A 57,671-nucleotide genomic window follows, 5' to 3' on the forward strand; every position below is an offset into this window, starting at 1 on the left:
AAAAGTGCTACTGCAGGATTTAGTCCTGTCAGTGCCGGCACCAGTACTGTTGATCCAAACATGGCAAACATGTGCTGTAAGGCCAGAATAAATAATCGATGTCTTGTTATACCATCTTCCTTAAGTTGAGCTAAATTTTCTTTACTTTGTGTTAAAATTTTCATTTTATACCTCCTGGGTGTTATAAAATTATTGAAAAACTTCTGTCAAATTCCCTCTTTTTAAACTATAAATTTAAATGGACATTAAAAAACTCCCTACCAGTTTGACTGATAAGGAGTTTAAATTCTTTAAGCATTTTCTATCTACTTTTACAGAGATAGAGTCTGCTGATTTAATTCCTTACCGGCCTCTCTGGACCAATTTAAAGGATATACTATTTAATTATTTTTATCTCAGGTTTTTTCCAGCAGTAAAACTGCATCTTTTTCGTCAATTTCTTTAAAATTAACATCTACAACTTCATCTTTAGAAGTCGGTAGATTTTTACCAACAAAATCTGCTCTAATCGGCAGTTCACGGTGACCGCGATCAATCATTATTGCCAGCTGAATTTGTAAAGGACGCCCCAGATCAATCAGAGCATCAAGTGCTGCTCTCACAGTCCGTCCAGTGTATAAAACATCATCAACTAGTACCACTTTTTTGCCTGTAATATCAAAAGGGATTTCTGTCCGATGCACAATTGGCTGCTGGGCTACAGTCGACAGATCATCCCGGTAAAGAGTTATGTCTAAAATCCCGGTTGGTAATTTGATCCCTTCGATCTCTTCAATCTTAGCTGCCAATCTTTCTGCAAGAGGTACACCTCGAGTTCTGATACCAATCAAAACCAGGTCAGCAGTCCCCTTGTTTTTTTCTAAAATCTCATGGGCAATTCTTGTAATTGCACGGCCCATAGCTGCTGAGTCGATTAGCTCTTTTTTTATCTTCATTTCTGACTTATCCAAAAAAATTACCTCCTCTGAGGGGAGAATATATCTAGCGGCAAAAAAATAACCTTCTCACAGCATAGTAAGAAGGTTGCTAAAATTTATATTTTCCCTTACTAGCCTCTCTGGACTAATTTAAAGAATCATTATCTTATTTGAAATAATTTTATCAGAAGCATCAGATCAAGTCAAGCAAAAATGGAATATTTATTTTATAAATTCTTCAATCTTCTGCCAGGCTTCTTTGCTCTCCGGAATTGAAGGGGTAAAAAGATAAAATGTATGATACATTCCGGGATATTCGATTAACTCTATTTCTACTCCTGCTGCTTTAGCTTTTTTCTCTATAATTCTACTGTCACTTAAGAGTATTTCGTCAGTTCCAGTCTGAATTAAAATTGGCGGTAATCCACTTAAATCAGCATAGGCAGGAGAAAGATATGGATCCTTTAGATTATGATCCCCACCACTTTTTCTATTTTGAGCTTATTATATCATAATTGGTACCAGGTACAAGTAAATTATATGGAAAATAAATCCAAGTACCCGGTACCAACATTATTATTTTTGATAATCCTGAAGTGCTTTATACTCTATTCTTTCTCCATGTTCAATCTCTTTTAAGACTTTGAGCATAGCATGAGTTGTGTCCAGTGAAGTTAAACAGGGAATTCCCATTTCTACTGCTGATCTTCTGATTTTAAAACCATCTCTTTCCGGAATCTTACCTTTAGTCAGGGTGTTGATTACTAAATCAACCTGATCATCAGCAATCATTTCCAGTGAGTCAGGTGAACCTTCACCTATCTTTTTAACGATATCAACTTCCAGACCCTCTGCTTTTAAAGCCGCTGCTGTTCCCTCGGTGGCAGCAATCTTAAAACCGAGACCTGCAAAGTCTTTAATATAATTGACTGCTTCTGCTTTATCTTTATCGGCAATTGTTGCCAGAATTGTTCCTGCCCGGGGAATTTCAAGTCCAGCTCCAATTAACCCTTTATAGAGGGCCTTTTCATAACTCTCAGCAAGTCCTAAAACCTCTCCAGTTGATTTCATCTCTGGTCCCAGATTGGTATCTACCTGAGTTAATTTAGAAAAGGAAAAAACTGGCACTTTAACTGCTACATGCTCTTTTTCAGGAACCATTCCACTTTCCCAACCTAAATCTTTTAGTTTTCTGCCCAGCAGAGCCTTTGTTGCCAGATCAACCATCGGCACACCTGTTACCTTACTGAGATAGGGAATTGTCCGACTGGAGCGGGGATTAACTTCAATGACAAAGATTTCACCTTCGCTTACCACATACTGAATGTTAACAACCCCTTTGACATTTAGGGCCCGCGAAATTCTTTCAGTATATTCTACTGCTTTTTCTTTCAACTCTTCCGAAAGGCGATGGGGTGGGTAAACAGCTATACTGTCACCGGAGTGAACTCCTGCTCTTTCTACATGTTCCATAATTCCTGGAACAATCACTGTTTCTCCATCAGAAATTGCATCAATTTCAATCTCCGTTCCAGTTAAATATTTATCTACCAGAACTGGTCTATCTGGAGACACCTTAACTGCATTCCGCATATATTCTTCTAGTTCTTCTTTATTATAAACAACTTCCATTGCCCGTCCTCCGAGTACATAAGAAGGTCTAACAAGCACCGGATATTCAATCTCTGCTGCAATTTTTTCTGCTTCCGCAAGTGAAGCAGCGACTTCTCCAGCAGGAACAGGGATCTCAAGCTCATTTAAAAGCCCTATAAATCTATCCCTGTCTTCTGCCAGATCAATTGAATCAACTGAAGTTCCTAAAATTTCTACTCCTGCTTCTGCCAGCGGCTCTGCTAAATTAACGGCTGTCTGACCACCAAACTGACAGATTACACCTTCGGGCTTCTCGTTCTCAATAATATGCATAATATCCTCTTTTGTCAGAGGTTCAAAATATAATCTGTCTGAGGTATCAAAATCTGTACTCACAGTTTCTGGATTATTATTAACTATAATCGACTCATAACCTTCTTCATTTAAAGTCCAGGCAGAATGAACACTACAGTAGTCAAATTCTATACCCTGACCAATTCTGATAGGCCCTGACCCAATAACCATAACTTTTTTCTTATCAGTTGGCTCAGCCTCATTAATCTTCTCATAGGAAGAATAATAGTATGGAGTTTCTGCTTCAAATTCTGCAGCACAGGTATCCACCATTTTAAATACTGGTTTAAGCTGCAGTTGGTCTCTAATAGATTTAATTTCTGCTTCAGTTCTTTCAGTTAAAAGGGCAATCTCCGAATCCGAAAATCCTTTTTCTTTAGACTCCAGCAGAAGTTCTCGATTTTCATTTATCTTATCTTTATTTGCTGCCAGAGAGTTTTCTAACTCAATGATATTTTTAATTTTGTGTAAAAAGAAAGTGCTGATCTCAGTAATTTGATGGACTTTCTCCACTGTCCAGCCCCGGCGAAGTGCTTCAGCAATCACAAATAGTCTATTATCATCTGCTGCAAATAAGTCCTCTTCAATCTCCTGATCATTCATTTTTCGAAACTCTTCTAAATAAAATCCATAACGACCGATTTCCAGTGAACGCACTGCTTTAAGCATTGAAGCTTCCAGGTTTCTCTCGATAGCCATTACTTCTCCAGTGGCCTTCATCTGAGTTCCAAGACCCCGATCGGCATAATGAAACTTATCAAAAGGCCAGCGAGGAATTTTAAAGACTACATAATCCAGAGCCGGCTCAAAACAGGCAGTAGTTTTACCTGTAATCGCATTCTCTATTTCATCTAAAGTATAACCAAGAGCAATTCTGGCTGAAACCTTAGCAATTGGGTAGCCGGTTGCTTTTGACGCCAGAGCACTGGAACGACTGACTCGTGGATTCACTTCAATTATATAATACTGAAAGCTCTCCGGATCCAGGGCATACTGAACATTACAGCCTCCTTCGATTCCCAGGGCTCTAATTATCTTTAAAGCCGAGCTTCTAAACATCTGGTATTCTTTATCTGTCAGGGTCTGACTGGGAGCGACTACAATACTATCTCCAGTATGAACACCCACCGGATCAAAGTTTTCCATATTGCAGACAACTATACAATTATCATTCGCATCCCGCATTACTTCATATTCTATTTCCTTCCAGCCTTTAATACTTTTTTCTATTAAAACCTGTCCAATCAGACTGTGTTTAAAACCACGGGCGGTAATTTCTTTTAATTCTTCTAAATTATCAGCAACTCCACCACCAGTGCCTCCCATTGTATAGGCCGGACGAACAATCACTGGATAACCAATTCCTGCTGCAATCTCTGCTGCCTGATCAATATTTTCGGCAATTTTACTGTCTAAAATTGGTTCTCCAATCTCATTCATTAATTCTTTAAAGGTATTTCTATCTTCTGCCTTCTCAATTGTATCAATTGGTGTTCCTAAAAGCTCTACATTCAAATCTTTTAAAATATTTGTTTCTTCTAAGTCAATTGCCAGATTTAGAGCAATCTGGCCTCCTAAAGTAGGAATTAATCCATCCGGATTTTCCTTTTTCAAAATTTCTATAATACTTTCAACAGTTAAAGGTTCAATATAAACTCGATCAGCCATATTCTCATCTGTCATAATGGTGGCTGGATTACTGTTAACAAGTACAACTTCCAGACCTTCTTCTTTAAGTGCACGACAGGCCTGACTGCCAGAATAATCAAATTCTGCTGCCTGTCCAATAATAATCGGGCCGGAACCAATAACCATAACTTTTTTAATATCTTCTCGTTTAGGCATCTTTTCCTCCTTTAAACATTTCTATAAATTGATCAAATAAATAGTGTGAGTCTTCCGGACCCGGAGATGCTTCTGGATGATACTGGACAGAAAAAGCCTGATATTTTTGATGTTTAAAACCTTCTACTGTTTTATCATTTACATTAATGTGAGTTAACTCCAGTTCCAGATCAAGCAAAGATTCTTCCCTGATTGCAAAACCATGATTTTGAGAAGTAATATAGACTCTATTTGTACTTAAGTCTTTAACCGGATGATTTGCTCCCCGATGACCGAATTTAAGTTTATATGTGTCAGCACCACAGGCTCGACCTAAAAGCTGATGGCCAAGACAGATTCCAAAAATCACAACTTCACCCAAAAGATTAGCAATTGTATCTGCCACATAGTCTGCAGCTTCCGGATCTCCTGGTCCATTCGAAAACATTACTCCATCAGGTTCAAAATCTAAAATTTTCCTGGCTGAAGTACTGGCCGGAACCATTATTACTTCACAATTTCGCTTTAGAAGTGAATTCTTAATATTTGCTTTAGCCCCACAGTCAACTAAAACTACCTTATATTTATTTCCTGCTCCATATTTTTTTATTTTTTTCCTGCTGACGAGTGAAACTAAATCTCGACCAGACAGGCCTGGAGCTTCTTTTGCTTTCTCTATTAATTTTTCTTCACCTAAATTTTCAGTAGTTATGATTCCACGCATTGTTCCCTGTCGCCGAAGTATTTTAGTAAGAGCTCTGGTGTCTATTCCGCTGATTGCTGTAATCCCATTTTCATTTAAGTATTTCTCAAGTTTTCTTTTCAGGCGCCAATTTTCTGGTTCCTCAGCAAATTCTTTGACAATAAAACCATTAACATGTGATTTAGAAGACTCAAAATCATCAGTATTAATTCCATAATTACCTATCAAAGGATAAGTCATGCATACTATTTCTCCTTTATAGGAAGGATCAGTTAAAATTTCCTGATATCCAGTCATGCTGGTGTTAAAAACAATTTCGCCAGCACTTTCTTTTTCAGCCCCAAAAATTTCTCCTTCGAAAATACTCCCTTCTTCTAGAACAAGTTTTGCTTTTTTCATTGAACTACCTCCACTTTTTTTCTTTTACTAGAATCACTCCAGTGATTTTAGAAATTCTACTTTATTACTTTACTTCTTTATTCCCTTAATCTGCTTTTAAATCAAAGCACTAAAGTTTATTGATAAAAATAAAACCCTCGCACCAGAAAGAATGGTTTGAAGGTTAAAATTGATATAGTTAGACTATAAAATGCTAAATATAGCTATACCTGTATACCTTTACCAGCCTCTCTGGACTGATTTAAAAGGAAATTATATTCTTTTATTATTGTTGTATAGTTTACCATTTAAAAATTAAACTGTCAATAGAGAAGCTAAGATTAAGAAAATTAATTATTTTAGCTTAATTGGTACTTAATTTAATAGCAATTTATTAATTTTTATTAAATTTTTCTGGCCTTATACTTAGTATGCAGTAACTTATGTGCAATTTCACTACCTGGTTTTTCAAGATAGTTATCATATAATTTTTTTATATAAGGATTTTCGTGAGATTTTCTCATTTTTTTACTTTTATCAATTTTATAAATAGCCTGCTGCCTTTTTTCTAAAACATTTTTATCAGAGGAAATAGGCTGGCCACCTCCGCCCATACACCCACCCGGGCAGGCCATAAACTCTATAAAATCAAATTCTTCTCCATCTTTGATCATTTCCATTACTTTACGTGCATTACCAAGTCCATTAGCAACTGCAGCTCTTAGTTTTAAACCACCAATCTCTACTTCAGCCTTCTTTATTCCTTCCAGCCCTCTTACAGCTTCAAATTCAATTTTCCCAAGTTCTTCTCCAGTGATTAATTCAGTGGCTGTTCTCAGAGCTGCTTCCATTACTCCACCTGTAGTTCCAAAAATATCTGCTGCCCCAGATGAAACTCCTAATAATTCGTCATATTCACTCTCTTCTAAATTAAGAAAATCAATGCCTGCTGATTTAATAATAGAAGCAAGTTCTCTGGTGGTTAAAACATAATCTACATCCCCGGCCATTTCTTCTCTTTTAGCTTCGAATTTTTTAGCTGTACAGGGCATTATTGAGACTACAACAATCTTATCAGAATCAATACCTGCTTCCTTAGCATAATAGCTTTTAGCAACTGCTCCAAACATCTGCTGTGGTGATTTAGCAGATGAAAGATTATCCAGATATTCGGGATAAAAGTGCTCAATAAATTTAATCCAGCCCGGACTGCAGGAAGTAAATAGAGGCAATTTACCATCATTATTTATTCTATCAATTAGTTCTGTTCCTTCCTCCATAATTGTTAAATCAGCTGCAAAATTAGTATCAAAAACTGCATCAAAGCCCAGTCTTTTTAAGGCTGTAACCAGCTGACCCGTAGATATATCTCCAGCCTGATTTGAAAACGGCTCGGAAATTGCAACTCTAACCGCAGGTGCAGTCTGAACAACTACATGTTTAGTTTCATCATTTAAAATATCTAAAACTGATTCTTTTTGGTAAAGTTCGTGTAAGGCCCCTGTTGGACAGGAAAGAATACACTGGCCACAGTTAGTACATTCTACATTCCCCATGCCTCTATCTTTAAAAGTTGTAACTACAGTCTCCGGGCCTCTATTTGCTGTTGTAAAAATTCCTATTCCCTGTACTTCTTCACATTTTCTGATACAGCGATTACAGCTGATGCATTTTTCTGGTTCCCTGATAACTGCATAACTTGAGTTATCAACACTATCACCGCGTTTTATGGGATCTAATCTCATCTTAGATAGCCCAATATCTTCAGCGATATCCTTTAATTCACAATTACTGGCCCGACTGCAGGTTAAACAGTTTAGCTGACAGTCAATATTATGAGTTGCAATAATTAATTCAAATAAGTTTTTCCTCAGATCTCTTACCTTTTTAGAATGAGTTTTTATTTTCATTCCTTCTTCAATCTCAGTTGCACAGGCAGGTTTAAGCAGATCTTCTCCTTCAACCTCTACTACACATAACCTACAGCCACCGTAAATTGACAATCCATCTTCATAACAGAGAGTGGGAATATTTATATTTGCTTTTTTAGCTGCATCTAAAATACTAATTTTTTCTTCCAGTTCAATATTGAGTCCATCAATTTCTGCTCTAAGCATAAATTTTACCTCCAAACTTTAATTCTTTGCCATAGTTTTCAATAACCGATGTAATAAAATTAAGAGAAGACTGTCCCAGTCCACAGCGAGCTGCTAATCTGATAGTGTTGCCAATATCTGAAATTAACTCAGTCTCTATTTTCCTATCTTCTTCTTTAAATGCATTTAATATTTTGTTAATCTGCCTATTTCCTTCTCGACAGGGAAAACAGGTGCCACAGGTTTCATCCATATAAAATCTGGAAACATTTAACATCAAATCTATAAGATCATGTTTTTTACTTACTGCAATAACCGCTCCTGAGCCCAGACTACTGCCTCTCTTTTCAAATGCCTGATAACTGTAGGGGAAATCTAAATCTTCTGCTTTAATTACTGCAGTTGAAATCCCTCCAGGTATCACAAATCTTAAATCCTCATTTCCTTTAATTCCTCCACCTAAATCATAAATTATTTCTGCAAGAGTGATTTGGGCAAACTCAACTTCATAAAGTCCTGGTTTATTTAAATCACCACTTAAGCACAGCAGTTTTGTTCCCTTACTGCCTTTAATTCCAAGTTCTGAAAATTCTTCTGAATCCGGATTTAAAACTTCTGCGGCACAGCATAAACTCTCCACATTATTTACCACTGTCGGTTGCTTAAACAATCCTTTCTCAATCGGATAAGGAGGTTTAATCCGGGAACGTCCCCTTTTTCCTTCAATGGAATTAATTAATGATGTTTCATCACCACAAACATAAGCCCCTGCTCCTCTAATCAGTTTTAATTCTAATTTAAAATCACTGTCAAATAAATTAGCATCTAGAATTTTTTTCTCTCTCGCAGTTTCAATTATTTCAGAAAATATCTCAATTGATTTTGAATATTCCCCTCTAATATAAATATAAGCCTTATCTGCCCCAACAGCATAAGCGGCAAGCATAATACCTTCCAGAACTTTAAGCGGTCTTTCTTCCAGTAAATATCTATCTTTAAAAGTTCCGGGTTCTCCCTCATCAGCATTACAGACCACATATTTTTCTTTTCCCTCAACCTCTGCGGCCATTTCCCATTTAATTCCTGTGGGAAATCCCGCTCCTCCACGTCCTTTTAAACCTGAATCTTTTACTTTTTTAATTGTTTTTTCTCTACCAATTCGAAGTGCATTTTTTATTGATTTGAATTCATAATTGGAGATATCCAGCAGTTTATCTCCTTTAAGATATAATTTTTCTTGAGCCATAAGCTCACTCCTTTCAAAACGCTCCTATAAAATTGAAGTTAAAGCTACATACAGTCATTTAAAATTTCCAGTGCCTTATTTTTATTTATTTTTGTGAATATCTTATTATTAACCATCATTACTGGTCCCTCTCCACAGTGGCCCAGACATTCTACCACCTCTAATGTAAATTTTTTATCCTCTGTAGTCTGATGACTTTTTAAACCCAAATATGACTTTACAGCCCTTAAAACAGAATCGGATTCGTTGAGATGACAGGAAATACTGTCACAAATCCTTATTATATATTTCCCGGTCGGTTCAGTATAAAACATTGAATAAAATGAAATTACTCCATAAACATTTGCCCGTGCTAGTTGATATTTCTCAGACAAATTTTCAATTTCAGCTTCCGGAATATAACCATAAGTGATCTGAATTTGATGCAGTTTTTCTAAAAGACTGTCCTGATAAAATAAAGATTTAAGCTTATCCATTAATAACCAACCCCTTTGTGATATTTTTAACTAAATTTATCAAATACTTGTGAATTTTCAGTCTTTTTAACCAACAAGTAGATGCCTCTTTTTTTTTTGTTAAGTTAATAATATCACATCTCAACCATTATAATCAAATGTTAATAACTTTTTTTATAAATTATAGAATTAGCTTGGGATAGTTCCAAAAAACCGGCCAACTCTGGCTAATCTAATAGAGTTGATCCGGTTTAAATTTATAACAATATTATCTTTTTATCTCAGCCAGTTTTGCAAATCACTATCTTCTTTAAGATAAAACTTTTTGCATTTTTTTCTTAGTTTTATATCTATTTACCCAGCTCTCTATTGGTGTTCCGAGTCCCGGAAACTCAGACTCTGAGGTCCAGACAGGACCAAAAATCAAATCTAAAATATGAACTGCCTTTTTACCACCCTTTGTCATAGATTCTCTACAGGCAGCACAGTAAGTTACTAAATGTTCGGTTTCAAACTCACCTGTTCTTCTATCCATTACTTTTTGAGCTAAGTCCGGATTAGCAGGTACCACCATCCCACCAAAACCACAGCATCTTGTATTTTCCTTGGTGTGTGGTGGTTCTTCGGTATTATAACCAAGCTGATCTAAAATCCATCTTATTCCATTATGAATATCCTCTCTATCTCTGGTAGAACAGGAATCATGAACTCCGATAGTTAAATCACTTTTTTCAGCTTTAGCAGCGGTACCTTCAGGCATACCAATTTCAGGCATTAATTCCCAGAGAGAAGTGACCTTTTGTTCTGGACTATTAGCTGACATTGTTAAATAACATGACTGACAGGCCACAATTATCTCATCTGCCCCCAGTTTATCTATTTCTGACTGCAGACCAGCATAGCGCTCCTTAAACTTATCATACTGTCCTAAAGCCTTTGTCGGCTTACCACAGCATTTTAGAATTGCACCAGTACCTGGTAATTTATTTTTTAAATACTTAATTACTTCTTCCACTAACTCAGGTCTATATGAAGATAAACTACAACCTGGAATAAATACTCTTTTTGTTTTTGCCATTATTTAGTATCCTCCTCATCAACCGCAGCCCTGGTTGTTGTAAATAATTTTGAAAAACCTAATCTCTGATGCCATTTAATTGCATTGTGACCTTTAATAGGTGATTCTCCATTATTTTCTTTAACAAGTATCTTTCTCAACTGCATAAATTTATCTTTTATTTCAAAATCATTGGGGCAGGCAATTGTACATTGACTGCACATATTACAGGAAAAATAGACTAGAGGATCTACTTCATCTTTTTTAACTCTTTCAAATAATTCTTTCGGGGAATCACTATATTCATCTAACATAATACATTCTTTAATACATTCCTTACATTCACATTCCAGACAGCGCAGTGCTTCTCCCATAGCTTCTGCAGTATTGAATCCTAATTCTACTTCTTTAAAATTATTTTTTCTTTCTTCAAGATTAAGCATCCGCATATCTATTCGTCTGCGAACCGGCTCTTCTCTAGTTAATTCTTTTTGAAGTTTACTTTCATAAGCTCCTTCTTCTTCACGATTTTCTGTAAGTTCTTTACTATTTAAGTAGCGATCAATAGATTCTGCAGCTTTTTTACCGTGTGACATTGCTTCTACTGCAAGCAGTGGTTTTCCTATACAGTCTCCACCACCAAACACATTCTCGACTTCTGACTGCAGAGTAAGCTGATCTACTTCTTTAATATTTAGTTGTTCATTCATAAAAGATGTGTCAGCTCTCTGACCAATTGCAAAAATAACATTATCCGCTTCTATAGTTTTAAGATTATCTTCACAATAATCAGGATTAAAATTACCAGCTTCATCAAATACCTGAGTACATTCTTTAAAAGTCATCGATTCAACTTTCTTATTTCCTCCAATTTTTTGAGGACCCCAGCCGGGATGCATTATTATTCCTTCTTCTTCGGCATCTTCAACTTCCCAGGAATGGGCTGGCATTTCATTTCTACATTCAAGGCAGGCAACATGTATCTCTTCTGCGCCAACTCTCCAGGCAGTTCTGGCAACATCCATTGCCACATTTCCACCACCAATAACTACCACTTTTTTACCAATTTTAACTTCTTGGTTCAAACCAGCTTTTCTTAGAAAATCTGCTCCTTCTAATACTCCCTCAAGATCTGAACCTTCAACTGGTATCATAACTGCATCATGGGCTCCTACTGCTACAAATACTGCATCATAATCATTTTTTAAAGCCTCAAAATCAATATCTTTGCCTACTTCTTTATTTAGATGAATATTGACTCCTAACTTTTCTAAAATACTGTATTCCCGATCGATTACAGTTTCCGGTAATCTATAAGCTGGAATACCTACTCTCAACATTCCGCCAACTACTGGTAGAGATTCAAATATTTCCACCTGATGACCCTTTTTCTGCAAATCATAGGCTGCTGTTGCTCCTGCCGGACCAGCTCCAATAATTGCAATTTTTTTACCGGTTTCTGGTGCTCTAGAAAGATCCCACTTTTCAGGATCATCTGCCATATCTGCAGCAAAACGTTTTAGATTTTTAATTGAAAGTGCTGCTTCAATTTCTCCCCGTTTGCATTCTTCTTCACAAGGATGAGCGCAGACTCTTCCTAAAATACCAGGAAAAGGAATAGTTTTCCTGATTAACTCCAGAGCTTGCCGATATTTACCCTCTCCTATTAAGGTAACATAACCCTGGACATCTATATTCAGGGGACATCTGGACTGACAGTAAGGTGATTCATCTGCTAAACAGTCGTTAATAATCTCATTAATTTCTCTGACCAAATTTTCACTTAGTTGCACTTAATATCCTCCTTATTAATGAATGCTATTTCTTTCACAATTGAATCTAAAAAAATATCTTACTCTTATTATAACTTGATATGATTTTTTTGTCTTTGTTCACCATCTATAAATTATATCTGCTTTTTTGTTCAATATCCCAAAAATCAGAATTTTTTATAGTCCTAACAATACTATCATTTAAATCTTTGTTGTTTTAAGCCATATTTTTTCAGTAAATTCTTAGTTCATTAGAATATAATTGGTAATAATTCTATCAAATTAGAATATTATCCTGAGCTGGCTGAATCATCACTTAACCAGTGCTCACCGGCCGTCTTTATAGCTATAGCTCCCAGAGGAGCTGTGACCACAATAGATAAAACTGCCAGGGCCAGAATCAGTTCTCCTGAAGCAACACCTGCAGCGAGAGGAATTGCACCAATTGCTGCCTGTACAGTAGCTTTAGGTGTATATGCCAGGACACAAAAGCATTTTTCTTTTAAATTAAGGTGAGTTCCAGCCAGAGAAATTATAACTCCTATTGATCTGGCAGACAAACCAATTGCAATAATTATTAATCCAATTAAACCTGATTCAAAAGCAAGCTGAATATTCACTTCAGCTCCGATTAATACAAATAACATTAATTCTGCAAAAACCCAAATTTTATTAAATTTAGAAGATAATCGTTTACCTAAAGCTGAATAACGATCCTGAATTACAAAACCAATCACCATTATTCCCAATAGAGTAGCAACAGGAACAATTCCTTCTAAAAAATGCTCTAAAGAATTCATTATAATTCCAAAACTTAACAGCAGCAGTGCTTTTTTGGTATCGCGAATATGATATTTTTTGAAAATATAGATTGAAAATAAAGCAACCCCTGTTCCAAAAATAATACCCAGTAAAATAGCAATTGGTACATTTAAAATTTGTCTCAAAACATTAATCTGCTGACCTCCATAAATGCTTAAAAAAGCAGAAAAAATTGTAATCGCCACCACATCATCAACTGAGGCACCAGTTAAAATTAGAGTTGGAACTCCTTTTTTGGCTCCTTTCTGCTGGTCAATTAACGCCAGCATTTGTGGTACTACTACCGCCGGAGAAACCGCAGCAATAATAAAGGCTAAAATCCCAGCCTCTACAAATCCAAAATTAAGTAAGTAAATAGCAGCCAAAATCACAGCCGAGCCTTCCATTAAACCGGGAATAAAACTTAATTTAACTGCCGGAATTCCCACTTTTTTTAAAGTCTCTTTTTCAATCCCCAGACCGGCCCTAATTAAAATCACAATCAAAGCAATCATTCTCAAGTCTGATGAAATATTTAAGATATCCTGACTGATTAAATCAAAACCATATGGACCTAATAAAATTCCAATTAAAAGCATTCCCAGTAAAGCAGGCAGCTTTAATTGATCAAAAAACCTCCCAAATAATAATGCAAATAAAATAATTAAAGCTAAACTTAAAGCCATACAATCATCTCTCCTTTGATTGTGAATTTATTCTTCTGTACCAGGTACAAAACGGTCGTTTTGTACCTGGTACCAACAATATGGTACCAACAATATATTGATAATAAAAAAAGCTCCCATCTAGATAGGGTAATCCCTAAATAGATAGGAGCCATCAACTGACATTCCCGCCAGTGGTTATATGGGGAGCTCCATCCCCTTAATTCATTTCATTTACAAATATCTTATGTAATTCTACATTTGGATCAAAACCAAGTTCTCTCAGGCTGTGATCAAATGCTTTTAAAGTTCGATATAACTTTTCTTCATAACAATTTTCTCCCATATGCCCAATTCTGATTAATTTATCTTCAAACTCTCCCAGGGAAGCCGCAATCATTACATTATGGCTTTCTGTCATCAGTTGATTTAGTTCCTGATAGCTAATACCCTCCGGTATTACAATTGCAGTAACTGTATCAGAATGTCCATTTTCGGAATATAAATTAAGATTGGATTGTTTAATTGCTTCTCTGACAGCCGCAGCAATTTTGCTGTGGCGCTCAAAAACTTCCTTATCCGCCAGCCACTTATCTAAAGCTGCATCCAAAGCATAAATATCACTTACTGCCTGAGTATAGGGAAAATACTTTTCTTCATACCAGTTCTGCCAGAGCTGCAAATTGGTATAATAGCCCCTGACAGCAGTCTCTCTATTATTAACTGTCTCCCAGGCTGCATTACTAACACTCATAAAAGTTAATCCCGGAGGAACTGATAGACATTTTTGAGAACCGCCAAGAATTATGTCAATTCCCCATTTATCTACCTCTATTGGGACACCTCCAATTGCAGAAACAGAGTCTACAACTGATAAAATATTATATTTATTTAATAAATTAGTAATCTCTTCAGCATTATTTATTACTCCAGTTGGAGTTTCACAGTGAACAAAGGTAGCAAATTTAAAATCATTTTCTGCTGCCAGCTTCGATTTTAATTTATCTATATCAATCTCTTTATCATATGGGAATTCCCATCTTACAACATCTGCTCCATAAAGATCAGCAAAATCTGCGAATCCTCTCCCGAAGATTCCATTATCTAAAACTAAAACCCTATCTCCTGGTTCGATTAATGAAGCACAGGCAGATTCCAGTCCTAAAATACCCTCCCCACTCATAATAATCACATCATTTTTTGTTCTCATTACCTGCTGCAATTTTGAACTAACATCCAGATAAAAATCAAAAAATTCAGGATCAAGATCAGGGTTGGTAATTTTGCGACTCATTGCCCGTCTAACTTCTTCGCTAACCTCAGTTGGACCGGGTGTCATTATTAACAAATCACTCACAAAAATCACTCCCATATTTTTACGGTCTAATATAGATTTTATAACTTTTTATAGGAGATTGTCAAGCTATTTTGTCTAAGAAACTGGACTGTCATTTTTGATTTGAAGTGATTATCGTTGAATAAACAGTACAGCCTCTTTTTTTGAACAATTATTTATTTTTTTAGGTTTTTATAAAAAAACACTCAGTTCTATTTCTAACTGGCAAAATTTATATCCGACATTAAATTAATTATTTTTTCTATCTGCAGTTAAATAATTTATAGTCTCTTTATTATAATTTTATAACTCTGAAACAAACCTAAACTTTGACCTTAAACTCGACCAGAAACAGAGGAAGCAAAAATGCACTAATCATAATTACAGCCAGGGCAACAGCCTGTGATAAATTTGTCTGAGTCAAACTATAAATTGCTGTAGTTAATGTTTGAGTTTTGCCGCTCATATTGCCTGCAAAAATTATAGTAGCTCCAAATTCCCCGGCTGCTCTTAAAACTGAAATTATCAAAGCTGTAGTAAAGCCTCTTAGACTTAATGGTAGATAAACCTTAAATAAAAGATCGTTTTCAGCTGCACCTTCAACCACTGCTGCTTCTATTATATTTTCATCAATTGAAGAAAATGAATTTTTTAAAGTTAGAGTAAATAGAGGCAGCAAAAGCGGCAGACTGATTAATATATTCAATATTTTATTAATATATTGATTTCTGCGGCTGATTAGATAACTAAAGGGAGTGCCCAGCAAAACTGTTAATGAAGCTGAGATACTTAATGATAAAAATGTGATTTTAAATGCGGATAAGATATTGACACTACTGAAAACATTAATGATATCTGTAACTGAACTTTCAATAAACAGTGATGATATTACAAAGCCAATAAAAATTATATTCATAGCTGCTGTCAGAATAATTAATATTTGAGCTGAAAAAGAAAAGCTCTGAAAATTATTAAAATATGCTGGCGAAAATAAGGCTGCTTTTTGATAACTTTTGTTTTTCTTTTCTGTTTCTAAGAAAACATTTTCACTCATTTCTTTTCACCTGCTTGAAATTATACTCACCAAATATTTTCTGGGCTTCCGGGCTTAAAATATAATTATAAAATTTTACTGCTTCTGATTCGGCCTCCGATTGCTGACTCAGCCCCAGATAATAACTGGCCTCTATATTATATTCTGCGGGGATTTCAACTTTATGTATATTTTTATCCTGATTGTAATCACTTAAATACACAATTCCTGCCTCAGCAGCACCTAATTCAACTTTATTTAACACACTTTTTACATCAAACTCCCGGGAAACAACTGCAGAATCAAATTGATTTTTTAATTTTTGTCTCTTTTCTTTATTTGAAACCGATTTTAAATATTGATCTAACATTTTTACAGTATAATCTCCAACTGGAACTGATTCTGCTCCAATAAGCAAAGAATAATCGCTATTAAGTAATTGTTCCAGATTAGCAACCTTTTTATTCCTGGAATTTATGATTATAATTAATTCGTTTTTAGCAAATATTTCATCTTTAGCAACCAGATTTTCCTTTTTTAATTGATCTAAATAATAAAGATTGGCCGATAGAAACAAATCAAATTCAATCCCCAGTTTAATCTGGCTAAAAAGTGCCTGACTGCCTGCATAATTGATTTCAAGTTTTGAGTTGATATTTTCCGCTTCAAATCTTTCTTTTATTTCATTTAAAGGTTCCTGTAAACTGGCTGCCGCCATTACCCTAACGGCAGCAGCTGCAGATGTCTGGACTGTAAAAACAATTAAGATCAAAATAATACAACTTAAAATCTGCTTTCTCTTTGCGTTTCTCATCTTTTTTATCAACCTCTTTAAAATCAATTTCGTTATATGCAAGCTCAGATAACGGCCTTATAACAATTTAGCTATAGACACAATTAAATATATCTAAACAACTTCTCTCCTCACTATTTTACTAAAAACCTCTACTAGCCTGGGTGAAAATTGAAGACCGCTGTAATCAGCTAATTCTATCAGAGCTGATTCAATTGATTTAATAGAAGAATAAATATTAGAAGAGGTCATTACATCAAAAGCAGAGATAATAGAAATAATCTGAGCCATCTGGGGAATCTGATCTCCTTTTAACCCCTCAGGATAACCACTCCCATCCCACCACTCATGATGATATTTTGCAATTTCAATAATTCTCTGATCATAACCAGCTTCTTCTAAAAGATTAGCTCCAATTTCGGGATGCTCACTAACTACTTCTTTCTCAACTTTATCTAATTTTCCTGGTTTATTTAAAATATCATGAGGCAGTAAAAATTTGCCCACATCATGTAATAAAGCTCCCTTTTTTAGAAGCTCAATTTCAGCTTCTGACATCTTTAATTCTTCGCCAATCATTTCTGCAAAAATAGCAGTTTTTTGGGCATGTTTTTGATTATGTAGATCATGGCCCTCAAACAAAAGCAAGATTAAATTCATTTCATTATCCATAACTAATCCTCCTTAAGATTTTACAATTGGAATTTGTTGATAAGTAGAAATTTCTTTTAATTTTTTAAAATCAGGAGAACCCACCTTTTGTTTGAGCTGGCCCTGTTGATCTACCTCTAAATAAATATTTGATCTTGGCTTATCTATAAAAAGAAAATCTCCAGCAGAACTGATTTTGATATTTCCTGCTGTATTTTTGATATAAATCCCCTTGCCAACTTGAAATTCAGTAACACTTAAGGAGCTTCCCACCTCTTTTAAGTAAATATAGTCCCGGGCAAAATATTTCCCACCTTTGATAAAACCTTTACCAGAGATATTAATAATACTCTGACCCGAATGAATCGTAGAATTATAGCAGCCCTTTTTCATTATAATTACATTTCCAGAAGCAGTAATTTCCGAATTCTGAATATATTTTGCATAAACATGTGATTCTTTTAAATTTTCCTGTGCGTCAATAACATCCCCTAGTTCTTCTTTCAATTTTTCAAAAAGATCAGTATTCTTAAGTCTAAGTATTTTATTATAGCCTTTAAATTCTGAATGTAATTCTTTTAAAGTAGCTGCAGCTTTCCATTCAAAATTAAATTCTTCCATCTGATCAGCCAATCTTGCAACCAGAGGCGGTAATTCTTTAAACTTATCAGTTAAAAGTAACCTCAAAATTCTTCCAAGCTGCAAATTTTTGACTAAAAAACCCATTCTCTCTTTTGCAGCACCCATAATTTGATCAACAGCATGCAAAAGACTATTCAGCGCCTTATACAATTTTTCAATCTGCTCTATTAGCTCTGGTGGCAAAAATAGACCAGCTGTGATTTCACTGTGCACAATATTTTCTTTAACCAGTACATCACCATCGACTGATGCCTTACAGCCAGCAATACTCTTTTTTATCTGCAGATTATTTCCAATCTTGACATCAAAATAATCATAAATTCCACCCTGAACAATTAAATCTCCTTCATATTTGATATTCCCTGTTGTTTTATCAACATCTCCATTAATTACATATTGAGGAACAATTGAAACAACAAATTCATCCTTTTTCTTTTCAATTTTAGGTCTGCCGGCTTTCATAGCAACTGCCTTCATATTATTTTTAATCAATTTAATTCCATAACCTGCTGTCAAACGATAATCTTTAACAGGGGGAGCTTTAACTTTTTCTTTTTGTACATTTATTCCATATTCTCCCGGAACTGCTGGAATTTTTTCGACAACCACCTCGCCTACAGAAAACGAAGTAATACAGTTAAAATCATGGGTCAAAGATCTTTCTTCTTTTTCCACTGACTTGATTCTTGCATCCTCACCTTTAATTACTTCTTTTCCTTCAGCAATTAAAAAATTCCCACTCGTATTATTTTTTGCTATTTTTTCTACAAGTTCGTCTTTAACTCCATACCTGACCCTATTCTGCAGCAGCAGAATAGATATCTCTGACTTTTCTATTACGGGATATTCTTCATTTACTTTTTCGGCTTCAACTTCTAATAAATTAGAAGCAGGGTGATCTTTAATTTTGAGCTGGTAGGAGGGCTGAAGCTCAATATTTAAATAAGCTTCCATAGCATTATTTTTTAATTCTAAACCAAGCTCTTTTTTAGCCTCTTGATTTTCTTTTTTTATTTCAATTTTGCTATCAGCAAAAACTACGCTTTCTTTTTTTAATTTTTCACCATTTAGATAAATTTCAATTCCTTCTCCAGCTTTCAGTCTGGCATACCTACCATTCCCTTCTGGATCAGAAACTAAAATTTTTCCCTGTTTAATTTCTACTTTACCATCACTATTAGTCATATCTACACCTTCTTTCCCTGTTTTTACAAAGAACCATCCCTACGGTTAAAGGTGGCAGTCGGGCTATCATAGCTCTCAAGCCTTAGACCCCTTACTTTGCGTCACTGTTTTTCAACAATTTTGCTTTTCTTTTATACTCTACTATTAATATTCTTGATTATCAATCATTATCCTTTATTTTAAAAGAAGATCTAAGTTATTTTTATGGTAATTACTCAGTCAAAATAAATTAGTATTCATTTAATAATTTCACAAAAAAATCATATTATTTATTAGCTAGAATCTTGCAATAATATAAAGACTTTACTATACTTAAATCAAATAAAATTGTTGGAGGTGATGTTAATCACTGTTCAAAAGGACAATAAGAAAAAAAATAATGAAAAAGATGGATCTATACCTTTTATTATCAGCAGCTCTTACCTATTAACTTTTTTATTTATTAGGTTGGCTGTAATGATTGCTGGTTCCGCAGGTAGTGCAGCTTCAACTGCTGCCAAGACTGGCAATTTGCAATTTTATATCGGTTCAAATATAATTCTTTTTGGATATCATATTCATCATTTATATATTGGAATATTGCTAATTGCTCTGGCAGGTTGGTTTTCCATTACTAAAACAGAATTTGTAGACCACAGAGACAATGCTTTGATTTATGGAATCGGACTTGGATTGTTTATGGATGAGATTGGTTTATTGTTAAGCTGGGGGGATTACTGGCACAGTACAACTTATCTCTTAAGTTTACTGCTCGGAGGAATATTTTTGAATATAATATTTTTTCCGGATTTTTGGAAAGATTTGAGATCACATCTGGGAGAATTTAATCCCAAAAATAAAATCTTAAAACATTATAACTCAAGTGCTTTAATTTCGGGGGTGGATAAATTGGCAGAGGAAGCCGATAAAACAGGTAAAATAACTTTAGTATTTTCAGGTTTAATTTATGTAATTGTTGGAATTTTAATTATTTCTAACCCAGAATTAGTTTATTATTGGGTTGCAGGAGGATTTTTTCTGCAGGGGCTAACAAAGTTTGTAGAAGCATGGAAAGCTTAGATAATATATCAGATCATTGGAGCCGGTGACAGGAGTTGAACCTGCAGCCTGTGGTTTACGATACCACTGCTCTACCAATTGAGCTACACCGGCTTTCTTAGTCCTAAAAAGCCAGTACTATCCCACCTTCATTGGCATAGACTGTACTAATTCCCGCAGTTTCTACAATAATTATTTCTCTAAAATTATATTTTTCTGAAGCCTGTTTTTTAATAAATTCTGCTTTGTCTAGAGCATTACAGTGAGCAATACCAAGTACTTTCTCTTCTAGATTTTCTCCTTTTTCTCCAATTTTATCTATCAATTTTCTAACTGCTCTTTTACTTCCTCTTGCTTTATCAACAAGAGTTATAGTTCCTTCATCAGTAGCACCTAAAACGGGCTTTATATTAAAAAAAGAAGCAATTTTACCTTTTAATCTTCCCATTCTTCCTGCTTTAATTAGATTATCTAGAGAGTCGAGCACAAATAAAGTCTGCATTTCTTCAACATATTTTTCAGTTTTTTCTATAATTTCTTCTCTCTTAAAACCAGCTTCGATTAGTTCACCCAACTTATAAGCAATCATTGTCTCACCGGCAGAGGCACTGAAAGAATTAAAAACTTTAACCAATTTGTCTTCAGCCTCTTCCATCAGCATATCCTTTGCCAGGATAGCATTCTGATAAGTTGCACTCAATTCTTTAGAAAGGGTTACCACAAAAATATCTTCAGATTTACGATATAAATCTAAAAAAGGTCCTGGACCTGGACTTGCAGTTTTTGGTGCATCACTGCTATTACGCATTGCGTTTAACAATCCTTCCCGGTCAAGATCTTCATCATCTATAAAATGCACATCTCCAACATCTATAGACAGTGGTGCTGTGGAAATATTAAATCTTTTTCTTAATTCTTCTGTTAAATCACAGCAGCTGTCAACTATTATTTTGAAGTCCATAGTATTGTAATTACCTCCGCTATATAATATTTTAAGAATCTAAACTTTATTCTATTATATAATTTTATCTTTATTGTAAGCAAAAATCAACAGGTTAATTCAATTTTATTTTTTAATTTAAATATAGAAAAGCCCCGGCTAAATTAACAGCCGGGGCAAGTTTACATAATTATGTTTTAATTATATAAGGTCAACATTCTCTGCCTGAGGTCCGCGGTCGCCTTCAACAATTTCGAATTCAACTTCCTGACCTTCTTCTAAAGTTTTGAAACCTTCTTGCTGAAGAGCAGAGAAATGTACAAATACGTCGTCGCCGTCTTCTCTTTCAATAAAGCCATAACCTTTTTTCTCATCAAACCATTTAACTTTTCCTGTGTAAACCATATTAATATCTTCCTCCTAAAATTTAAGCTGAGTATGTGTAGCTAGTTTAGAATACTCAGTGATTTAAATATATCATTTGATTTCTTATTTGTCAAATTTTTCTGATATAAAAATTAGATGGGATAATTTTTCTTGTTTTTATAAATATGATATACTTACTTTTGATAAGGAGGTAGTTAAATGGAAGAATTTATTTCTACTAATTTTATTTTTACTAACATAAATATCTTATTTTTGAGCACTGGCATCTTAATAACATTTTTCACTTTGCTTTCCAGCTGGAGAAAAATTGTTGAATTTAGATTTTTCTATTTGATCAATTTAATATTTTTTATTACTAGTTTTTTTCTTGTAATCAGTACAAAAAATTGGTTTATTTTTATGATTGGCTGGGAGCTTGCAACATTAACTACCTCATTAATGCTGGCCTGGGATGACAAAAATATTGCCTGGGAATATTTTGTGATTCAATTTATTGGGGGCAGTTTTTTGATACTAACGACTTTAACTGCCTATACAAATGGTTATCAATTTATCGGAGCAGTTGAGGAATTCTGGCTGCAGTTGATGTTTATAATAGCACTCGGAGTTAAAAGTGCAGTTATTGGTCTGCACAGCTGGGTCCCTTATATCTATAGAGAAGCGTCTCCAGGGTTTTGTGCCCTTTCTTCTGGACTGGTGGCAAAATTGGGCTATATTACTCTTTTAAGAGTTATTAGTGATGGAAATAGACTGCTGCTCTATCTTGGATTGATTATGATCTTCTATGGAGGAATCAAAGCTCTGGAAGAAAAAAATTATAAACTAATCCTGGCTTATAGTTCAATCAGTCAATTTGGTTTTATAACTCTGGCAATTGGCAGTGGAAATATTTACGGTTATTATGGTGCAGTACTACATATTATTGCTCACGCTTTTGCAAAATCCACCTTATTTAATGGGGCAGGAAACTGGATTAAAGAATTTAACTCTACCTCTATTTTTGATTTTAAACGCTGTGAAATCCGGCAGAAAGTTAATACGATAAGTACTATTTTTTCTTTTCTCTCACTGATGGCCTTTCCTTTTTTTATAGGTTACAATAGTAAAAACTTAATTAAATATTCTCTGAGTTCAATCCCAATGTTTGAATTTTTATTGCATTTAGGAAGTATTTTAACTGTGGCTTACGCTTTAAAAATATTATGGATAATATTTTTTAAAGATCTTAAAGATTCCAATTTTAATTTTAAAGTTAAGTTAAAAAGCAATTATCAACCCACTTTTCTAGAAAATATTTCAATTTTGCTTCCAGCTCTATCTTTAATTATACTGGCAGTAACTGCAAACATCTATTTAGGACATCAATTTAATTTTAATTATTTATCAGGATTAATAACTACAGCAGTTTATTTAATAGTGGCTTATTTAATTCGTTTTCCAATTATGTCCAGAATCGAACATTAACCAAAAGTTTTGATCAGGCTAATTGTTTGAAATTTAAATTATGTCTAAAAAAAGGAGCCTGCAGCAGGCTCCTTTACTAACTTTAAAAAATATAAATATTTTTTAAAGTTTTGATTAATCATTTACAGTTTAAATTTAGAAATTGAAGCTGATAGTTCTTCTGCCATCTTTGCCAGCTCCTGAGAAGCAGTAATAATCTCATCTGTGGCTGCATTCTGTTCCTGACTGGAAGCTGCTACTTCTTCAGCATTGGCAGCTGCAGTTTCACTTGCAGATGCAATTTCTCTAATTGCTCTCTCTACATCCTCACTATTTGCTGCCATTTCTTCCGCTTTATTATTTATATTGGTAATTATTCGACTTAAAACTCCTGCTGTATGTTCAATTTCTTCAAATGCTGTTCCACTTTCCTCAATCGAACTAACACTGGAATCAACTACTTCTCCTGTTTCTTCCATATTTTCTACAGAAGCCTGTACATCCTGCTGAATATCTGCAATTAATTCTGTAATTTCATCTGTCGCCTGATTTGATTCTTCTGCCAGCTGTCTTATTTCGTCTGCTACAACTGAAAAACCACGTCCGGCCTCTCCTGCTCTTGCAGCTTCAATTGCCGCATTTAAAGCAAGCAAATTTGTCTGCGAAGATATATCTTTAATAAGACTGACAATTTCTCCAATTCTCTGTGAAGAGTCAGCCAGAGAATGAACTGCTTTTTCTACCTGTTTTGAATTAGCTTTAACTTTATTGACTTCAGCTGCAGATTTATCAATCGATTGATTACCTTTTTCTATATTTTCCATCACATTAACTGACTGTCTATCCATCGCATCAGAAGATGTATTGATCATTGTAATCTGCTTGCTTAGTTCTTCCATAGTTGCAGATGTTTCTTCAACCTGAGCCGACTGCTCTTCAGTGTTAGAAGCAACTTCCTGGATAGCTTTACTTACCTCCTCTGCACTTTCTCCAACCTGATTTCCATTTGCAGAAAGCTCCTCACTTGAAGCTGCAACTCGGTCAGAAACAGCTTTGACATCCAGAATCATTGATTTTAGATTATTAATCATCTCTGAAAACGACTTGCTTAATTTCCCGATTTCATCTTTCCGCTTTAAATATTTATCGTCAATATTTATTGTGAAATCTCCTGCTGCCAGTTTTTGGGCAGTTGCGGTAACATAATTAAGGGGTTTTGCTATGTAGGAAGCAATAAGCACAGTAACTATTATTCCAATTATTAAAGCGACTAGAGCAATAATTAAGCTGATATTTCTTAAATTAACAAGTCCACTCATAACTTCTGACCTATCAGCTGTCATAGCAACAGACCAGCCATTAATACCTGCAGGATGATAGGCCATTATTTTTTGTTGATTATTAAATCTATAATGAACCGCTCCGCTTTCTCCTGCAATCATTTTATCCGTAACTGAAATAAGATGCTGATTGCTCTCGGCCAGTTCACTACTGGCTATGTATTCTCTCTCCGGATAAGCAATTGTATTTTTATTTTGATTAATTATCCATCCATAGCCGGCCCCGTTGATGTTCATTTCAGTAATTAACTGCTGTAAATATTCTGTAGAAACCGTACCAATTAAAACTCCAACCTGCTCTCCCAGATCGATAATTGGAACAGCAATCGAAATCACGTTACCCTCAGTTAATTGACTGGGACGGGCATTTGAATATGTAACTTCATTTGTTTCCAGCGCCCGCTGAAAATAATTTCTATCGGAAACATTAATGTTTTCACCACCAACCACATTGGCTCTACCATCCGGTCTGGCAACAATAATATTTTCCAGTTCGGGATGATGTGATTCCCGGAGATATCTTTCCTGACTGCTCCACATCATAGTCTGAACATCATTAGAATCCGCTAAATCTTTTAAAAAGATCTCTATCCCACTTAACCACTCATTAATGGTGTTAGAATTCTGTCTCGCACTCTCTTTAGCACCTGCCATTATTGTTTCTTCTAAAATATTAGTTGATTGATTATATAAAGTAAAAGCTGTACCACCAACAATAACTAAAATTAATATTATAATTGCCAGCAGCATTTTTCCCTTGATTGAATTAAGCATTTCAAATCCCTACCTTTTTTCTATATTATAGTAAAATTATATCATACAGACTGAATATTGCAATCAATAGAAATAATAGATTCTAATTCATTTATTGGCATCGGGCGATAATAATAATAACCCTGCACAAAATCACAGTTTAATTTTTTTAATATTTCTAGTTCCTCTTTTTCTTCTACTCCTTCTGCAATAACCATAAAATTAAGTTCATGTGAAAGTTCAATTATCTTTTCAGTTAAGATTCTGGTTTTTTTCTGATCTAAATTACGAATAAAGGACATATCAATCTTCAGCATATCAATCGGTAGTTTAGCTAAATAGGAAAGAGAGGAATATCCTTTACCAAAATCATCAAGAGAAATATAAAAACCAGCTTTTTTTAATTTATTTAAATTTTCTAAGTCTCGCTCAGCTGCGTCCAGAAAAATTGATTCTGTAATTTCAAAATCAATTTGATCAGGGCACAATTCTCTTTTTTGAATTAAATTTTCTAAAAAAGTAATTAAAGAATCATCTTTTAAATCATAGGCAGACAAATTAATTGAAATAATTTTTTCTGATTCTCTCAATACTTCATTCTCTGAAAATTCTTTAATAACCCTTTTAATAACCCAGCGGGTAATTTGAGTTATTAAGTTGCTTTGTTCAGCAATCGGAATAAAATATCCGGGTGAAATCGGACCGAATTCTGGGTGGTCCCAGCGAAGTAAAGCTTCCAGAGCTACTATCTCTTCATTTTGCAAATTGATTTTAGGCTGATAAACAAGATTTAGTTCTCCATTTTCTACAGCTTTTCTCAAATCATTTTTTAACTGACTATTATTTAGCTTTTCAAAATAAATTGTCTGATCATAGATCTGATAAAGTTTATTGGTATCTTCAATTGTATGCATTGCATGATGAGCCCTAGTAATTAATGTCTTAGCGTCATCACCATCTTTAGGATAAATTGTAATGCCAATTTTAAAATTCAAAAAGTAATCAATCTCATTTTCCTTCCAGAGTCTTTTTATCGAATTTAGAATCTCCACTGCCTTAGCTTTGATTTCTTCTTTTTTAGCTATATTTTTAAACAATAGCAGAAATTTATCTCCGTAATAATGACTTATTAAATCCAGTTCCGAATCATCTTTTAATACATCTGCAATTTTTTGGGCAGTCTGATTTCCGTGCAGTGAGCCAATTACATTAGATATATTGTCCATATCTGTTACTTCAAGGTAAAAAACGGAAAATCCCTGATCTTTCATAGACTCTTGAGAAACTTCAATTTGCTGCTCCAACTTTTCAGAAAAATATTTTTCATTTGGCAAACTGGTAAAATCATCATAATAGGCTAACTGATATAACTTATTTTCCAACTTTTTTTCTCTGGTTATTTCTGTAGTAGTTCCAATTACTTTTACTGCTTTACCTTTATCATTTTTTAAAAACCTGCCGCTATGTTTGATATAGATATACTGATCATTATTTTTTACTCTAAAAACATTTTTATACTTTTTGTTTTCACCTGTAAGAAAAAGCTCCCATTTTTCTTGAGCCTGTTTTCTATCTTCAGGATGAATATATACTTTGATTGATTCAATTGGTCCCTGCCTGGTATATTTTTGATGAATATTTAATTTGCTCTGAGCCCAGTAGGATAAATATAATTCTTCTTGCTGTAGATCATATTCCCAGATGCCAACATCTATCATATCCTCAATCAAATTAAACTTTTTAATTTTATCTTCTTCACTTTTAATCTTTTCGATTTTGTCAATGATACTTTTACTAATTACATAGTGACTTTTTAATCCTCTTTTTACAAAAATATAAATTAAAACCGAAGAAAAAATCACAAATAGAAATTCATTAATAAAGTGAAAGAGAACTAAGAAATTATTCTCAGAAAAAAAATGATTAATTATATATTCAAAGGTTGAAATCCAGATAACTCCCAACACAAAATATTTTAACATAATTTTAAAACTCATCCGTGATGGGTCAGTTTCTTCCAGTTTATTTTTCAGCTTAAATATTACATCCATTTGTGACCCTCCAAAATAAATATTTATCTATCTGACTAAATTAATGTATATCTAAATAAAAAAAACCGACCATAAGCGGTCGGGCGTTAATTTCTGCAGCCTGGCAGTCTCAGTAAGACCCATAGCTTTGCGTCACTGCTTTACAGCAGTTTTGCCCGTAGTTGAAATATATTTTCTTTTAGTAATTATATTGTACTAAAGCTCAGACTATAATTCAAGCTTTTTGATTAACAAAATTTGTTTTTATTTCTTGTTATTTCAAAGCAGCGGCTCTTGCTTTTGATAATTTTATATGTTAAAATAAATGATGTTGATGCCGAAGTGGTGGAATTGGCAGACGCGATGGATTCAAAATCCATTATCCTCACGGATGTGTGGGTTCGAATCCCACCTTCGGCACCATTTTTTACATATCAACATTCATAGTTATTTTAAGATCTCCTTACCGGGAGATTTTTTTAATTTATTAAAGAAAACTAATTAATATAAATGGAGGAACTGATAATGAATGCCGATTTGATCATTGCAGGTGCCGGACCAGCAGGACTTTTTGCTGCAATCCAGGCTGCAGCAAATAATGAAAATAAAAAAATTATAATTATGGAAAAAAACGCAAGCGCCGGCAAAAAACTTTTAATCAGCGGCTCAGGTCAGTGTAATCTAACCCATGCTGGTAATATCGCTGATTTTTTTGACCATTATGGAGAAAATTATAATTTTCTAATGGGGCCTCTTTATACTTTTGATAATCATCAGTTACTGCAATTTTTTAAAGATAGAGGAATTAAATTTAGAAAAGCTAGAGGTGGAAAGATTTTTCCTGAGTCCAATAAAGCCTCAGATATTTTAAATGTATTATTAAAAGAAACAAAAGCTAGAGAAATTAAAATTATATATAATACTCCGATAGAAAATGTTAATTACAAGAACAAATCATTTGAGATTAAAAGCAGCAATAAAATTTATACAAGCAAATATTTTCTGCTTGCAGCCGGTGGAAAATCTTTTCCTAAAACAGGTTCAACAGGTGATGGCTTTCAAATTGCCAGTAGTTTGGGTCATAATATTATTGAACCACAACCAGCTTTAGCTCCGGTAATTATTAAAGATTATCAATTTAAAATGCTGAGCGGAATATCTCTGAGAAATAAAAACATTTCACTCTGGAGAAATGGAAATTTAGTAAAAAGCTGGAATGATGATCTGTTGTTAACCCATCAAGGCTTATCGGGACCGGGAATCATCAATTATTCCCGCTACATGGAAGAAGGAGATATTATAAAAATAAAGCTATTAAAATATTCCAGGGAAGAATTAGAAAATAATCTGCTGAAAAAAATTGAAAGAGAGGGGAAATTGAATTTACTCAATCTTTTAATTAAATATCCGCTGGCCCAGAGACTAATTGAAAAGATACTTGAAATTGCGGATATTGACGGCAGCCAGAATGCGGCTCATCTGACTAAACAAGAAAGAAAAGAAATTATTGAAATTTTTTTAAGCTTGGAGTTTGAAATTAAAAAGCTGGCAGATTTTAATCAGTCAATGGTAACAAAAGGAGGGATTGACCTCAGCGAGATCAATCCCCAGACTATGGAATCAAGAATTATTAGTAACTTTTTTGCGGCCGGCGAAGTTCTAGATATTGATGGTGATACCGGCGGCTATAATCTGCAGGCTGCTTTTTCTACAGCCTTTTTGGCCGGTGCTGAACTCGCCCAGAGATTATAAATTAATATCTATAAATCGCTACTATATCTTCTCCATCTGGCATTTCTTCTTTATCCAGAACATAAACTTTTCCACCATTTTCAACTGTCTGCACGGCAGCAAAATTATAAAGATCATAATCCTCGTTATTACCTATTACTCTAATTTCATTTTCAGCCTCTACAAAAACTCCGCCCTTCTCGGCTTTTTTATTAAGCAGAAGGGTATCAACTTTACTATAATGGGCAGCTTCAACAATACCTTCTAAATCGGCTGAAGTTTTATCACCTGACTTCAGCTCTAAATATTTATCTTTAACATCTTTTAAATAGTCATGAAGGTGTGGTTCTACAATTTTCCATCCTTTTTCCCTTAATTCCTTTTTATTCATCTGTTTTGCATTACCACTTAGATTTTCTTCTACTAATTTATCATAATTATTAATGTTTTTATATAGAGGAAAGACACTATCATCAGCAGCAATAACAAGATAGCTGTCTTCATCTTTGAGTTCTAAATTAATAACCCTGTCAATTTCTTTTAAATAGTGCATTAAATCTTCATTATCATCATCTGAAGCTCCACCCTGGCCGTGAAATACTGCTGATCCTCCAGCCGTATTAACAGATTGATGTTTCTCAGCTGCTTCATCATCCAGATTTAAAAACTCTTTAATATTAAGAGGTAAGTTTTCTACTTCAACCTCTTCAATATCATTTCTGGTAGCCTGATACAGTTGATTATGCTTGGGACTCATAGCCAAAAGGTAATATTTTTGATTATCATGTGACTCTGCAATTAACTGTTTTAGATTAAAATTAGGGCTTACATATGACTTATCATAGGTATCAACTGCAAATTTAAAATATTCGAATCTATCAGGTGCAATAAAGACTGCCAGCCCTTCTTTTTGCTGCTGCCAGAAACTGCTGTCAGCTGCTAGAGAAGCTGCTGCTTCTAAAAATTCATCAACCTCTCGCTGCTTGTAATCCCACTGCTCTTTTAGTTTCTCTTCAACTTCCTGCAGCCGATTTTTAAACTCAATTTCTAACTTTTTAAATTCTCCATTATGCACAGCCTTAGTTGATAAATAAATTGAAACACAGGGACTTTGCTGATATTGAATAAGGTCTTTTAAAGTATCCAGTTTAATTTCAGTCATATCTATAACCTCCCTCTATAAATTAAGTTTATCTCTTTAATACTCGCTTATTCGCAGTTTCTCATTTTTCTTTGAATTAGAAAAGCAGAAACTTAAGGCATAAATATTAATTTCTGGAAATATAGAGACGACCTTATTAAAAAATCTATCTTTTTTCTAAAAAATTACTCTATGGTCGCTTTGGATCTCCACATAACCATGGCGGTCTTACCTCCCATATCTCCCAGGATCTATGTCCCAACATTCCTTCGTTCTACCTTCCCATGGGTGGAGGCCGGCTCTGCTCCTATACCGGGTCTTAAATTCTGTTAAGCCCTTTTGGTTTAAATAATTTCCGGCTAATCCAGTCTTCCTCTTTCAAAGTTCTATTACTCAACTTTAAACAAACTTTCTTAAGTCAACAAACTTAGTAAACATTAACAACAATACACTTAATACTTAAGCTACTTCCTGTAAATCTAAATTTCTATTAATATCGTTCATCAACTTTTGACCATCATACATAACATGTTTTTGACCAAGTGCAAAAAATATTCTAATCAATTTGCAGGCCAGGGCTATCATTGACTGCTTTGGTTTTAAAGGATTATCCCTCCGAGTAGTATAGTATTCATGCAGCTGTTTAAACTCCTGATTTTTAGCCAGTATCGGTAACATTACTCTGTACAGCAATGCTCTTAATTTAGGTCTTCCTCTTTTAGTTATTCTGGTTTGACCTAGATGCTTACCTGAGCTGTGTTCTTTTAAGTTTAAACCTGCAAGTTTCTGTATCTGTTTGGGATGATCATAATTATTTATATCCCCAACTTCTGCAATAAAACCAGCCACTGTAATTATCCCTACACCCTTTACTGACTCCATATATTTAGCTTCTTCCATACTGTTAAATAACTTTTCTACTTTTTCTTCAAGCAGTTCCTTCTGGTTGTTTAAAAGTTCATACTGCTCAAGTAAATTCCTTAATTCATACCGGGTGAATTCTCCACCTTCTTTAATACCAATTGAGTTTAAAGCTGCTTTTTTGAGCTTTCTGGCTCTTTTAATACCTACACCTCTATTAGCACCCTTTTTGAAAATCTCAACTATTTCTTCATCAGTTTTTTCAAGTATCAAATCAGGTAAAAAGAGTTCTTTTAAAACTGCAATAGAAGCTTTTCCACTCCATTTTTTAAAAACAGTTTGATATTCAGGAAAATATTTGTCTATCAGCTGCTGAATTTTATTTGAAAGGTTTATAATATCTTTAACCAGTCTTTCTCTGTGAGTCATTGCTATTCTTAGGTCTGCATATTCTTTTTCCGGCATATGTGGTATTGAATATCTGCCATCTATTACCAGTTTAGCTATGACTTTAGCATCTTTTCTGTCTGTTTTAGTTGGTGAGTTATCATCAAGAGACTTACTCTTTTTAACATGAGCTGGATTTACCACTACCCTCAAAAAATCTGTTTTTCTTCTTAGATATTCTTCTAAAGGTAACCAATAATGTCCTGTAGGCTCCATACCAACTATTACATTAGTTTTATTTTCCTTCTCACTTACTTTTGAAATCCAGTTGAGAAGTTTTTTAAAACCTGCTTCATTATTTTCAAAAAAGATTGCCTTATCATATTCTATACCTCTAAAATCAAAGAATCGAGCAGCATGTTTGTTCTTTGCGATATCCACCCCAACTACCAGTGTTGAAACTTTTACTTGCATAATCTTTTCGTTTTGAGTATAATTCATATTAGATACCTCCTTGGTTTTTTAGAGATCAGAATGACCTCTGATACTCCGTATTATACCAAGGGGGTATCTTTTTGTCGATATTGATTTTTATTCATTACAGGAATGCTCCTATTGGATTTAAATATACTACTCTCTACTTCTGACTTCTTAGTCAAGAAAATAAATGTTCGAAAATATTAATTAATTTTCTATAATTATATTTTATCAAAAATTAAAAAAATATAAAGTAATTTTTTAACTGACAAACTGCCAGTAAATTTTTGCCAGAGCCATAACTCCCTGTTTTATAGAAAACTGACTTAAAGCTGCTGCTGAAATTATAAGTTCATTACTCAATTCAACACTCAAAAAATTCTTATAATCAGGAAGCAGAATAGAGTTTTTTTCGGCAAAAATCTTAAAATCATGCTGACTAATTTCTTGATTTAATTTTAGTTTCAGATAAAAGAGAGAATCAGTTTCTACAGACTCAACGCCTCTAAAATGATCTTTAATCGCCTCTTTTAAAAGTAATTTCCTGTTTTTTAGACGCTGCTTTAAAAATTTAATTCTTTTTTCTAAATAACCATGATCAAGATAATAACTCAATAAATTATTAACTAAATTATCTCCAGCGGAAAATATTTTTTCTTTAATTACCTGTTGGAGAAGATATTTTTTTAAATTTGAATTTAACTCTCTCTTCCTATTTTTAGTCTCGACTTCCAGATAGACAAGCCCTGTTTCTAAACCAGGAAAAACTCTGGAAAAAAGATCCTGAATTAAAATAATCTCATTTTTATATTTTGACTCTAATAATTCCTGAATCTTGTTATTTTTCTGATAGAGTCCAAAATACTCATAAATTATAACTTTAAATTTAAGCATCTGTGCCAGCTCAAGCAGTGATTTAAGTTTTGAAAGACTCCAATCTAACAGACTCTCTCCTACAGATTCATCACTAATAATTAAATAATCAATAGTGTTATTTTCTAAAAATTCCATTAAACTATCATAATCAGCAGAACTCAAATTAATATTATTTTTTCCAACTGAATCCGAATTTTCTTCCTGTTCCCTGCTTGTTTCAAATTTTTCTGCATAAAATGATCTAAAAAAGGAACTATCACTAGTTTTGGTAAATAATAATTCTTTGTTTTGACCAACAACTGTCCTAAAAATATCCTGCAGCTGTTCTGCGGAACTATAATATAATTTAGTTTTCTCTATTTTCTGATACTGCTCCTGCAGAAGCTTAAAATAACTGCTTTCCTGATTCACTATTTTACCAAAACTCTTTCCCTTAAATTCTGAATAAAAACGATCAAAAATTAAATCCCAGGCGTATTCCTCTAAAAATTCTCCTCCATTTTCAGGCCCACTAAAATCAATAGTTTTTTGTGGTGCTGAAAAAGTTTTGGAAGTTAGAATTCTTAACCGCTGATCATCCCCATTACTCTTTAAAGCTGCAGCAGGAGCAATGTAACTCCCACTGCCTTCTTTTTTATAAATTAGATTCTCTGCAGCCAGTAAATCATAAGCTTTAACTACAGTTTCAGCATTAACATTCAGGCGGGAAGCAAGATTTCTAATAGAGGGCATCTTTGTATCAGGAGTATATTTATCTGCCAGTATTTCCGCTCTAATTGCTTCATAAATCTGAGTATATAAATTTTCTTCTCCATCTCGTTTTAAATCAATTTCGAACATTTTGCTTCCCTCCAATGTTTTATCATTTAGGATTAATTAAAATTCTTATTTTGCAAATGATTAAGTTTAAACCGTTTCATTTTTTCTTTTAAAAAACTTAATACCTTCATGACCCAATAGAAAAATACCACCAGCCAAAATAATTCTACCCCAGTCAGCTAAAGTTACTCCTGCAAAACCAAGAAAAGAATTAATCGGTGAATAAATAACTAAGAGGACCATTACAATTGAAATCAGGATAGAGTAAAGCATTTTTGTGTTACTGAAAAAATTCTTATTAAAAATACTTTTGTATTCATAACGGCGGGACATAATATTAACCCACTGTGAAAAAGCGATTGTTAAAAATGAAATTGTAGTACCACGTGCATAAAGCTGGGTACCTTCTCTAACTGCTTCTGCCTGACCATTAATAAATAAATAAAAGTTTGTAAAGGCCAGTCCACCCATCAGCAGTGCTAAAAATAATATCTCACTAAAGCTGTGCTTATTAACTATATGATCTTCCTGTTTTCGCGGTGGTGACTTCATTAAATGCTCGGATGCCGGATCAAAAGTCAGAGCTGTAAGTGGCAAAATCTCAGCTATCAGGTCAATCGATAGAATCTGAATAGCCAGAATTGGAATTGGTGTTCCCAACACAGCGGCAGCTAAAAGACCCAAAAGCACAATTGTTAATTCAGCTCCGTTTGTTGTTAAAGAAGCAATAACAGTTTTCTTTAAGTTATTGTAAATATTTCTTCCTTCTTTAATCGCATAAACCAGGGTCGGAAAACTATCATCAAGTAATATCAATTCTGATGCTTCCTTAGATACATCTGTACCCATCTGCCCCATTGCCACTCCAATATGAGCACTCTTAAGAGCAGGAGCATCATTAACTCCATCTCCAGTCACAGCCACAATTTTCTGCTGTTCTTTTAAATTCTTAACAATTCTTAACTTGTTCTCTGGTGAAACCCGGGAGAAAATAAGTGATTCATTTTCTTCCATAATCTCTCTTAATTCTTTTTCACTCATACTGTTTAAATCTTCACTGGTAAAGACGGGTACATCCTCGTCATCAATGGAAAGTTTTATTTCTTTACCAACAGCCTGAGCGGTGATCGCATGATCACCAGTCATCATATAGGTATCAATATGGGCCGCATGTGATTCCTGAATAGCATCTCTTACTCCTTCTTTAGGAGGGTCAATCATTGCTACCAGACCCAGAAAAATAACATCTTTTTCAATTTCTTCTAAAACATAGTCCGTCTCCTCATCTTCTAACTTCCGGTAGGCAATGGCTAAAACACGCATTGCATCTTTAGAATATTTCTCATTTAACTTATTTAATCTTTCCTTATCTGCTTCAGTTATTTCTACTACTTCTCCATCTTTAAGAATATGTTTAGAAACAGAAAGTACACTTCCCAATGCACCCTTCATCTTAAGATAATTTCCATCTTCAAATTCTCTAATTGAACTCATTCTTTTGCGGTCAGAATCAAAACTGAATTCATGTAATTCAGGATTATCCTCATCTTCTGTTGGAGAACGAGTACCGAGTTTTGTGGAAAGTGTAATTAAAGCTGCTTCTGTCGGATCACCGATTGCATACCAGCCCGGATGTTCATCATCAGGTTCATGAATTTCTGCATTAGAAGCCATAGTAGCAGCATCAAAAATAATTTCCATTTCTGCAATCTCTTCCTCAGTCAGCGGTTCCCCATCTTCTCCTAATAATTCTCCTTCAGGTTGATAACCAAGTCCAGTTACCTCATATTCTTTTCCGTCAAAATATACCTTTTTAACTGTCATTTCATTTTTAGTCAAAGTTCCAGTTTTATCAGTACAGACAACATTGGTTGAACCTAAAGTTTCTGCAGAAGATAACTTTTTAACAACTGCATTCTTTCCTGCCAGTCGGTCAACCCCCTGAGAAAGAGCAACTGTAACCTGCATTGGTAAAGCTTGAGGCACCACAGCAACTGCAATACCAAGAGCATAAATTAAGGCAAAATCAAGGCCATAGCCCTGATAGATGCTGATTCCAAATAAAGCCAGCGCAATAACTACTGCAAAAACAGCAATTTTATTGGCCACTGACTGCAGCTCAGACTGCAGAGGAGATTTTGATTTATCTTCTTCCTGAGTCATAGAAGCAATCTTACCCATTTCAGTATCCATACCGGTTCTGACTACTACTCCTTTAGCCGAACCAGAGGCAACTGTTGTTCCCAGATAGGCCATATTATCTCGGTCAGCAAGAGTTCTTTCAGCCTCAATATGATTAGACTGTTTCTCCTGAGGCATTGATTCCCCGGTCAAAGAAACATCATTCGTTCTTAAATTAAATGACTCGATAATTCTTAGATCAGCTGGAATTTTATCTCCCTCTTCCAGGCTGATAATATCTCCTACCACTAGTTCCTCCTGAGAAATTTCTCCAATTTGATCATCTCTAATCACTTTCGAAGGAGATTTAACCAATTTATTTAAAGAATCCATAATTTTTTCTGCTTTATATTCCTGTCTAAAACCAATTACTGAGTTAATTACCGCAATAATAACCATAATTGTTCCATCACGATAACTGCCAATTGCAAAAGACATCACTGCTGCTACTAAAAGCAAAATCACCAGTACATCTTTAAACTGCAGCAGGAAAATTTTTGTTAACGATTTTTTAGCCGTGGCCTGCAGAACATTTTTTCCATCCCGCTCCAGCCGCTTCTGGGCCTCAGACTGACTTAATCCTTTTCTGGAAGTCCCAAGCTCATCCAGGACCTCTTTAGCTTTTTTTCTATAAAACTCTTTTTCTGGCATTTGATCACCTCTTATATATTTTGAAGTAATTTTTTAACAATACAAATTTACATTTAAATTAATTCTAACTCAACTATTCAGCCAGTGCTGAAACCAGTTCCCGACAGTAATCTGGAATATCCTTAACAACTCTGCCCCAGACAATATTACCATCTCTAAAGGCAGGCTGATCAACCCAACTACCTCCGGCATTAATAATATCATCCTTAATTCCTTCAGAACCGGTAGCTTTTCCACTAACTATTCCGGCAGATATTCCAACCAGACCTGCATGACAGATTAAACCAATAATTTTGCCTGCCTCATAGTTTTTCCGAACTAATTCTACAATATTATCATCTCTTCTTATCTTGTCAGGAGTCCAGCCCCCTGGGACCAATACTCCATCATAATCTTCATCTAAAACTTCTGCAGCTGTAAAATCAGCTTTTTTAGTCAGACAGCCGTGTTTACTGCTGTATTCCTTATTTTTTTCCATTCCGATCACATCAACACTGGCACCTTCCTCTTTCATTCTCATATATACAACCCAGAACTCCAAATCCTCATAGCCTGGACCAATTAACATTGCAATATTCTTACCTTTTAATTTCACTTTAACTCACCTCTTAGTTGTATTATTTTAGTACTTAAATATAATAATAACATTCTTGAATAAAATTTAAAGTTCGCCATTTACTAATTAATTTTAAAATTCTCAACCTGAAAATATTTTTCGCGCTCTTCTTTATGCCCAGTCTCTTTTGCCAGACGATAAATCTTATGGTTTAAAAACTTTTTATCCTCCTGTTCCAGTACATTTTTATCAAAGCCTCCCAGCACATAATGACTGAATTTCCAGACCTGATCTTTAATATCCTGCGGGCTACCCTCTGCAATAATTATCAGAGCGTCGATTATCGAGCCTGCAACTGAAACATCCTGTTTTCCATAATGAGTAAGCTGGTAAAAGGTTTTATAAAGTAAATCCCAGAAAGAAATATCCTCCAAAATAAAACAGAGTTCATCTTTTTCATTATAATAATAAGTATTTTCTAAGTTAGCAACTGCAATCCTGGATAAAACCCAGCCCAGCTGGTTAATACAAAAAATGGCGGTATTGGGATCATTAATCCCCGGAGAAATCGCCCTCAAAGCAACTTCAGTTAACTTTAGCAGGCCAAACTCTATATCATTTTTCTTACTTCTTTCATTACTAATTACCAGATTACCACGAATTTCATCTTTTATTTCCTTCAGCTTTTCTTCTGAAAATTTTTCAGCTTCTTCATTTAGCTGCCAGAATTTAAATACAATAGTATTTTCAGTTATATAATCTCCTATCATTTTTTCGGCCCTAATTATAATATCATATTCATCTGCCAGTTTGGTCAGTTCAAGATCATAAATCACCTGAATATAACCACTCTGCTCAGGGTGAAGTTCACAAAATTCCCGATCGAGCATCTCTTTTAAATCATCCGGAGGATCATTCCGAATCTGATCATTGCTATTATTTCTTGCTTCGGTTTTATCTACAATCTCAATAACCTCTTCTTTAAGACTCTCAATCAATAAATTAACCTGAACTGAATTAGCTGCATGGTGAATAAAATAAACAAAATAACCCAGACAGACAATAGCAACAATAACTCCAATCATTGCTGAAAAAATAATCGATTCTCCACTTCCCTGCAGGCTGTCATTAAGGAACAATAAAGTTAACATTGAATAGATAAAACCAGCCAGAAAAACCCCTAATACTTTTAAGGTTACCTTGTTTTTTAGAAAATCCTGCATTGTTCGGGGTGAAAACTGAGAAGAATACATTGTCAGCACAACCATAATCATTGAAAAAGATACCGTAATCATTGCAAATAAAGAACCTGCTATGGTAGATAAAATTGTTTTAGAAAGGTCATAAGAAGTAAAGAAAAATGAAGGCAGCACATTAACCAGACTGCTGCTGTATTGATGTTCTATAAATATAACAAAAATGGAAACTAAAGCAGCAGAAATTGCATAAATTGAGGGTATGAAATATATTTTATTTTCTATATTATGCATAAATTTGAACTTCAATACTGACACATCCCTACTATTATTATCATTTTAATAAGCTAAAAATTATAATTTATCTTCTACCATTTAAATTCAACAAAATTACTAAATATCCTTTTTCTTATTAAAAGTTGATAATAATTATTAAATTAACTATAATTAATTCAAAGCGTAAAAAAAGTTAGAACTAGGAGGATGATAAAATGAAATATGTTCAATTAAATTCAAGTGACCAGATGCCGCTCTTAGGATTAGGAACCTGGCAGCTTAGAGGTCAAGAATGTGTTGACTCAGTTAAAATGGCAGTTGAGATAGGCTATAATCACATTGATACTGCAGATGGTTATAATAATCATCAGGCTGTAGGCAGAGGAATTAAAGAAAGTGGAATTGATCGAAATGAATTATTTATAACATCCAAAATAAAACCAGAAAACTTACATTATGAAGATATTAAAACAGATACTCAAAGATTTTTAGAGGAGCTGAACATTGGATATCTTGATCTGATTCTAATCCACTGGCCCAATAAAGATATTCCTTTAGAAGAAAGTTTAAAGGCTTTAAAAGAAGTTAAAGAGGAAGGACTTGCCAAAAATATAGGGGTCAGCAACTTTACCATAAATCACCTTAAAGATGCAATGGAAATTTATCCTGACTTAGTTGCAGTTAATCAGGTAGAATTTCATCCTACACTATATCAGAAGCAGCTACTTGATTTCTGTCAGGAAAATGGGATTGTACTTACTGCTTACAGTCCGCTGGCCAGAGGAGAAGTCTTTGAAAATAAAGTGATCAAAGAGCTGGCTGCTAAATATGGTAAATCAGCATCTAAATTTACTCTCAAGTGGTTGATTGATAAGGATATTGTAGCTATTCCTAAAGCAAGTTCCAGAGAACATTTAGAAAGCAATTTCGATCTTTTTGACTGGAATTTACCAGCTGAAGTGAGAGAAAAAATGGATCAGTTAAATAAAAATAATCGGATTATTAATCCTGAATGGGGAGAATTTGATTATTAAAGTTCTGTATTTAAGTACCGGGTACCTGGATATAATATCCAGGTACCCGGTACTTACTACTCTTACTATTTTTGACCTAAAGCATGGGCAAAAATATAAGGTGCAAAATCATCAGCAGCAGCTGGATGATCTAAAATCTTATAATCAAGCTCTTCAAAGTTATTTTTAAGCTTCTGCATCCGCTCTGGGATATCCTCTTTTACATGGTAGCCAGCAAAGATAAAAAGAGGTAAAATATCAAAGTACTCATATCCTTCCTTCATTAAATCTTCAATCACTGTTTCCAGCTGGGGAGAAGCAAATTCCAGACAGGCACCTTTAATTTCAGCGTATTGGCTGCTTAAAGCCGACGATCTTCCTATCTCATCACTAACTACTGCTAAAGAGCCAAATTCGTCTCCATTTTTGCTTTCAGAATTGATTTCATTTAACTCCTGAATAAAATCTTTAAATTCCTGGTTGCTCTCCTGACGTTTACTCCCATGGCTGACAACAACTAATACTTTTTTTATGCCCATTATAATTCCGCCTTCAATTTTTTTAAAACCTGATAATTAGCCTCAATTGTTTTGTCTAGATCTGCCTCACTTAAAGCTGTAGAAATAAAATTTGATTCAAATTGAGATGGGGGGAGATAGATCCCCTGTTTAATCATTTCCTTAAAGTAAGCTGCAAAAAGATCTAAATCACAATTTTTGACATCCTGATAGTTTTCAACTTTTTTCTCAGTAAAAAATAAAGTAAACATTGAGCCAACTCGATTAAAATAGGCTGGAAATTCAAGCTCTTCAATATTCTTTTTAAATCCTTTTTCCAGTTTTTCTGCCTTTGCTTCCAGCTGAGCATAAATCTTTTTATTCTTTAACTCCTTTAAAGTAGCCAGCCCTGCCTGCATGGCCATTGGATTACCTGATAAAGTTCCTGCCTGATAAACCGGACCAGCAGGAGCAACATAATCCATAATTTCTTCTCTGCCAGCATAGGCACCAACAGGCATTCCGCCACCGATAATTTTACCAAAGGTGCTTATATCAGGCTCAATCTCGTAGAGTTCCTGAGCCCCACCCCGGGCCAGACGAAAACCAGTCATCACTTCATCAAAAATCAAGAGGGCCCCATTTTTGCGGGTGATTTCTCTTAAAAAATCTAAATAACCTGGCTCAGGGGCAATAACTCCCATATTCCCGGTTACCGGTTCTAAAATAATACCTGCAATCTCAGAAGCATATTCCGTAAAAACTTTTTCTACAGCCTGCTGATCGTTATAAGGTACTACTATAGTTTCTTTAGCAGTATTTTCAGTCACACCCGGGCTGCCTTTGATACCTAGAGTAGCAACTCCAGATCCTGCCTCAACTAATAAACTATCACCGTGTCCGTGATAACAGCCTTCAAGTTTGATAATCTTATCTCGACCTGTATATCCCCGGGCCAGCCTGATAGCACTCATGGTAGCTTCAGTTCCCGAATTAACCATTCGCACTTTATCTACTGCCGGATAAAAATATACTATTAATTCTGCAATTTCTGTTTCAATTTCAGTTGGTGCCCCAAAACTGGTTCCCTTCTTTAACTGTTTTGTTAATTTTTTAACTACCTGAGGCGGATTATAGCCCAAAATCATTGGCCCCCAGGAATTAACATAATCCAGGTACTGATTACCGTCAATATCATAAAGATAGGCTCCTTCTCCTTTTTCAATAAAAATTGGATCCATTTCTACAGCCGAAAATGCCCGGGCAGGACTGTTAACACCACCGGGAATTACTTTTTTGGCCTTTTTAAAAGCTTTAGCTGATTTTTTTCTATGATCTCCCATAAAACCACTCCTTAGCTGATAACATGCGTGAGAATCTAAAAATTTAGCTCACTAATTTTCAACTCAAATTTTGATTAACTTTACGCTAATTTTAATTAATTCTGCATAACTTTTTTTATTTCTGCTTTTAAAGATTTAAAATCTTCTTTCCTGTCCTCTTTTTTCACTTCAAAAAAGTCATTTACTCTAATATTTATTTGATTAAAGGGCAGCGGAATTTTAAAATTATCCCATCTGTTTTTCAAAGTCAAACTGTGTTTTACTTCAACAGTTAAAGGTATAATTTTTCTTTTTGAAAACAGGGCCATAATCAGCGCAAAATCTTTGATTTCATGTTCAGGACCGGTAGGCCCATCAACTGAAAGCAGCAGATTGGCATTATTTTTTTTATTAATCTGATTTTTAAGCTGAAAAATATAATTGCCATCACCCGCCAGATCAGGTAGTCTGATCACATCATAGCCAAAATACCTGCTGATTCTGCTGATTACTCCTCCCCGCTTATTTTTGGTTGTAACAATATTTAGCTGCTTTCCTTTTAAAAATGGATAATAACAGTAGCTGTCACCATGCCAGATAAAGACAACAAATTTTTCCGGATATTCAGTTTCCAGATATTCTAGATTTCCCTTTTTTTCTATTTTGCTTGTTTTATAAACAAAGTCTATATAATAGTATAAACAGGCACTTATGATTTTTTCTTTGAGCTGAGTTAATACTTCCATAGCAACACCTCTACTAATTATTGTTTTGCAATTTAAAGTTAATCATTTAACCAGCGAGCAGCACTGTCAGCCCAATATGTAATGATAATATTTGCTCCTGCTCTCTTAATCGAGGTTAAAATTTCTAAAGCAACACTTTTTTCATCAATCCAACCCTTTTCAGCTGCTGCTTTAACCATTGCATATTCTCCACTTACATTATAAGCTGCAATTGGCAGCTTAAAGTTAAGGCTAGCTTTCTGAATAATATCCAGATAGGATAGTGCTGGCTTGATCATAATAATATCTGCACCCTCTTCAATATCCAGTTTCATTTCTCTTAAGGCTTCATCCGAATTAGCAGCATCCATCTGATAGCTGCTGCGGTCACCCTCACCTGGAGCTGAATGGGCTGCATCACGAAAAGGACCATAAAAGGCAGAATGATATTTGGCAGAATAAGCCATGATCCCTACTTCTGTATACCCATTCTGGTCTAAAGCCCGCCTTATTTTCGCGACTCTACCATCCATCATATCCGAAGGGGCAATCATATCTGTTCCTGCTTCGGCATGGGAAACTGCAATTTTAGCCAGCCTGCTTAAGGTAGCATCATTTTTAATTTTTCCAGCTTCTAAAATTCCGCAGTGGCCGTGATCCGTGTACTGACATAAGCAGAGATCAGTGATTACCAGAAGTTCTGGAAATTTATTTTTCAAACTGCGTACAGCCTCCTGGACTATTCCATCCTGCTGCCAGGCACTGGAACCTTCTTCATCTTTGTATTCAGGCAGTCCAAAAAGTATAACAGCTCTGATTCCCAGATCTATCAACCCCTCAACTTCTTTTAGCAGCTGATCTAAAGATAGGTGATAATTACCGGGCATTGAAGGAATTTCTTCTCTAACATTCTCTCCCTGAACTACAAATAGGGGCTTCACAAAATCTGCAGCAGATAAATTTGTCTCTCTAACTAAATCTCTAATACTTTGAGAACTGCGCAGCCGTCGTGGTCTATTTATTAAATTCATTTAAAAATCCTCCTCGTCTTAAATTTATCCTCTTTTAGAAATAATATTTTAAAATAGCAGCAAATAAACCTTCAATTGTGTATTCTGCTGCTGTTATTTTAAGGTTAAGCCCGTATTCCTCTGCTTTTTCAGCAGTTACCGGACCAATACAGGCAGTCGGAATTTCTTTTAACTGCTGCCAGATTTGCTGATTACTAATCTTTTCTGCTGCTTCAAGCTCTAAATTTTTATTCTCAATTAATTTCTCTAGCCCACTGATAAAATTTTCAACAGTTGAAGAACTGGTAAAAGTTAATAAGTCAAGTTCCTCATTTAGAAGCAGCTCCAGAATTTCTGCCTCCAATTTCACTGACTCTGTTCTGTAAGCTTCAACATTATTGACTTCTGCCCCCAGTTTTTTGAGTTCTTCTTCCAGCAGCTGTGGTGCAATATCTGCTCGCGGCAGTAAAAATGAACTCTGGTTGAAATTAATTTTGTTCTCGCCTTCAAACTTCTTTAAATACTCTAAAATTCCTGCTGTTGAATAATCATCCGGTATAAAATCTGCTCTAATTCCATTTTGCTTTAACTCCGCTGCCGTTTTAGAACCAATGGTCATTATTTTTATTCCGGCCAGGGCTCTTAAATCCAGCCTCTGGCTTTCCAGTGCCTGCATAAAGTATTTAACCCCATTAACCGAGGTGAAAATTAAATGAGTATATGCAGCTAAATTTTTAACTGCTTTTTGCAGAGGCTCCCTGTTTTGAGCTGACTTTATCTTGATTGTGGGAGCTAAAACTGCATTACCAGCTTCAGCTTCTATCATCTCTACAAAAGAAGCAGCCTGTCCCCGGGGGCGGGTGACTAAAATATTTTTTCCAAGCAGTTTTTTGTTTTCAAACCAGCCTAGCTTTTCTCTTAAATTAACAACCTGACCAATTATAATCACTGCCGGCGGCTTAAAATCTGCAGCCTCAACTTTCTCTACAATATCAGCCAGAGTTCCGGTTATAGTCTGCTGATTTGAGCGGCTGCCCCAGCGAACCAGAGCAACAGGTGTATCTGGACTTTTACCTGCCTCTAAAACTCTTGCTACAGTCTGCGGCAATTTACCTACTCCCATCAAAACTATCAGAGTATCCACAGCTGCTGCAATTTTTTCGATTTCAATTGTACTCTCGTCTTTATCAGCCGCCTCATGTCCGGTAATTACCGCAAATGAGGAAGCCAGATGTCTCTGGGTCAGTGGAATCCCTGCATAAAGTGGAACTGCCAGGGAAGAACTGATTCCAGGAATAATTTCAAAATCAATCCCGGCCTCTTTCAATTTTAAAGCTTCTTCACCTCCGCGACCGTAAATAAAAGGGTCGCCTCCTTTTAGACGGCAAACCGTTTTTCCTGCTTGAACTTTTTCAACCATCAAAGTTTCAATTTCGCTCTGAGTATAATGATGATCCTTTGCCTTTTTGCCAACATATATTTTTTCTGCCTCAGGACTTGCATATTCTAAAAAACGATCATTTGCCAGCCTGTCATATAAAATAACATCTGCGTTTTTGATAGCTCTTTTTGCCTTTAATGTTAAGAGAGCCGGATCACCAGGACCGGCTCCAGTTAAGTACACTTTTGCTTTCATTTTTTTATACTCCTTTTACCCTTACTTATAATTTCCAGATGTTGAACTCTAATATTTTACTATTCCGAATTAGGATTTGTTTTTTTGCAGCCTGGCTAAGATATCTGCTGCCCCGGCTGCCTTAACTTCCCGGGCCAGTTCCTGTCCCAGCCTTTGAACAGAATTTAAAGTTAAATCTTTTGTGCTGACTTTCTTTCGGATTATTCTGCTGCCGTCAAGTTCTCCTGCAGCAGCTGTTAAAGTTAATTTTTGAGCTTCAATTACTGCCTCTGCGGCCAGAGGTGCATGACAGCCAGCTTCCATTTCTTTTAAAAAAGCATGTTCTGCCCAGACTTCCAGAGCTGTATTTTTGGATTCAGCCTTTTTTAGTATCTTTTTAAGCTCAGTGTTTTCCTTTCTAATTTCTACCGCTACTGCTCCCTGTCTGGCAGCGGGAAGACAGATTTCAGTTGATAAATATTCAGTGATCTGCTCTTTAAGGCCCAACCGTTCCAGTCCAGCTGCAGCTAAAATAACTCCATCCAGATTTTGAGTTTTAACTTTTTTTAATCGCGTTTCTATATTTCCTCTGATCGGAACAATCTCTAAATCAGAACGATAAGCCAGCAGCTGTGATTTGCGGCGCAGACTACCTGTTCCCAGCCTTGCTCCTGCTGGAAGTTCCGCCAGCCTTTTTTCTGCCCCGGCAAGCACATCAACCCGGTTAGCCCGATCAATAACAGCTGCTACCTCTAAATCTTCGGGTAGAACTGTTGGTAGATCCTTAAAACTGTGAACTGCCAGATCAATTTCTCCTGCCAGCAGAGCAATTTCTATTTCCCTCACAAAAATGCCTTCCCCATTTATCTCAGAAAATTTTTTATCTCTTTCGCGATCACCGGTTGTAGCAATTTCTTTGATTTCAAATTCTATTTCAGGAAATTCATTCTGCAGCTTTTCCTTTACTATCTGACACTGTTTTAAGGCCAGATTGCTGTTGCGAGTTCCTATAATATAGTTTTCTTTCAATTTAATCATCCCTGTTTCCTTTATTTACTTCCATTTTCTTAATTTTATAACAGACAGGTGCTTAATTGCAAAATTAGATCTGAGAAAATTACAGCTTTCCTGAAAAAATAGCTTTTTTAATTAAATCAGTCTACCAACTTTATTTAAAGGCAGTTCAATCTCTTTTTTTAATTTAGCTAAATCTTTTTCCGGCAGACTCAACAGAACAACTGCTGCCGGTCCAGCTGACTTCTCTAAGTCAAGCTCAGTATCTATTAATTTTAAATCAAAATTATTTTCTGCCGCCAGAATTTTAGCTTCATACAAAATCCCTTTAGAACCAACAGGTAAAAACTGATCAATATAATTTAATTTTTTTAGCTGCAGAAATTTATTAAAATTAACAGCCTGGGATTTATTTTGGAGTAAATCATCTCCAACAAGAGGTAATCCTACTGCTGCAATTATATTATTTTTAGGTGAAGAGGTATATCTTTTCAATTTTTTTAGAGTTGTTTTCCCAATAACTGTTATACCTAAAGCTGTCTGGACAGTCTTAATATTTTCTTCTGTACTCCCATTTAAGCATCCACATTTATCAAACAGTGCCAGACTTTCTTTAATCCCTGCTATTATTTCTCTACCGGTTGGTTCATATTCTACCGCCAGGTTATCAACCACTGTGATTATCTCAGCTCCCAGAGACATGACCTCCATTAAGGGAACCTTAACCGTATATTTGCCCAGAATTCTATTGGAAACCTTAACCTGATCCTGAACTTTTTGACCCAGTCCACCTGCAGAATCACAGGCAATAACCAGTAATTCTTCTTGATTAATCTGCAGCAGAGAAATATCTCGGGGACTATTTATTCTTTTCATTTCTTAACTTCCCACCTTATCTTTTAAATATTTTGCAATAATAACTGCCAGTGAGATATTAACAAATGAGGCTGTAGTCAGAACTGGCGCTGTTCCATAAAAAAATGGGAGCCCAAAAAACGGAATTAAAACAGCTGCTGCAACTACTCCATTAACAAAGGTAGTAACTGCTACCGCTAAATAAATATTCCTTTTAATTAAATTAGAAAATATCAGACCACAGATCCCCATTATCAGAGCAATTAAAAAATGAATTGCACCTAAAACAAAGCCCGAATTAAGAGCAGAAAGTAAATGGCCTAAAGCCAGCACCAGGGCCCCTGCCCCTCCTCCGACAACTATAACTCCTAAATAACCTGGTAGAGAATCCAAAGCAATACTCCCCACAGGTCCCGGGAATTTAATATATGATCCAACTACAGATAAAGCTGCCAGCATTGCTATTTTCACCAGTAGTGATGTGCTAAAATAATTATTTTTTGCTGAACTTACTTTTTTCATTTTTAATCATCCCCCATGTTATATTCCGTGATAGCAAAAATTCATTACAATTTAAATACAAATTGAAGCTTGCCAAATTAATTAAAATGCAGCCAGAGTTAAAAGAAAAATCAACTCTCCTAATTCAATAATTGTGCCGTAGATATCCCCTGTTATACCCCCCAATTTTTTGCGGCTCCACTGGATAAGATAAATAATTAAAATTAAAATAAAAACTACCGCTAATAATACTGGAAAAAAATAAACAGAGTCTGTGAAATAATAATAAAGAGAAAAGATAAAAATTGTTGTTAATGTACTGTAAAACAAATCAATAGTTTCTGCATTTTCACTTAATGAATCTGCCAGAAAACTACTCTCTGCTGGTTCACTAAAGATTATTACAAACCCCAGCAGATAACGGACCAGTACAGCCATAATTATTACTGTCTGCAGGCTGTTTCTGAGCAGAAGTTCCTTAAAAAGAAGATATTTTAAACCCAGAAGCAAAATTAAAGTTACCAGCGCAAAGATTCCCGAGTTAGAATCATGCATAATTTTTATAGTTTTAGCCTGATCTCTACCGGCAAAAAAGCCATCTGCAAAATCTCCCAACCCATCAAGATGCAGGGCTCCTGTCAAATAAATATAAATTATTAAGAGTAAAAGCGCTCTGATTTCCACAGTAAAAATAAATGCCAAAAAATGTTCAACCAGAATAATGATCAGAGCCAGCAGCAGTCCCACAGGCGGAAAATAGTTGAGCTTTAATTCTGATGTTTTTTTTATTTTAACAGGAATTCTGGTCATAAAGGTTAAAGCTGTTAAGAAATTATGTATAACTTTTCTCAAAGTACTCTAACCTCCTCAGATGCTGAAGTATATTCCTCAATATTTTTTAAGCCTCTTTCTTTAATCTCAAGCGGCAGTCCGGACTGGACTAGATAAACTTTTTCAGCATATTCTGCTGCTAGCCGGGCGGCTCTGCCCGAAATATCTCTAAAGTCTCTACCCATTTTAGAAGCCGGCACTACTCCTTTTCCCGTTTCATTATGAACAATAATTAGATTCAGATCTTTTCTGCGTGCAATTTCTAAAATCAATTCTATTTCTTCTAAAATTTCTGCTTCCATTTTGATAAAGTCATAGTTCTGCTTTTTAAAAATTAAATTACCCAGATAGGTAGTTAAACAGTCAAATAAAATTGTACTGTTTTTATCCACCTCTTTTAAATAAGAACTGATATCGTAGGCTTCTTCTACTGTCTGCCACTGATCTGGACGCTGCTGCTGGTGTTTTTCAATTCTTAATTCCATTTCCTGGTCGGTAACAACTCCACTGGCCAGATAAATCACATCCAGCCCCCCAAGCTTTTTACCAATCAGTTCCGCAAAGCTGCTTTTACCGCTTCTGGCTCCACCCTGAATTAAAATAATTCCCATCTTGATCACCCCACTTTAGTCTAAACATTTCAGTCTAAAATATGCTTCAGCCTTTCAATTAACATCTCATTTTCTTTCCTTGCTTTAACAGCTACTCTAATATAATTATCCTGCAGCCCCTGATAACTGTCACAATTCCGAATTAAAATAGCTGAGCGGATAAGTTCCTGCTTTAACTCAGCCGAGCTGTAAGTTGTTTCTGAAATATCAATAAAAATATAGTTGGTCGTAGGTCTGTAAACTTTTAATTTTTTAAATTGTTTTAACTTTTGATATAGAAAATTTCGTTCGGCAGCAATTTTTTTGCGGCTCAAATTAACATAATCAACTATCTCCTGTTTGCTGGAAAAAATAATTTCTCCTGCCAGCTGGGAAAAATAATTAACAGACCAGGGATCCCTTTTAGCTTCCAGCTCTAAGCTTAAAGTCTTATTTGTTAAAGCATATCCCAATCTTAAACCAGGAATCGCAAAAAGTTTGGTCAGAGATTTCAAAATCACTAAATTATCATAGCTGTTCAGAAATTTAATCGCAGAATATTTATCTGGCTCAGTTAAAAAATCAATAAAGGCCTCATCTAATACTACAATTGCATTTTCTGCTGCTGCTTTTTGAATCACTGCTTCCAGTTTATCTGCTTTGATTAAGTGAGCAGTTGGATTGTTGGGATTACAAATAAAGAGTAAATCGATTTTACCATTGATATCTGCTTTCAGAGTTTCTAAATCAAGAACAAAATCGGCTGAGCTTCTTAATTGAAAATGTTTAATTTCTGCTCCAACTGACTCTGCAGCCAGCTCATATTCCGAAAATGTTGGATCAATTACCATAATCTGCTCCGGCTTTAGAACTTTATTCAGCTGGTAGATCATCTCTGCTGCCCCGTTGGCAACAGCTACCTGTCCCGGCTCAAGCCCATGTTTTTCTGCTATCAACCTTTTTACAGTTTTTGAATTAATCTCGGGATAATTCTCTATTTTGCTTACATTGGCCCTGATTGCTTCTTTAATTAAAGTTGGAGGACCCAAAAAATTTATATTAGCACTAAAGTCAATAATCTGATCCTGATCTAGATTGTTTTTTTGAGCTGCTTCAATTAATTTTCCTCCATGTTGATGTTCCAAACTGATCTCTCCTCTCTATTCCACCAGAAATTATTTTAACCCTCTGTAAATATTCAAGTTCTGTTTCTGATTTAATTTTTTTTAGCAAATCTTCTGCTGCAAAATCTTGAGAAACTAAAACCCCAGTTATGGTACCACTGTGAGCGATATTAACTCCATAAATTTGACTCTGTCCCTCAACTAATTCCAACAATCTATTCAGATTTTCTTTGTAAAGAATTCTCTGATGAGCCAGACCACTGAGGATTGTACCGCTTCCCAGCAGCTGATAATTTTTGTTTTTTAGACCCTTTTTAATTAATTGAAGAGATTTTCTTGTGTTTTTTTCTTTGCTTTTATTTAAAGCTGCCAGTTTTTCTGACTGATTAAATTTTAAAGAATCTACAGTTCCTTTTTCTTTCAGAAGCAGAATATCCAGCTCAGGCGCCTCTGCAATAAAATAATTTTGTTTACCTTGTAAATGATCAAAAAATCTTATTCCGTTCAGAAAAACACCATCAGTTGGCTCCAGCTTCAGGCAGATCTTTTTTAAGAGTTTAAAATCAACTTTGTTTTTCAAAAGCAGCATTACTGCGGCTAAAGCAGCACTTATATCTGCTGTCGAAGAAGCCATTCCAATTCCGGTTATTAATTGAGAATTTATATTAATTTTAATGCTTTTTTGCTTAAAACTATAATGATCCAATAATTTTTTAACAGCAAATTCTGTTTTAAAAGTACTTTCGGTACTGGAGTTGTTTTTATTGATAATCACTCTTTTTTTACCAGCTGTAAAATTAGCACTTACCTGACTATATAAATTTATCGGACAGGAAATCAAGAAATTTTGATGATCTATACTACCCTGCAGTAACTCTCCACAGCTGCCCGGAACTCTAATATTAACCTGCTGCAAAATTATTTCTCCCTTCTTAATTCAAATTAATAATCTAAAAAACTATAGTTAAGACCTCTGTCTGCTGGTAGTTTTGAGATTTCTAATTCGTAAAGTTTCTAAATTAAAACAAAGATAGCTGCAGCTGATATAAAAAATAAACCTACTGTAAAATAAATTAACATATTTAACTTTAAAATATCAGCAAGCTCAAATTTTTTGTTTTGCTGCCCAATATAGGCTCTAAAACTCTTTTGCCCGTGATAATAATTAATTCCACCAAAACGGAGAGAAAGAGCACCTGCTGCCGCTGCTTCCGGATAACCCGCATTGGGGCTGGGATGTTTTTGAGCGTCATTAAAAACTGTTTTTAACGCTCCTCTAAAATCATAGTGGAGCAAAAAAGCGGCTGCAGACATTAAAATTGCTGTCAGCCGGGCTGGAATATAATTAAAAAAATCGTCAGTTCTGGCTGCAGTAAAACCAAAATTCAAATACCTATCATTTTTATAGCCCAGCATCGAATCCATAGTGTTTACAGCTTTATAAGTTACTGCAAGCGGCAGCCCACCTATCAAATAATAAAAAGCGGGTGCCAAAATTCCATCTGAAGTATTTTCAGCCAGAGTTTCTAAAACAGCCCGAATCACTTCCTGCTTACTGCTCTGACTGCAGTCTCTGCCAACAATTTGATTCACTTTTTCTCGAGCCAGTTTTAAATCACTAGCTTTTAAAGCAGAGTAAACTTCCTGACCAGCATCAATCAGTCCTTTAAGGGCTAGAGTTAAACTCAGCAGAAATATTTTTAGCATTAGAGCAAAATAATTATTTAACTGTCCTGACAGAACAACTACCAGATAGCTGAGATAATAACTTAACCCCAGGACAATAACTACTAAAATTGCACCCTTGATTTTTGCTCTCTGGGGACTATCTTCATTTTTCAATAAATATTTTTCCAGAGTGCTGATTAGCCCTCCAATGAGGACAACTGGATGTGGAATCCAGTCCGGATCAGAAATAATTAAGTCAACAATTAAAGCAATAATTAAAATTATTAAAACTTCCAACTTAAACACCACTCTTTTGATAGGCTAAAGCTTTTAGTAAAAAATTATTTACCATCTCTGGATTGGAAGCAAAATGAAGATGAACATAAGATGCAAGAATATTCTCCAGAGTACTGTATCCTTCTCTGATTTTGCGATAACTATACTTTCTTTTTACATTCGCCTCAATTTTACTGATTTTTGAATAATGAAAAACATGACCTCTTGCTTTTTCTCCCTTATTTAATAATAAATTATCAGCTGAGGCTTCAATCTCCCGATATCCCATTTCCTGTAGTTTTGAAGTCATCTCTATCTCAGCTGGAATTAAATCCAGCATCTGATATATATTTCCCTCAAAATCTTTTACCTGACTGCTGAGATACATCAAACCTCCACATTCTGCATAAATAGGAAGTCCTTCACTTATCTTTTCTTTTAAATCATTTTTAAACTCCTTATTTAAAGCTAATTCTTCCAGAAAACTCTCGGGAAAACCACCTCCAAAATAGGCTGCATCCACCTCTGGCAGCTGACTATCATTTAGAGGACTAATTTCAATAATTTCTGCTCCTGCTGCTTTTAAAAGCTCAAGATTTGCCTGATAATAAAAATTGAAAGCCTGGTCAAGAGCAACTGCAATCTTTATTTTCGCTTTTTTAATTTTATCTTTAAATCCAGAACTAAAATCAGCAGCTGAATCGATCTCTATTAAATCATCTGATTCAGAAATTTCTATTATCCCCTCTAGATCAATATATTCTTCCATCAATTCGGTCAATTTTTGAATGTAAATTTCAAGTTCCCGACTCTCAGTAACTGGTACCAGACCTAAATGCCTTTCCGGCAGCTCCAGATCCTGATTTTTGGGAAGATAACCTAATATTTTTAGATCACTCATCTTAGCCTCAACTGCTTCTTTTAAGAGTTTAAAATGATGAGGACTGCTGACATTATTAATTATAACACCTTTAAGATTTAAATCAGGATCATAATTTTTGTATCCATAAACTACTGCAGCTGCACTCTGAGCAACTTTACGGGCATCAATAACTAAAATCACAGGTGCTTTTATAGTCTTAGCTATTTCGGCTGTACTGCTGACAGAATCTTTTCCCTTTCCATCAAAAAGTCCCATTACACCTTCTACTAAAGAAATATCAGCCTGCTGACTGTTTTGTAAAAAGGTCCTTCTGACTCCAGCAGCACCCAGAAAATAGCTGTCCAGATTATAAGAATTCCTACCACAAATTAAAGTGTGAAAACCGGGATCTATATAATCAGGTCCCACTTTAAATGGCTGAACCTTTAGTCCCTGCTTTTTAAGTGCTGCCATCAAACCTAATGCAAGAGTAGTTTTCCCAACCCCACTGCGGCTGCCAGCAATAACTATTTTTTTATTCATCAGTAACTTCCTCCTCAAAAACTGAAAGAGTAATTCCCTCATATTTTTTCTTGTCTGCTATTAATTTCCCGACACCTGAGGCCAGAACTGCAGCTGGTGATGCTGCAGCAGCCACTCCGGTTATTTTTTTTACAAAATCAGATTTTTTTATATCTAGCCCAGTTTCTACTTCTTTTATTTTTTCTCTCTCAATAATTTCCAGAGGCCAGTTATTTTCTGCTGCCAGTTCTAAAATTCCTGCTTCTTCTTTCTTTAAATCAATAGTTGCTATTTTTTTAATACTTGCTGGCAGTAAATTCAATTCTTCTAAAAGGCTCTTTAAGGACCTCCTGATTGCTGCAGCAGTGGTATTTTTTCTGCAGCCAATACCAAGCACAATGTTTCGGGGAATTAACTGCAATTGATTTTCCTCTAGTTTAAACTTTTGATTAGAAATTATGATCTCAAAAGCCTCACTGCTCCTGAGTTCTTGCAGCTGTTCCAGAGAATATATTTTAATATTATTATCTGCTTTAATCTTAATTTTATAATCACTAAAAATATGTAGTTCGCTTCCAAATAGAAGTGCTCCATTTGCTTTTTTTAATCTATCAAAAGGTTTTATTTTACAGTCCAATCTCTGAGCTAAGAGATCCACAGCCAGCTTATTATTACAATCTGTCGCGGTGGTAATTACCGGTCTGGCCTTTAAAAAATCTGCTATCTCTACTGTCAGCTGATTAGCTCCTCCTAAATGACCGGAGAGAGTACTAATAACATTTTGCGCTGTATCATCAATTGTCAGTACAGCCGGATCAGATTTTTTGCTTTCCAGTAAAGGAGCAATTATTCGAACAACTATTCCCAGAGCCATAATGAAGATTAAAGCATCATATTCTTTAAAAATTTTACCCACTAAACTGCTCAAAGAGCTAAAAGCCTGGTAACTTTCATTTTCTTTATCCAGTTTAGTCGGTAGATATAAATCTAGGTGTCTGTATTCTTTTTTTAACTTTAAAGCAAGCTCTTTTGCAGCTGGAGTCAAAACTATCACGGCTGTTTTTTTTTCTTTGAACATAATCACACCTCTGCTTTATGATTAGTTTTAATATATTCTATCAGATTAGCAGCTTCATTAAAAACCAGTGGATAGTTTATCTGCGGTCTCCGAATAACAATCACAGCTATTCGCAGCTCAACTGCAGCCTCAATTTTACTTTTTAGGCCACCACTATCTCCACTTGCCTTAGTAACTATTACATCTGCTCCATATTCTTTAAATAGAGACCGATTAAATTCTTTAGTAAAAGGCCCTTTGACTGCAATAATATTTGCCGGTGGCAGACCAAGATCAATAATTTTTTTAATAAAAGCAGGAAAAGTCATGACCCTCATAAATAATCTGTTTTCAAAATTGGAGATCTTATTGATAAATGTTTTTACATTTTTAGAGCCGGTTGTTAAAAAAACCCTTTCAAAATCATTTGCTTTTTCTGCAGCCTGTTTGTAATTGTCAGCATTTATGATATTTGCAGTAGTCTCATCATACTGGCTTAAATCAATATCTTTTCTTTCATAGCGAATATATTTTATACCAGCTTCTGAGACAGCTTTAATTGCACTTTTAGTTATTTCTTCTGCAAAAGGATGAGTTGCATCTACCACCAATAAAATTTTTTCTTTTTTAATTAAATTATAAAGATCGTCCCGGTTCATTCTTTTTTTTATAACTCTGATCTCAAATTTTTCTTTAATCAATTTTTTTCCATAATCGGTGGTAACAGAAGCAATTAAATTTTCTCCCTCATTTATTAAACCCTCAATCAACTGATAACTATCAGAAGTCCCTGCAATTACAAGAATCATAAATCATAACCTCGTGGTGTTATTAATTTTCCATTAGCTGTATAAGTCTGAGAATTACCGATGATTACTGTAGTTAACATATCAACTTTTTTTAGCGGCATTTCTTCTAAATTAGTAATAATTTTTTCTTCACCATCACGCCCAATGTTACGCACTATTCCAACTGGAGTCTGCTTATCTTTATTAGCCAGATAAATCTCACGAGCAATTCTTAACTGTTTTTTTCTTCTGCTGCTGCGGGGATTATATAAAACAGTAATTAAATCTGCTTCTGCTGCAGCTTTTAATCTTTTAACTATTAGATCCCAGGGTGTCAAAATATCACTGAGGCTGATTACTGCATAGTCATGCATTAATGGTGCTCCCAGCACAGCGGCGGCTGCATTGGCCGCTGTAATTCCAGGAACAACTTCTATTTTTAGATTACTATTTTGAACTTCCACCATCTCTAAAGCCAGACCCGCCATTCCATAAACCCCCGGATCTCCACTACTAATCAAAGCTACTTTTTTTCCTTTTCTAGCAAATTCTATTGCCTTTTTAACTCTTTCCTTTTCTTTTCTCATTCCACTAACATAAACCTGCTGTTTAGCAGTTATTATTTCTTCTATACATTCAATATAAGTAGTATAACCAACAATAGTATCAACTTTTTTTAAAATTTTATAGGCTTTACGGCTCATACTCTCTAAATTTCCTGGTCCAATTCCAATTACATAAAGATCTGCAGTCAACAATTTAGATCAATCCTTTCTTTAAAAGTAAATTTTTTTATATTTCAGATGATAATGCCTTAAATATAATTCAATTGCTAATTCTCTATTCTAAAAAATAACTACTATTAGTCACCTGATCTAAAAGCAAATTATTATGAGAAACAATAATAAAGGGCTGTGCTATTTTATTTAAGATTTTTATCATTCTTTTTATAGACTGTTTATCCAGACTTGCAAAAGGCTCATCTAATAATAAAACATCGGGGTCCATGGCTAATACAGCAGCAAAAGCTATAATTTTCTTTTGTCCCTGAGATAAATTATAAGTTACTTTCTTTTCAAAGCCCTCCATTTTAACCATGGCTAATTTTTCTGAAACTATTTTTTTAGCTTCTGCTTTAGATTTACCCAGATTTATAGGACCAAAGGCAACATCTTCCTCTACAGTTGGCAAAAAAAGTTGATTATCAGAATCCTGAAATAAATAGCCAATCCTTTCTCTTACTTCAATAAAATCTTCTTCCTTTTCTCTTTTTTGATCAAAAATTTCTATTTGACCAGAGTCAGCTTTTAAAAGCCCCATAATTAATTTAAAAAATGTTGTTTTCCCACAACCATTATCACCAATTAAAGCAATTCTTTCTTCATTTTTTAAACTAAAATTAAAATTTTCAAATATATATTCTTCTTTATCATAGCTAAATGACAGGTTTTTTACTTTTATCATTTTAGATCAAGCCTTTCCGGAAAATAAAGATTAGACTTAGACTAATTAAATAACCGATTATAAATAAAATGTCCAGCTTCTTAATTTTAAAATCATCAAAAAATATAAATTTACCTTTAAACCCTCTACAGATCATTGCCTCATAGACTTTTTGAGATCTTTCATAACTTTTAATTAACAGCATTGCAATTAAATATGCATAAGACTTATAAGTATGTAAATTTGTTTTTGCTTTAAAAGCACGCATTAACATTGCCTCATATAAATTATTATATTCTTTCTTTATAATATGCAAATATCTATAAACAAAGAAAAATAAATAAATTAGTTTTTCAGCTATTTTTAGTCTATAAAGGGCATGGATAATTTCAGAGACTGAATTAGTTGTTAAAAGTGAAATAATTAAAAGCATAATCGAATTAGAACGTAAAGTAATTTTTAAAGCAAAATTTATTCCTTCAGCTGTTATACTGAACTTACCAATATTTAATAATTCTTCTCCTGGAAAAGTAAAAGGAATAAAAATCCAGATAATAATTATAAAAAAATTAATCAGTATAAGTTTTTTAAAAAGATATTTTGTTTCTATTTTACTATTAATAATTAAGATAATTGCTAAAAATAGAAAATAAGATAAGGTAATTAAATCATTGGTTAAGGCAATTAAAAAAGCTGTTATAAATGCAATTACTATTTTCAAACGGGGATCTAGCTGATGAATCCAGCTGACCCCATAAGTGTTTTCTTTCTTAAAAATCATTATTTTTTTCCTTTTTTGAAATATGAAGCTACTCCCATAAGTCCAAAAATATAACCTATTCCGCCTATGATTTCTGTCAGACCAGGACCAGAATCTTGGTTTGATTCAATAATACTTTTTTTAATTGGAGTCAATTTTTTATCTAATTCCTCAGCAACAACTTCTCGAAGTTTTTCTTCACTTAAATTGTTATAGCTTACTTCTGCTTTTGAAGTTGAAGCTGCTGCATCTTTATTATTAATTTCTGGCAATTTTGACTCAGATAATGCATATTCAGCTTGATGACCCATCCCGGCATTCATTTTAATCTCTAAATCTGTTTTTTTGGGAATTTCAATTTCACAAATCCCATTTTCATTTGTTTTAGCTTCTGCTAATAACTCTCCCTGTTTATTGTAGACCATTATTTCTGCATCTTTAGCAGGAGAACCATCACCAAAAGCTCCTTCTGCTATAATTTTATTCCCTTCAACATAGGCATATAAAATCACCCTATGCGCAAAAACAGGTAAAGAAAAGGATAGAAAAATCGCTACTAAAGATATAAATATAACTAATTTTTTTATTTTTGTTTCTAAAATCACTTTTTATCC

The 57,671-nt window shown here is 34.6% G+C and carries 50 protein-coding genes, 2 tRNA genes, 1 pseudogene and 3 riboswitches (2 of these 56 cut by a window edge); of the genes and pseudogenes, 5 read left to right on the top strand and 48 right to left on the bottom strand.

What is annotated here, in order from left to right; translation table 11 throughout:
* The 16 genes and pseudogenes from C7958_RS04305 to C7958_RS04380 form a co-directional block, all read right to left on the bottom strand.
* Positions 1-164: the 5' end (the start) of a uracil-xanthine permease family protein gene (locus C7958_RS04305; protein ID WP_111571444.1), read on the bottom strand. It extends 1,135 nt beyond the left edge of the window; only the first 164 of its 1,299 coding nucleotides appear in the window; its start codon is at positions 162-164; its stop codon lies off the left edge, out of view.
* 231 nt (positions 165-395) lie between these two features.
* Positions 396-935, bottom strand: a complete 540-nt coding sequence (gene pyrR / locus C7958_RS04310) for a bifunctional pyr operon transcriptional regulator/uracil phosphoribosyltransferase PyrR (RefSeq protein WP_111571538.1) — start codon at positions 933-935, stop codon at positions 396-398.
* A 204-nt stretch (positions 936-1,139) separates the two neighbouring features.
* A pseudogene (locus C7958_RS16070) lies at positions 1,140-1,382 on the bottom strand (alpha/beta hydrolase); the annotation flags it as partial.
* Positions 1,383-1,493: 111 nt separating this feature from the next.
* Positions 1,494-4,709, bottom strand: a complete 3,216-nt coding sequence (gene carB / locus C7958_RS04320) for a carbamoyl-phosphate synthase large subunit (protein ID WP_111571446.1) — start codon at positions 4,707-4,709, stop codon at positions 1,494-1,496.
* Complete coding sequence (gene carA, locus C7958_RS04325) at positions 4,702-5,790, bottom strand: glutamine-hydrolyzing carbamoyl-phosphate synthase small subunit (protein WP_111571447.1); 1,089 nt, start codon at positions 5,788-5,790, stop codon at positions 4,702-4,704. The genes carB and carA overlap by 8 nt, the downstream gene beginning before the upstream one ends.
* A 383-nt stretch (positions 5,791-6,173) precedes the next feature.
* Positions 6,174-7,886, bottom strand: coding sequence for an NADH-dependent [FeFe] hydrogenase, group A6 (locus C7958_RS04330; protein ID WP_111571448.1), 1,713 nt, complete (start codon positions 7,884-7,886; stop codon positions 6,174-6,176).
* Entirely contained in the window at positions 7,879-9,111 is a 1,233-nt protein-coding gene (locus C7958_RS04335; RefSeq protein WP_111571449.1) for a complex I 51 kDa subunit family protein, read from the bottom strand. Before C7958_RS04335 ends, C7958_RS04330 begins: the two co-directional genes overlap by 8 nt.
* Before the next feature lie 44 nt (positions 9,112-9,155).
* Complete coding sequence (locus C7958_RS04340) at positions 9,156-9,587, bottom strand: NADH-quinone oxidoreductase subunit NuoE family protein (RefSeq protein ID WP_111571450.1); 432 nt, start codon at positions 9,585-9,587, stop codon at positions 9,156-9,158.
* Between the two features lie 289 nt (positions 9,588-9,876).
* Positions 9,877-10,644: a (Fe-S)-binding protein gene (locus C7958_RS04345; protein WP_111571451.1), complete on the bottom strand. Its 768-nt coding sequence runs from the start codon at positions 10,642-10,644 to the stop codon at positions 9,877-9,879.
* Positions 10,644-12,416, bottom strand: a complete 1,773-nt coding sequence (locus tag C7958_RS04350) for an FAD-dependent oxidoreductase (RefSeq protein WP_111571452.1) — start codon at positions 12,414-12,416, stop codon at positions 10,644-10,646. The genes C7958_RS04345 and C7958_RS04350 overlap by 1 nt, the downstream gene beginning before the upstream one ends.
* A gap of 269 nt (positions 12,417-12,685) precedes the next feature.
* On the bottom strand, positions 12,686-13,882 hold the full coding sequence (locus C7958_RS04355) for a cation:proton antiporter domain-containing protein (protein ID WP_111571453.1): 1,197 nt from the start codon (positions 13,880-13,882) through the stop codon (positions 12,686-12,688).
* Between the two features lie 138 nt (positions 13,883-14,020).
* Positions 14,021-14,090: riboswitch (Fluoride riboswitch) on the bottom strand.
* The gene (locus C7958_RS04360; RefSeq protein WP_111571454.1) at positions 14,082-15,218 is read right to left on the bottom strand and encodes a pyridoxal-phosphate-dependent aminotransferase family protein; all 1,137 of its coding nucleotides are present in this window, start codon (positions 15,216-15,218) and stop codon (positions 14,082-14,084) included. (Overlaps the previous riboswitch by 9 nt.)
* Before the next feature lie 301 nt (positions 15,219-15,519).
* Positions 15,520-16,251, bottom strand: coding sequence for an ABC transporter permease subunit (locus tag C7958_RS04365; protein WP_111571455.1), 732 nt, complete (start codon positions 16,249-16,251; stop codon positions 15,520-15,522).
* On the bottom strand, positions 16,244-17,044 hold the full coding sequence (gene modA / locus C7958_RS04370; protein WP_111571456.1) for a molybdate ABC transporter substrate-binding protein: 801 nt from the start codon (positions 17,042-17,044) through the stop codon (positions 16,244-16,246). Before modA ends, C7958_RS04365 begins: the two co-directional genes overlap by 8 nt.
* A gap of 93 nt (positions 17,045-17,137) precedes the next feature.
* Positions 17,138-17,695 (bottom strand): HD-GYP domain-containing protein, encoded by a 558-nt coding sequence (locus tag C7958_RS04375; RefSeq protein ID WP_111571457.1) that lies wholly within the window; start codon positions 17,693-17,695, stop codon positions 17,138-17,140.
* A 12-nt stretch (positions 17,696-17,707) separates the two neighbouring features.
* Positions 17,708-19,501: a FapA family protein gene (locus C7958_RS04380; protein WP_111571458.1), complete on the bottom strand. Its 1,794-nt coding sequence runs from the start codon at positions 19,499-19,501 to the stop codon at positions 17,708-17,710.
* Between the two features lie 50 nt (positions 19,502-19,551).
* Positions 19,552-19,636: riboswitch (cyclic di-GMP riboswitch) on the bottom strand.
* A 204-nt stretch (positions 19,637-19,840) separates the two neighbouring features.
* Here C7958_RS04380 and C7958_RS04385 point away from each other — a divergent pair.
* Positions 19,841-20,560 carry a hypothetical protein gene (locus tag C7958_RS04385; protein WP_243834255.1) on the top strand — a complete coding sequence of 240 codons (720 nt, stop codon included), beginning with the start codon at positions 19,841-19,843 and terminating at the stop codon, positions 20,558-20,560.
* A gap of 17 nt (positions 20,561-20,577) precedes the next feature.
* Here the strand turns inward: C7958_RS04385 and C7958_RS04390 are convergent.
* From C7958_RS04390 to C7958_RS04400, 3 genes are all read right to left on the bottom strand, one after another.
* Positions 20,578-20,653, bottom strand: a tRNA-Thr gene (locus C7958_RS04390).
* Positions 20,654-20,663: 10 nt separating this feature from the next.
* A complete protein-coding gene (locus C7958_RS04395) occupies positions 20,664-21,500 on the bottom strand; it encodes a DegV family protein (RefSeq protein WP_111571459.1) in 837 nt (278 codons plus the stop codon).
* Positions 21,501-21,680: 180 nt separating this feature from the next.
* The gene (locus tag C7958_RS04400; protein ID WP_111571460.1) at positions 21,681-21,884 is read right to left on the bottom strand and encodes a cold-shock protein; all 204 of its coding nucleotides are present in this window, start codon (positions 21,882-21,884) and stop codon (positions 21,681-21,683) included.
* A 180-nt stretch (positions 21,885-22,064) separates the two neighbouring features.
* On the opposite strand from C7958_RS04400, the gene C7958_RS04405 reads away from it, so the two are divergent.
* Positions 22,065-23,330, top strand: a complete 1,266-nt coding sequence (locus C7958_RS04405) for a proton-conducting transporter transmembrane domain-containing protein (RefSeq protein WP_111571461.1) — start codon at positions 22,065-22,067, stop codon at positions 23,328-23,330.
* 122 nt (positions 23,331-23,452) lie between these two features.
* Here the strand turns inward: C7958_RS04405 and C7958_RS04410 are convergent, their stop codons facing one another.
* Positions 23,453-25,423: a methyl-accepting chemotaxis protein gene (locus C7958_RS04410; protein WP_111571462.1), complete on the bottom strand. Its 1,971-nt coding sequence runs from the start codon at positions 25,421-25,423 to the stop codon at positions 23,453-23,455.
* Positions 25,424-25,464: 41 nt separating this feature from the next.
* The gene (locus C7958_RS04415) at positions 25,465-27,453 is read right to left on the bottom strand and encodes a bifunctional diguanylate cyclase/phosphodiesterase (RefSeq protein ID WP_111571463.1); all 1,989 of its coding nucleotides are present in this window, start codon (positions 27,451-27,453) and stop codon (positions 25,465-25,467) included.
* A gap of 91 nt (positions 27,454-27,544) precedes the next feature.
* Positions 27,545-27,619: riboswitch (cyclic di-GMP riboswitch) on the bottom strand.
* Between the two features lie 149 nt (positions 27,620-27,768).
* On the opposite strand from C7958_RS04415, the gene C7958_RS04420 reads away from it, so the two are divergent.
* A tRNA-Leu gene (locus tag C7958_RS04420) sits at positions 27,769-27,855 on the top strand.
* 102 nt (positions 27,856-27,957) lie between these two features.
* Positions 27,958-29,184 carry an NAD(P)/FAD-dependent oxidoreductase gene (locus tag C7958_RS04425; RefSeq protein ID WP_111571464.1) on the top strand — a complete coding sequence of 409 codons (1,227 nt, stop codon included), beginning with the start codon at positions 27,958-27,960 and terminating at the stop codon, positions 29,182-29,184.
* Between the two features lies 1 nt (position 29,185).
* On the opposite strand, the gene C7958_RS04430 is transcribed toward C7958_RS04425, so the two are convergent.
* From C7958_RS04430 to C7958_RS04455, 6 genes are all read right to left on the bottom strand, one after another.
* The gene (locus C7958_RS04430; protein ID WP_111571465.1) at positions 29,186-30,325 is read right to left on the bottom strand and encodes a baeRF7 domain-containing protein; all 1,140 of its coding nucleotides are present in this window, start codon (positions 30,323-30,325) and stop codon (positions 29,186-29,188) included.
* A 438-nt stretch (positions 30,326-30,763) separates the two neighbouring features.
* On the bottom strand, positions 30,764-32,053 hold the full coding sequence (locus C7958_RS04435) for an IS110 family transposase (protein WP_111571466.1): 1,290 nt from the start codon (positions 32,051-32,053) through the stop codon (positions 30,764-30,766).
* A gap of 237 nt (positions 32,054-32,290) precedes the next feature.
* The gene (locus C7958_RS04440) at positions 32,291-33,745 is read right to left on the bottom strand and encodes a GntR family transcriptional regulator (RefSeq protein WP_111571467.1); all 1,455 of its coding nucleotides are present in this window, start codon (positions 33,743-33,745) and stop codon (positions 32,291-32,293) included.
* Between the two features lie 66 nt (positions 33,746-33,811).
* Complete coding sequence (locus tag C7958_RS04445) at positions 33,812-36,556, bottom strand: cation-translocating P-type ATPase (RefSeq protein WP_111571468.1); 2,745 nt, start codon at positions 36,554-36,556, stop codon at positions 33,812-33,814.
* Between the two features lie 73 nt (positions 36,557-36,629).
* A complete protein-coding gene (locus C7958_RS04450) occupies positions 36,630-37,151 on the bottom strand; it encodes a type 1 glutamine amidotransferase domain-containing protein (RefSeq protein ID WP_111571469.1) in 522 nt (173 codons plus the stop codon).
* An 83-nt stretch (positions 37,152-37,234) separates the two neighbouring features.
* Positions 37,235-38,617: a DUF2254 domain-containing protein gene (locus C7958_RS04455; protein ID WP_111571470.1), complete on the bottom strand. Its 1,383-nt coding sequence runs from the start codon at positions 38,615-38,617 to the stop codon at positions 37,235-37,237.
* A 182-nt stretch (positions 38,618-38,799) separates the two neighbouring features.
* Between C7958_RS04455 and C7958_RS04460 the strand changes: the two genes are divergently transcribed.
* On the top strand, positions 38,800-39,618 hold the full coding sequence (locus tag C7958_RS04460; protein WP_111571471.1) for an aldo/keto reductase: 819 nt from the start codon (positions 38,800-38,802) through the stop codon (positions 39,616-39,618).
* 65 nt (positions 39,619-39,683) lie between these two features.
* Here the strand turns inward: C7958_RS04460 and C7958_RS04465 are convergent, their stop codons facing one another.
* From C7958_RS04465 to cbiM, 21 genes are all read right to left on the bottom strand, one after another.
* A complete protein-coding gene (locus C7958_RS04465) occupies positions 39,684-40,136 on the bottom strand; it encodes a sirohydrochlorin chelatase (protein WP_111571472.1) in 453 nt (150 codons plus the stop codon).
* The gene (gene hemL / locus C7958_RS04470; RefSeq protein WP_111571473.1) at positions 40,136-41,437 is read right to left on the bottom strand and encodes a glutamate-1-semialdehyde 2,1-aminomutase; all 1,302 of its coding nucleotides are present in this window, start codon (positions 41,435-41,437) and stop codon (positions 40,136-40,138) included. Before hemL ends, C7958_RS04465 begins: the two co-directional genes overlap by 1 nt.
* A 95-nt stretch (positions 41,438-41,532) precedes the next feature.
* Positions 41,533-42,162: a hypothetical protein gene (locus C7958_RS04475; RefSeq protein ID WP_111571474.1), complete on the bottom strand. Its 630-nt coding sequence runs from the start codon at positions 42,160-42,162 to the stop codon at positions 41,533-41,535.
* A gap of 38 nt (positions 42,163-42,200) precedes the next feature.
* Positions 42,201-43,172 carry a porphobilinogen synthase gene (hemB, locus tag C7958_RS04480; RefSeq protein WP_111571475.1) on the bottom strand — a complete coding sequence of 324 codons (972 nt, stop codon included), beginning with the start codon at positions 43,170-43,172 and terminating at the stop codon, positions 42,201-42,203.
* Positions 43,173-43,206: 34 nt separating this feature from the next.
* Complete coding sequence (cobA, locus tag C7958_RS04485) at positions 43,207-44,787, bottom strand: uroporphyrinogen-III C-methyltransferase (RefSeq protein WP_111571476.1); 1,581 nt, start codon at positions 44,785-44,787, stop codon at positions 43,207-43,209.
* A gap of 69 nt (positions 44,788-44,856) precedes the next feature.
* A complete protein-coding gene (gene hemC / locus C7958_RS04490; RefSeq protein WP_166668457.1) occupies positions 44,857-45,795 on the bottom strand; it encodes a hydroxymethylbilane synthase in 939 nt (312 codons plus the stop codon).
* A 120-nt stretch (positions 45,796-45,915) separates the two neighbouring features.
* The gene (locus C7958_RS04495; RefSeq protein ID WP_111571478.1) at positions 45,916-46,656 is read right to left on the bottom strand and encodes a hypothetical protein; all 741 of its coding nucleotides are present in this window, start codon (positions 46,654-46,656) and stop codon (positions 45,916-45,918) included.
* 3 nt (positions 46,657-46,659) lie between these two features.
* Entirely contained in the window at positions 46,660-47,157 is a 498-nt protein-coding gene (locus tag C7958_RS04500; RefSeq protein ID WP_111571479.1) for an ECF transporter S component, read from the bottom strand.
* 81 nt (positions 47,158-47,238) lie between these two features.
* On the bottom strand, positions 47,239-47,988 hold the full coding sequence (cobS, locus tag C7958_RS04505; RefSeq protein ID WP_111571480.1) for an adenosylcobinamide-GDP ribazoletransferase: 750 nt from the start codon (positions 47,986-47,988) through the stop codon (positions 47,239-47,241).
* Positions 47,985-48,578 (bottom strand): bifunctional adenosylcobinamide kinase/adenosylcobinamide-phosphate guanylyltransferase, encoded by a 594-nt coding sequence (cobU, locus tag C7958_RS04510; protein ID WP_111571481.1) that lies wholly within the window; start codon positions 48,576-48,578, stop codon positions 47,985-47,987. The genes cobS and cobU overlap by 4 nt, the downstream gene beginning before the upstream one ends.
* Positions 48,579-48,607: 29 nt before the next feature.
* Positions 48,608-49,702, bottom strand: coding sequence for a threonine-phosphate decarboxylase CobD (gene cobD / locus C7958_RS04515; protein ID WP_111571482.1), 1,095 nt, complete (start codon positions 49,700-49,702; stop codon positions 48,608-48,610).
* Positions 49,671-50,597, bottom strand: coding sequence for a GHMP family kinase ATP-binding protein (locus tag C7958_RS04520; protein WP_111571483.1), 927 nt, complete (start codon positions 50,595-50,597; stop codon positions 49,671-49,673). The genes cobD and C7958_RS04520 overlap by 32 nt, the downstream gene beginning before the upstream one ends.
* A gap of 98 nt (positions 50,598-50,695) precedes the next feature.
* Positions 50,696-51,655, bottom strand: coding sequence for an adenosylcobinamide-phosphate synthase CbiB (gene cbiB, locus C7958_RS04525; protein ID WP_375669751.1), 960 nt, complete (start codon positions 51,653-51,655; stop codon positions 50,696-50,698).
* A complete protein-coding gene (locus C7958_RS04530; protein ID WP_111571485.1) occupies positions 51,648-53,030 on the bottom strand; it encodes a cobyrinate a,c-diamide synthase in 1,383 nt (460 codons plus the stop codon). The genes cbiB and C7958_RS04530 overlap by 8 nt, the downstream gene beginning before the upstream one ends.
* Complete coding sequence (locus tag C7958_RS04535; RefSeq protein WP_111571486.1) at positions 53,023-54,087, bottom strand: cobalt-precorrin 5A hydrolase; 1,065 nt, start codon at positions 54,085-54,087, stop codon at positions 53,023-53,025. Before C7958_RS04535 ends, C7958_RS04530 begins: the two co-directional genes overlap by 8 nt.
* 2 nt (positions 54,088-54,089) lie before the next feature.
* A complete protein-coding gene (gene cobK, locus C7958_RS04540; RefSeq protein WP_111571487.1) occupies positions 54,090-54,875 on the bottom strand; it encodes a precorrin-6A reductase in 786 nt (261 codons plus the stop codon).
* On the bottom strand, positions 54,872-55,612 hold the full coding sequence (gene cobJ, locus C7958_RS04545) for a precorrin-3B C(17)-methyltransferase (protein ID WP_111571488.1): 741 nt from the start codon (positions 55,610-55,612) through the stop codon (positions 54,872-54,874). Before cobJ ends, cobK begins: the two co-directional genes overlap by 4 nt.
* A gap of 82 nt (positions 55,613-55,694) precedes the next feature.
* On the bottom strand, positions 55,695-56,318 hold the full coding sequence (locus tag C7958_RS04550) for an energy-coupling factor ABC transporter ATP-binding protein (RefSeq protein ID WP_111571489.1): 624 nt from the start codon (positions 56,316-56,318) through the stop codon (positions 55,695-55,697).
* A 1-nt stretch (position 56,319) separates the two neighbouring features.
* Complete coding sequence (gene cbiQ, locus C7958_RS04555) at positions 56,320-57,078, bottom strand: cobalt ECF transporter T component CbiQ (RefSeq protein ID WP_111571490.1); 759 nt, start codon at positions 57,076-57,078, stop codon at positions 56,320-56,322.
* Positions 57,078-57,662 (bottom strand): hypothetical protein, encoded by a 585-nt coding sequence (locus tag C7958_RS04560; RefSeq protein ID WP_111571491.1) that lies wholly within the window; start codon positions 57,660-57,662, stop codon positions 57,078-57,080. Before C7958_RS04560 ends, cbiQ begins: the two co-directional genes overlap by 1 nt.
* Positions 57,659-57,671 carry the final stretch of a cobalt transporter CbiM gene (gene cbiM, locus C7958_RS04565; RefSeq protein ID WP_111571492.1) on the bottom strand. Its footprint extends 599 nt past the window's final position, so the window shows 13 of its 612 coding nt (coding positions 600-612); the start codon falls outside the window, past its right edge; its stop codon occupies positions 57,659-57,661. Before cbiM ends, C7958_RS04560 begins: the two co-directional genes overlap by 4 nt.

Origin of the sequence: Halanaerobium saccharolyticum (genome assembly GCF_003259895.1) — a bacterium.
Lineage (GTDB): Bacteria > Bacillota > Halanaerobiia > Halanaerobiales > Halanaerobiaceae > Halanaerobium > Halanaerobium saccharolyticum_A.

Excerpts from the sequence above, each read along its gene's own strand:
- pyrR (WP_111571538.1), bottom strand. The coding sequence starts at position 935 with ATGAAGATAAAAAAAGAGCTAATCGACTCAGCAGCTATGGGCCGTGCA.
- carB (WP_111571446.1), bottom strand. The coding sequence starts at position 4,709 with ATGCCTAAACGAGAAGATATTAAAAAAGTTATGGTTATTGGTTCCGGC.
- carA (WP_111571447.1), bottom strand. The coding sequence starts at position 5,790 with ATGAAAAAAGCAAAACTTGTTCTAGAAGAAGGGAGTATTTTCGAAGGA.
- C7958_RS04330 (WP_111571448.1), bottom strand. The coding sequence starts at position 7,886 with ATGCTTAGAGCAGAAATTGATGGACTCAATATTGAACTGGAAGAAAAA.
- C7958_RS04335 (WP_111571449.1), bottom strand. The coding sequence starts at position 9,111 with ATGGCTCAAGAAAAATTATATCTTAAAGGAGATAAACTGCTGGATATC.
- C7958_RS04340 (WP_111571450.1), bottom strand. The coding sequence starts at position 9,587 with ATGGATAAGCTTAAATCTTTATTTTATCAGGACAGTCTTTTAGAAAAA.
- C7958_RS04345 (WP_111571451.1), bottom strand. The coding sequence starts at position 10,644 with ATGGCAAAAACAAAAAGAGTATTTATTCCAGGTTGTAGTTTATCTTCA.
- C7958_RS04355 (WP_111571453.1), bottom strand. The coding sequence starts at position 13,882 with ATGGCTTTAAGTTTAGCTTTAATTATTTTATTTGCATTATTATTTGGG.
- C7958_RS04365 (WP_111571455.1), bottom strand. The coding sequence starts at position 16,251 with ATGAGTGAAAATGTTTTCTTAGAAACAGAAAAGAAAAACAAAAGTTAT.
- modA (WP_111571456.1), bottom strand. The coding sequence starts at position 17,044 with ATGAGAAACGCAAAGAGAAAGCAGATTTTAAGTTGTATTATTTTGATC.
- C7958_RS04375 (WP_111571457.1), bottom strand. The coding sequence starts at position 17,695 with ATGGATAATGAAATGAATTTAATCTTGCTTTTGTTTGAGGGCCATGAT.
- C7958_RS04380 (WP_111571458.1), bottom strand. The coding sequence starts at position 19,501 with ATGACTAATAGTGATGGTAAAGTAGAAATTAAACAGGGAAAAATTTTA.
- C7958_RS04385 (WP_243834255.1), top strand. The coding sequence starts at position 19,841 with ATGTTAATCACTGTTCAAAAGGACAATAAGAAAAAAAATAATGAAAAA.
- C7958_RS04395 (WP_111571459.1), bottom strand. The coding sequence starts at position 21,500 with ATGGACTTCAAAATAATAGTTGACAGCTGCTGTGATTTAACAGAAGAA.
- C7958_RS04400 (WP_111571460.1), bottom strand. The coding sequence starts at position 21,884 with ATGGTTTACACAGGAAAAGTTAAATGGTTTGATGAGAAAAAAGGTTAT.
- C7958_RS04405 (WP_111571461.1), top strand. The coding sequence starts at position 22,065 with ATGGAAGAATTTATTTCTACTAATTTTATTTTTACTAACATAAATATC.
- C7958_RS04410 (WP_111571462.1), bottom strand. The coding sequence starts at position 25,423 with ATGCTTAATTCAATCAAGGGAAAAATGCTGCTGGCAATTATAATATTA.
- C7958_RS04415 (WP_111571463.1), bottom strand. The coding sequence starts at position 27,453 with ATGGATGTAATATTTAAGCTGAAAAATAAACTGGAAGAAACTGACCCA.
- C7958_RS04425 (WP_111571464.1), top strand. The coding sequence starts at position 27,958 with ATGAATGCCGATTTGATCATTGCAGGTGCCGGACCAGCAGGACTTTTT.
- C7958_RS04430 (WP_111571465.1), bottom strand. The coding sequence starts at position 30,325 with ATGACTGAAATTAAACTGGATACTTTAAAAGACCTTATTCAATATCAG.
- C7958_RS04435 (WP_111571466.1), bottom strand. The coding sequence starts at position 32,053 with ATGAATTATACTCAAAACGAAAAGATTATGCAAGTAAAAGTTTCAACA.
- C7958_RS04440 (WP_111571467.1), bottom strand. The coding sequence starts at position 33,745 with ATGTTCGAAATTGATTTAAAACGAGATGGAGAAGAAAATTTATATACT.
- C7958_RS04445 (WP_111571468.1), bottom strand. The coding sequence starts at position 36,556 with ATGCCAGAAAAAGAGTTTTATAGAAAAAAAGCTAAAGAGGTCCTGGAT.
- C7958_RS04460 (WP_111571471.1), top strand. The coding sequence starts at position 38,800 with ATGAAATATGTTCAATTAAATTCAAGTGACCAGATGCCGCTCTTAGGA.
- C7958_RS04465 (WP_111571472.1), bottom strand. The coding sequence starts at position 40,136 with ATGGGCATAAAAAAAGTATTAGTTGTTGTCAGCCATGGGAGTAAACGT.
- hemL (WP_111571473.1), bottom strand. The coding sequence starts at position 41,437 with ATGGGAGATCATAGAAAAAAATCAGCTAAAGCTTTTAAAAAGGCCAAA.
- C7958_RS04475 (WP_111571474.1), bottom strand. The coding sequence starts at position 42,162 with ATGGAAGTATTAACTCAGCTCAAAGAAAAAATCATAAGTGCCTGTTTA.
- hemB (WP_111571475.1), bottom strand. The coding sequence starts at position 43,172 with ATGAATTTAATAAATAGACCACGACGGCTGCGCAGTTCTCAAAGTATT.
- cobA (WP_111571476.1), bottom strand. The coding sequence starts at position 44,787 with ATGAAAGCAAAAGTGTACTTAACTGGAGCCGGTCCTGGTGATCCGGCT.
- C7958_RS04495 (WP_111571478.1), bottom strand. The coding sequence starts at position 46,656 with ATGAAAAGAATAAATAGTCCCCGAGATATTTCTCTGCTGCAGATTAAT.
- C7958_RS04500 (WP_111571479.1), bottom strand. The coding sequence starts at position 47,157 with ATGAAAAAAGTAAGTTCAGCAAAAAATAATTATTTTAGCACATCACTA.
- cobU (WP_111571481.1), bottom strand. The coding sequence starts at position 48,578 with ATGGGAATTATTTTAATTCAGGGTGGAGCCAGAAGCGGTAAAAGCAGC.
- C7958_RS04530 (WP_111571485.1), bottom strand. The coding sequence starts at position 53,030 with ATGAATAAAAAAATAGTTATTGCTGGCAGCCGCAGTGGGGTTGGGAAA.
- C7958_RS04535 (WP_111571486.1), bottom strand. The coding sequence starts at position 54,087 with ATGTTCAAAGAAAAAAAAACAGCCGTGATAGTTTTGACTCCAGCTGCA.
- cobK (WP_111571487.1), bottom strand. The coding sequence starts at position 54,875 with ATGATTCTTGTAATTGCAGGGACTTCTGATAGTTATCAGTTGATTGAG.
- C7958_RS04550 (WP_111571489.1), bottom strand. The coding sequence starts at position 56,318 with ATGATAAAAGTAAAAAACCTGTCATTTAGCTATGATAAAGAAGAATAT.
- cbiQ (WP_111571490.1), bottom strand. The coding sequence starts at position 57,078 with ATGATTTTTAAGAAAGAAAACACTTATGGGGTCAGCTGGATTCATCAG.